At 65.0% G+C, this 54933-nt stretch carries 56 protein-coding genes, 1 tRNA gene and 1 pseudogene (1 of these 58 only partly in view); 24 read left to right on the forward strand and 34 right to left on the reverse strand.

From position 1 onward, the window contains the following. Positions 1–188: 188 nt before the first annotated feature. Both GSQ95_RS03200 and GSQ95_RS03205 read left to right on the forward strand, forming a co-directional pair. Positions 189–1331 (forward strand): GNAT family N-acetyltransferase, encoded by a 1143-nt coding sequence (locus GSQ95_RS03200; protein ID WP_158896616.1) that lies wholly within the window; start codon positions 189–191, stop codon positions 1329–1331. Then, positions 1325–1654, forward strand: coding sequence for a YnfA family protein (locus tag GSQ95_RS03205; RefSeq protein ID WP_158896617.1), 330 nt, complete (start codon positions 1325–1327; stop codon positions 1652–1654). Before GSQ95_RS03200 ends, GSQ95_RS03205 begins: the two co-directional genes overlap by 7 nt. A 15-nt stretch (positions 1655–1669) precedes the next feature. Here the strand turns inward: GSQ95_RS03205 and GSQ95_RS03210 are convergent, their stop codons facing one another. The 4 genes from GSQ95_RS03210 to GSQ95_RS03225 are packed head-to-tail and all read right to left on the reverse strand — an operon-like array spanning position 1670 to position 6664. Further along, positions 1670–1900: a YheU family protein gene (locus GSQ95_RS03210; protein WP_158896618.1), complete on the reverse strand. Its 231-nt coding sequence runs from the start codon at positions 1898–1900 to the stop codon at positions 1670–1672. Between the two features lie 54 nt (positions 1901–1954). Next, positions 1955–3142 carry an osmoprotectant NAGGN system M42 family peptidase gene (locus GSQ95_RS03215; protein WP_017640298.1) on the reverse strand — a complete coding sequence of 396 codons (1188 nt, stop codon included), beginning with the start codon at positions 3140–3142 and terminating at the stop codon, positions 1955–1957. Next, positions 3139–4878, reverse strand: a complete 1740-nt coding sequence (gene ngg, locus GSQ95_RS03220; RefSeq protein WP_158896619.1) for an N-acetylglutaminylglutamine synthetase — start codon at positions 4876–4878, stop codon at positions 3139–3141. The genes GSQ95_RS03215 and ngg overlap by 4 nt, the downstream gene beginning before the upstream one ends. 13 nt (positions 4879–4891) lie before the next feature. Further along, positions 4892–6664, reverse strand: coding sequence for an N-acetylglutaminylglutamine amidotransferase (locus GSQ95_RS03225; protein ID WP_158896620.1), 1773 nt, complete (start codon positions 6662–6664; stop codon positions 4892–4894). Between the two features lie 397 nt (positions 6665–7061). On the opposite strand from GSQ95_RS03225, the gene GSQ95_RS03230 reads away from it, so the two are divergent. Further along, positions 7062–7322, forward strand: coding sequence for a type B 50S ribosomal protein L31 (locus GSQ95_RS03230; protein WP_133859431.1), 261 nt, complete (start codon positions 7062–7064; stop codon positions 7320–7322). A 24-nt stretch (positions 7323–7346) separates the two neighbouring features. Here GSQ95_RS03230 and metR read toward each other — a convergent pair whose 3' ends face one another. The 5 genes from metR to GSQ95_RS03255 form a co-directional block, all read right to left on the reverse strand. Next, entirely contained in the window at positions 7347–8264 is a 918-nt protein-coding gene (metR, locus tag GSQ95_RS03235; protein WP_059227569.1) for a transcriptional regulator MetR, read from the reverse strand. A gap of 150 nt (positions 8265–8414) precedes the next feature. After that, positions 8415–9944, reverse strand: a complete 1530-nt coding sequence (gene glpD / locus GSQ95_RS03240; RefSeq protein WP_158896621.1) for a glycerol-3-phosphate dehydrogenase — start codon at positions 9942–9944, stop codon at positions 8415–8417. Positions 9945–10100: 156 nt separating this feature from the next. Next, positions 10101–10865 (reverse strand): DeoR/GlpR family DNA-binding transcription regulator, encoded by a 765-nt coding sequence (locus tag GSQ95_RS03245; protein ID WP_158896622.1) that lies wholly within the window; start codon positions 10863–10865, stop codon positions 10101–10103. Between the two features lie 169 nt (positions 10866–11034). After that, positions 11035–12543, reverse strand: a complete 1509-nt coding sequence (glpK, locus tag GSQ95_RS03250; protein ID WP_158896623.1) for a glycerol kinase GlpK — start codon at positions 12541–12543, stop codon at positions 11035–11037. Between the two features lie 30 nt (positions 12544–12573). Further along, on the reverse strand, positions 12574–13446 hold the full coding sequence (locus tag GSQ95_RS03255; RefSeq protein WP_133859426.1) for an MIP/aquaporin family protein: 873 nt from the start codon (positions 13444–13446) through the stop codon (positions 12574–12576). Between the two features lie 296 nt (positions 13447–13742). Between GSQ95_RS03255 and GSQ95_RS03260 the strand changes: the two genes are divergently transcribed. Beyond that, positions 13743–14525 carry a PhzF family phenazine biosynthesis protein gene (locus tag GSQ95_RS03260; protein ID WP_158896624.1) on the forward strand — a complete coding sequence of 261 codons (783 nt, stop codon included), beginning with the start codon at positions 13743–13745 and terminating at the stop codon, positions 14523–14525. A gap of 45 nt (positions 14526–14570) precedes the next feature. Here GSQ95_RS03260 and argF read toward each other — a convergent pair whose 3' ends face one another. Further along, a complete protein-coding gene (gene argF / locus GSQ95_RS03265) occupies positions 14571–15488 on the reverse strand; it encodes an ornithine carbamoyltransferase (RefSeq protein WP_158896625.1) in 918 nt (305 codons plus the stop codon). Positions 15489–15682: 194 nt separating this feature from the next. Beyond that, positions 15683–16087 (reverse strand): DUF3597 domain-containing protein, encoded by a 405-nt coding sequence (locus GSQ95_RS03270; RefSeq protein WP_133859423.1) that lies wholly within the window; start codon positions 16085–16087, stop codon positions 15683–15685. A 246-nt stretch (positions 16088–16333) separates the two neighbouring features. Between GSQ95_RS03270 and grxD the strand changes: the two genes are divergently transcribed. Next, positions 16334–16660 (forward strand): Grx4 family monothiol glutaredoxin, encoded by a 327-nt coding sequence (grxD, locus tag GSQ95_RS03275; protein WP_017640308.1) that lies wholly within the window; start codon positions 16334–16336, stop codon positions 16658–16660. A gap of 58 nt (positions 16661–16718) precedes the next feature. Here the strand turns inward: grxD and bfr are convergent, their stop codons facing one another. The 4 genes from bfr to pyrC form a co-directional block, all read right to left on the reverse strand. Next, a complete protein-coding gene (gene bfr / locus GSQ95_RS03280) occupies positions 16719–17198 on the reverse strand; it encodes a bacterioferritin (protein WP_133859422.1) in 480 nt (159 codons plus the stop codon). A gap of 192 nt (positions 17199–17390) precedes the next feature. Beyond that, a complete protein-coding gene (locus tag GSQ95_RS03285) occupies positions 17391–17606 on the reverse strand; it encodes a bacterioferritin-associated ferredoxin (RefSeq protein ID WP_158896626.1) in 216 nt (71 codons plus the stop codon). A gap of 110 nt (positions 17607–17716) precedes the next feature. Next, positions 17717–18388: a ribonuclease T gene (gene rnt, locus GSQ95_RS03290; protein ID WP_372240114.1), complete on the reverse strand. Its 672-nt coding sequence runs from the start codon at positions 18386–18388 to the stop codon at positions 17717–17719. 2 nt (positions 18389–18390) lie between these two features. Further along, positions 18391–19434, reverse strand: coding sequence for a dihydroorotase (gene pyrC, locus GSQ95_RS03295; RefSeq protein ID WP_133859420.1), 1044 nt, complete (start codon positions 19432–19434; stop codon positions 18391–18393). A 141-nt stretch (positions 19435–19575) separates the two neighbouring features. Between pyrC and GSQ95_RS03300 the strand changes: the two genes are divergently transcribed. Both GSQ95_RS03300 and GSQ95_RS03305 read left to right on the forward strand, forming a co-directional pair. Then, complete coding sequence (locus tag GSQ95_RS03300) at positions 19576–20526, forward strand: OmpA family protein (protein ID WP_158896500.1); 951 nt, start codon at positions 19576–19578, stop codon at positions 20524–20526. A 117-nt stretch (positions 20527–20643) separates the two neighbouring features. Continuing rightward, positions 20644–21861, forward strand: coding sequence for an argininosuccinate synthase (locus GSQ95_RS03305; RefSeq protein WP_158896501.1), 1218 nt, complete (start codon positions 20644–20646; stop codon positions 21859–21861). A gap of 50 nt (positions 21862–21911) precedes the next feature. Here the strand turns inward: GSQ95_RS03305 and GSQ95_RS03310 are convergent, their stop codons facing one another. The 5 genes from GSQ95_RS03310 to GSQ95_RS03330 form a co-directional block, all read right to left on the reverse strand. Then, positions 21912–22094 carry a PA3496 family putative envelope integrity protein gene (locus GSQ95_RS03310; protein ID WP_064307213.1) on the reverse strand — a complete coding sequence of 61 codons (183 nt, stop codon included), beginning with the start codon at positions 22092–22094 and terminating at the stop codon, positions 21912–21914. 141 nt (positions 22095–22235) lie between these two features. After that, positions 22236–22874 carry an endonuclease III gene (nth, locus tag GSQ95_RS03315; protein WP_133859417.1) on the reverse strand — a complete coding sequence of 213 codons (639 nt, stop codon included), beginning with the start codon at positions 22872–22874 and terminating at the stop codon, positions 22236–22238. After that, positions 22871–23845: an RnfABCDGE type electron transport complex subunit B gene (locus GSQ95_RS03320; RefSeq protein WP_158896502.1), complete on the reverse strand. Its 975-nt coding sequence runs from the start codon at positions 23843–23845 to the stop codon at positions 22871–22873. The genes nth and GSQ95_RS03320 overlap by 4 nt, the downstream gene beginning before the upstream one ends. Positions 23846–24031: 186 nt before the next feature. Beyond that, complete coding sequence (metG, locus tag GSQ95_RS03325; RefSeq protein WP_158896503.1) at positions 24032–26071, reverse strand: methionine--tRNA ligase; 2040 nt, start codon at positions 26069–26071, stop codon at positions 24032–24034. Between the two features lie 98 nt (positions 26072–26169). Further along, positions 26170–27321, reverse strand: coding sequence for a M14-type cytosolic carboxypeptidase (locus GSQ95_RS03330; RefSeq protein WP_158896504.1), 1152 nt, complete (start codon positions 27319–27321; stop codon positions 26170–26172). 122 nt (positions 27322–27443) lie between these two features. Between GSQ95_RS03330 and apbC the strand changes: the two genes are divergently transcribed. From apbC to GSQ95_RS03355, 5 genes are all read left to right on the forward strand, one after another. Continuing rightward, positions 27444–28538: an iron-sulfur cluster carrier protein ApbC gene (gene apbC / locus GSQ95_RS03335; RefSeq protein ID WP_158896505.1), complete on the forward strand. Its 1095-nt coding sequence runs from the start codon at positions 27444–27446 to the stop codon at positions 28536–28538. 80 nt (positions 28539–28618) lie between these two features. Further along, the gene (dcd, locus tag GSQ95_RS03340; protein WP_007162761.1) at positions 28619–29185 is read left to right on the forward strand and encodes a dCTP deaminase; all 567 of its coding nucleotides are present in this window, start codon (positions 28619–28621) and stop codon (positions 29183–29185) included. Positions 29186–29301: 116 nt separating this feature from the next. Continuing rightward, on the forward strand, positions 29302–30231 hold the full coding sequence (locus GSQ95_RS03345) for a chemotaxis protein CheV (RefSeq protein WP_158896506.1): 930 nt from the start codon (positions 29302–29304) through the stop codon (positions 30229–30231). Positions 30232–30302: 71 nt separating this feature from the next. Then, positions 30303–31106: an MOSC domain-containing protein gene (locus tag GSQ95_RS03350; protein ID WP_158896507.1), complete on the forward strand. Its 804-nt coding sequence runs from the start codon at positions 30303–30305 to the stop codon at positions 31104–31106. After that, positions 31103–31999 carry an LD-carboxypeptidase gene (locus GSQ95_RS03355; RefSeq protein WP_158896508.1) on the forward strand — a complete coding sequence of 299 codons (897 nt, stop codon included), beginning with the start codon at positions 31103–31105 and terminating at the stop codon, positions 31997–31999. The genes GSQ95_RS03350 and GSQ95_RS03355 overlap by 4 nt, the downstream gene beginning before the upstream one ends. A gap of 15 nt (positions 32000–32014) precedes the next feature. Here GSQ95_RS03355 and GSQ95_RS26380 read toward each other — a convergent pair whose 3' ends face one another. After that, positions 32015–32764 carry a pyruvate kinase gene (locus GSQ95_RS26380; RefSeq protein ID WP_256664464.1) on the reverse strand — a complete coding sequence of 250 codons (750 nt, stop codon included), beginning with the start codon at positions 32762–32764 and terminating at the stop codon, positions 32015–32017. Positions 32765–32787: 23 nt separating this feature from the next. Further along, positions 32788–33810: a pyruvate kinase gene (locus GSQ95_RS26385; RefSeq protein ID WP_256664465.1), complete on the reverse strand. Its 1023-nt coding sequence runs from the start codon at positions 33808–33810 to the stop codon at positions 32788–32790. Positions 33811–34022: 212 nt separating this feature from the next. Between GSQ95_RS26385 and nadA the strand changes: the two genes are divergently transcribed. Beyond that, positions 34023–35081 (forward strand): quinolinate synthase NadA, encoded by a 1059-nt coding sequence (gene nadA / locus GSQ95_RS03365; protein WP_158896537.1) that lies wholly within the window; start codon positions 34023–34025, stop codon positions 35079–35081. Here nadA and GSQ95_RS03370 read toward each other — a convergent pair. Beyond that, positions 35078–36517: a M48 family metalloprotease gene (locus tag GSQ95_RS03370; RefSeq protein WP_158896509.1), complete on the reverse strand. Its 1440-nt coding sequence runs from the start codon at positions 36515–36517 to the stop codon at positions 35078–35080. The two genes, nadA and GSQ95_RS03370, sit on opposite strands and share 4 nt — an antisense overlap. A 96-nt stretch (positions 36518–36613) precedes the next feature. Here GSQ95_RS03370 and GSQ95_RS03375 point away from each other — a divergent pair, with 96 nt between their 5' ends. Continuing rightward, positions 36614–36868 carry a sulfurtransferase TusA family protein gene (locus GSQ95_RS03375; protein ID WP_158896510.1) on the forward strand — a complete coding sequence of 85 codons (255 nt, stop codon included), beginning with the start codon at positions 36614–36616 and terminating at the stop codon, positions 36866–36868. Here the strand turns inward: GSQ95_RS03375 and GSQ95_RS03380 are convergent, their stop codons facing one another. Next, positions 36869–37342: a peroxiredoxin gene (locus GSQ95_RS03380; protein ID WP_133859407.1), complete on the reverse strand. Its 474-nt coding sequence runs from the start codon at positions 37340–37342 to the stop codon at positions 36869–36871. A gap of 22 nt (positions 37343–37364) precedes the next feature. After that, a complete protein-coding gene (locus GSQ95_RS03385) occupies positions 37365–37925 on the reverse strand; it encodes a glycine cleavage system protein R (protein ID WP_007162770.1) in 561 nt (186 codons plus the stop codon). A gap of 153 nt (positions 37926–38078) precedes the next feature. On the opposite strand from GSQ95_RS03385, the gene dapA reads away from it, so the two are divergent. From dapA to GSQ95_RS03415, 6 genes are all read left to right on the forward strand, one after another. After that, a complete protein-coding gene (gene dapA, locus GSQ95_RS03390) occupies positions 38079–38957 on the forward strand; it encodes a 4-hydroxy-tetrahydrodipicolinate synthase (RefSeq protein ID WP_017640330.1) in 879 nt (292 codons plus the stop codon). A 14-nt stretch (positions 38958–38971) separates the two neighbouring features. Continuing rightward, entirely contained in the window at positions 38972–40156 is a 1185-nt protein-coding gene (gene bamC, locus GSQ95_RS03395; protein WP_158896511.1) for an outer membrane protein assembly factor BamC, read from the forward strand. Continuing rightward, a complete protein-coding gene (locus GSQ95_RS03400) occupies positions 40095–40853 on the forward strand; it encodes an MBL fold metallo-hydrolase (RefSeq protein ID WP_158896512.1) in 759 nt (252 codons plus the stop codon). The genes bamC and GSQ95_RS03400 overlap by 62 nt, the downstream gene beginning before the upstream one ends. A gap of 158 nt (positions 40854–41011) precedes the next feature. Continuing rightward, on the forward strand, positions 41012–41722 hold the full coding sequence (purC, locus tag GSQ95_RS03405; protein WP_133859403.1) for a phosphoribosylaminoimidazolesuccinocarboxamide synthase: 711 nt from the start codon (positions 41012–41014) through the stop codon (positions 41720–41722). A gap of 81 nt (positions 41723–41803) precedes the next feature. Beyond that, a tRNA-Ser gene (locus GSQ95_RS03410) sits at positions 41804–41893 on the forward strand. A 346-nt stretch (positions 41894–42239) separates the two neighbouring features. Then, entirely contained in the window at positions 42240–42710 is a 471-nt protein-coding gene (locus tag GSQ95_RS03415; RefSeq protein WP_158896513.1) for a hypothetical protein, read from the forward strand. 10 nt (positions 42711–42720) lie between these two features. On the opposite strand, the gene GSQ95_RS03420 is transcribed toward GSQ95_RS03415, so the two are convergent. The 4 genes from GSQ95_RS03420 to GSQ95_RS03435 all read right to left on the reverse strand — a co-directional run bounded on the left by GSQ95_RS03420 (position 42721) and on the right by GSQ95_RS03435 (position 45699). Continuing rightward, positions 42721–42927, reverse strand: coding sequence for a carbon storage regulator (locus GSQ95_RS03420; protein WP_178083868.1), 207 nt, complete (start codon positions 42925–42927; stop codon positions 42721–42723). A 113-nt stretch (positions 42928–43040) separates the two neighbouring features. Next, a complete protein-coding gene (locus tag GSQ95_RS03425) occupies positions 43041–43277 on the reverse strand; it encodes a hypothetical protein (RefSeq protein WP_133859401.1) in 237 nt (78 codons plus the stop codon). A gap of 438 nt (positions 43278–43715) precedes the next feature. Beyond that, the gene (gene rfbD, locus GSQ95_RS03430) at positions 43716–44651 is read right to left on the reverse strand and encodes a dTDP-4-dehydrorhamnose reductase (protein WP_372240109.1); all 936 of its coding nucleotides are present in this window, start codon (positions 44649–44651) and stop codon (positions 43716–43718) included. A gap of 202 nt (positions 44652–44853) precedes the next feature. Next, positions 44854–45699 carry a sigma-54 dependent transcriptional regulator gene (locus GSQ95_RS03435; protein WP_158896515.1) on the reverse strand — a complete coding sequence of 282 codons (846 nt, stop codon included), beginning with the start codon at positions 45697–45699 and terminating at the stop codon, positions 44854–44856. Between the two features lie 224 nt (positions 45700–45923). Between GSQ95_RS03435 and GSQ95_RS03440 the strand changes: the two genes are divergently transcribed. Continuing rightward, complete coding sequence (locus GSQ95_RS03440) at positions 45924–46316, forward strand: hypothetical protein (protein ID WP_158896516.1); 393 nt, start codon at positions 45924–45926, stop codon at positions 46314–46316. A gap of 4 nt (positions 46317–46320) precedes the next feature. Here GSQ95_RS03440 and GSQ95_RS03445 read toward each other — a convergent pair whose 3' ends face one another. Next, positions 46321–47109 (reverse strand): exodeoxyribonuclease III, encoded by a 789-nt coding sequence (locus tag GSQ95_RS03445; protein ID WP_158896517.1) that lies wholly within the window; start codon positions 47107–47109, stop codon positions 46321–46323. 442 nt (positions 47110–47551) lie between these two features. Between GSQ95_RS03445 and GSQ95_RS03450 the strand changes: the two genes are divergently transcribed. Both GSQ95_RS03450 and GSQ95_RS03455 read left to right on the forward strand, forming a co-directional pair. Continuing rightward, positions 47552–50269, forward strand: a complete 2718-nt coding sequence (locus tag GSQ95_RS03450) for a glycoside hydrolase family 5 protein (protein ID WP_158896518.1) — start codon at positions 47552–47554, stop codon at positions 50267–50269. Between the two features lie 224 nt (positions 50270–50493). After that, positions 50494–50688 carry a hypothetical protein gene (locus tag GSQ95_RS03455; protein WP_158896519.1) on the forward strand — a complete coding sequence of 65 codons (195 nt, stop codon included), beginning with the start codon at positions 50494–50496 and terminating at the stop codon, positions 50686–50688. Positions 50689–50701: 13 nt separating this feature from the next. Here the strand turns inward: GSQ95_RS03455 and GSQ95_RS03460 are convergent, their stop codons facing one another. The 4 genes from GSQ95_RS03460 to GSQ95_RS03475 all read right to left on the reverse strand — a co-directional run bounded on the left by GSQ95_RS03460 (position 50702) and on the right by GSQ95_RS03475 (position 54300). Further along, positions 50702–51043: an FKBP-type peptidyl-prolyl cis-trans isomerase gene (locus tag GSQ95_RS03460; protein WP_158896520.1), complete on the reverse strand. Its 342-nt coding sequence runs from the start codon at positions 51041–51043 to the stop codon at positions 50702–50704. A gap of 55 nt (positions 51044–51098) precedes the next feature. Further along, positions 51099–51959 carry a pirin family protein gene (locus GSQ95_RS03465; protein ID WP_158896521.1) on the reverse strand — a complete coding sequence of 287 codons (861 nt, stop codon included), beginning with the start codon at positions 51957–51959 and terminating at the stop codon, positions 51099–51101. A gap of 77 nt (positions 51960–52036) precedes the next feature. After that, positions 52037–53122 carry a sigma-54-dependent Fis family transcriptional regulator gene (locus tag GSQ95_RS03470; protein ID WP_158896522.1) on the reverse strand — a complete coding sequence of 362 codons (1086 nt, stop codon included), beginning with the start codon at positions 53120–53122 and terminating at the stop codon, positions 52037–52039. Between the two features lie 11 nt (positions 53123–53133). Then, entirely contained in the window at positions 53134–54300 is a 1167-nt protein-coding gene (locus GSQ95_RS03475; protein WP_158896523.1) for an acyl-CoA dehydrogenase family protein, read from the reverse strand. A 300-nt stretch (positions 54301–54600) separates the two neighbouring features. On the opposite strand from GSQ95_RS03475, the pseudogene GSQ95_RS27020 reads away from it, so the two are divergent. After that, positions 54601–54933 (forward strand): annotated as a pseudogene (locus GSQ95_RS27020) (PAS domain-containing protein) (its annotated part continues 354 nt past the right edge of the window); the annotation flags it as partial.

Here is a 54933-nt window from a genome sequence, read left to right on the forward strand (position 1 = left end):
GGACACCGCCCTTTCACGGCGGTAACAGGGGTTCGAGTCCCCTAGGGGACGCCACACTCGAAGGAAACCGCCTCACGGCGGTTTTTTTTCGTCCGCACGAAAGCCCGCCGCCAGAGTCTTTCACAGGTGCCCGTACGGGTACTCATCTGTGTTAGACCTGTAGGCCGAGTCCAAGCAAGGGGAGTGGGATGATCGTCGAGTATCTCTACAGCCTGGCCCAGGTGCCTGCCGCCGCGTGGAACGCGCTGCTGGCGGACGACCAGCCCTTTCTGCGGCATGAATTCCTTGCCACCCTGGAAGACAGTGGCAGCCTGGGGCAGGGGACCGGCTGGCAGCCGGCGCACCAGATCCTCAAGGATGACCAGGGGCACCTGCGGGCCGCGATGCCGGCCTATCTGAAGATGCACTCCTATGGCGAATACGTCTTCGACTGGGCCTGGGCCGATGCCTGCCGCCGTGCCGGGATCGACTACTATCCCAAGCTGCTGGCCGCGGTGCCCTTTTCACCGGTGCAGGGCGCGCGCCTGCTGGGCGATCCGGCTGCCTGCGCAACCCTGCTCGACGCCACCACGAGCAGCCTGGCCGATCTGGAGCTCTCCAGCCTGCATGTGAACTTCACCGATCCCAAGGCCGATGCCCTGCTCCAGGATCGCGAGGGCTGGCTGGCGCGGCTTGGCTGCCAGTTCCACTGGCATAACCGCGGCTATCGCGACTATGGCGACTTCCTCGCCGCCCTGACCTCGCGCAAGCGCAAGCAGCTGCGCAAGGAACGCGACCAGGTCGGCGGCCTGGGGGTGAGTTTCGAGTGGCGTAAGGGCGATGAGCTGAGCGAAGCCGAGTGGGACTTCGTCTATGCCTGCTACGCCAACACCTACGAGGTGCGTGACCAGGATCCCTATCTGACCCGCGCCTTCTTCAGTCTGCTGGCCGAACGGCTGCCCGCGGCGATTCGGGTGGTGCTGGTCCGCCAGGGCAGTCGGCCGGTGGCCATGGCCTTCTATCTCAAGGACGGTGACACCCTCTATGGCCGTTACTGGGGTTGCATGCAGGAATTCGACCAGCTGCATTTCGAGACCTGTTTCTACCAGGGCATCGAATACGCCATCGCCGAAGGGTTGCAGCGCTTCGATGCCGGCGCCCAGGGCGAGCACAAGCTGATTCGCGGCTTCGAGCCGACCCTGACCCGCTCCTGGCATTACCTGGTGCATCCGGGCCTGAGAGCGGCCGTGGCGGAGTTTCTCGACCAGGAGCGCGAAGGCGTTCAGGCCTATGCGCGGCGGGCCGCCGAGGCCTTGCCCTATCGCCAGGAAGACGGCGCGGCGCCATGCTGAGCTATCTCTGGTTCTTCTTGGCGGCGCTGTTCGAGATCGCCGGCTGCTATGCCTTCTGGCTCTGGCTACGGCTGGATCGCAGTCCCTGGTGGATAGCGCCCGGGCTTGCCAGCCTGGTGCTCTTCGCCCTGCTACTGACCCGTATCGAGTCGGCCTACGCCGGGCGCGCCTATGCGGCCTATGGCGGCATCTATGTGGTGGCGTCGCTGGGCTGGCTGGCGCTGGTCGAGCGCACCCGACCGACCTGGACGGATCTGGCGGGCGGGCTGCTGTGCGTGGCCGGGGCGCTGGTGATCCTGCTGGCGCCGCGCGGCAGTGCCTGACAGGCGCGAGGCGCGCTAGTCGTTCAGCAATTCGGGCGGTACATCGCGGCGCAGTACCAGCTGGCACAGCGCACTGTCCGGATCGAAGAGGATGACGGCCTCGCCGGTTTCCAGGGCACGGCGAGCGCGCTGGGTACGGGTCGCCAGGGGGGTTTCGTCACCGTTGTCGGTGCCGTCGCGGGTGACGAAGTCTTCCAGCAGGTTGTCGAGGGTGGCGGCAGCGAGCTGGTCGTGGGGGATGATCATCGAGAGGTGCCTGGAAAAAGGCGCCCAGGATACCCCAGGCGCTTGGTTCGAACGCTATTTGCTGCCGTCGCCGACGACCTCCTCCAGCGGCGGCAGGTGCGTCTGGTTGTCCATCTGGGTGTCTTCCGGCAGCAGCTGGTGACCGAACCGATCCAGCGAGCTGTCGGCCGGTTGCGCATCGCTGTCGAACACCGGCGGGCTGAGCATGTAGCCGGTCAGCAGCTGGCTGAGCGCCGCCAGGCTGACGATATGGGTGCGTTCGTAGCCGTGGGTGGCGTCGCAGCCGAAGGCCAGCAGGGCGACCCGCACGTCCTGGCCGGAACTGATCGCCGAGTGGGCGTCGCTGTAGTAGTAGCGGAACAGGTCACGGCGCACCGGGATGTCGTTGCGTTGCGCCAGGCGCAGCAGGTGCCGTGACAGGTGATAGTCGTAAGGGCCAGCGGAGTCCTGCATGGCCACGCTGACGCGGTGCTCGTCGGAGCGCTGTCCGGGCGCCACGGGGGCGATGTCGATGCCGACGAATTCGCTGACGTCCCAGGGCAGGGCACCGGCGGCGCCCGAGCCCACCTCCTCGGTGATGGTGAACAGCGGGTGGCAATCGATGGGTGGGGTCTGGCCGGTTTCCTTGAGCATCTTCAAGGCGGTGAGCAGGGCGGCGACGCCGGCCTTGTCGTCCAGATGGCGCGAACTGATGTAGCCGCTGTCGGTGAACTCCGGCAGCGGATCGAAGGCGACGAAGTCGCCGACCTGCACGCCCAGCTGCTCGGTCTCGTGGCGACTCTTGGTCACGGCGTCCAGGCGCAATTCGATGTGGTCCCAGGTCACCGGCATCTTGTCGATTTCGGTGTTGAAGGCGTGGCCGGAGGCCAGCAGTGGCAGCACGCTGCCTCTCAGGGTACCGTCATCGGTGAACAGGCTGACGCGGCTGCCTTCGGCGAAGCGGCTCGACCAGTGGCCCACGGCCGCCAGGCCCAGACGGCCGTTGTCCTTGATCTCGCGGACGATGGCGCCAATGGTGTCCAGATGCGCGGAGACGGCGCGATCCGGACTCTCCTTGTGGCCCTTGATGGTGGCGCGGATGGTGCCGCGGCGGGTCAGCTCGAAGGGGATGTCCAGTTCGTTGAGCCGTTCGGCGACGTACATGACGATGGTGTCGGTGAAGCCCGTGGGGCTGGGGATCGCCAGCATGTCCAGCAGGACCTTGCGCAGGTAATCCAGATCGGGCTCGGGCAAGCGATTCATAGCGGAACCTCCCGGGACAGCGGGAACAGCAGGTCGATGAAGCGTTCGGCGGTGGGACGCGGCTCGTGGTTGGCCAGGCCCGGTCGCTCGTTGGCTTCGATAATGACGTAGTCGGGTGAGTCGGCGGCTGGGACCAGCAGGTCCATGCCGGTGACCGGGATGTCCAGAGCGCGCGCTGCCTGGATGGCCGCGTCAGCAACCACCGGATGCAGACTATCGGTGACATCCTCCAGGATGCCGCCAGTATGCAGGTTGGCCGTCTTGCGCACGGCCAGGTGGGTGCCGGCGGGCAGCACGCTGTCCCAGTCGTGACCGGCGCCGCGGATGGCGCGTTCGGTTTCCTCATCCATCGGGATGCGCGACTCGCCGCCGGTAGCGGCCTGACGGCGTCGGCTCTGGGCTTCGATCAGGTCCCGGACGCTGTGCTGGCCATCGCCGACGATTTCCGCCGGCCGGCGAATGGCCGCGGCCACCACCTCGTGACCAATGACCACCACCCGCAGGTCGAGGCCCTGGTGAAAGCTTTCCAGCAGCACGCGATCATCATGGCGCCGCGCCGCCTGGATGGCGGTGGCAAGGTGCTCGGCGTCGCGGATGTCCACGGCCACGCCCTTGCCCTGTTCGCCATTGACCGGCTTGACCACCAGGGCGCCATGCTTCTCCAGAAAGGCGGTGTTGTCTTCGTCGCTGCCCGCCAGTTGCTGCTCGGGGACTTTCAACCCGGCGCGGGCCAGGGCGCGACTGGTCAGCACCTTGTCGGCGCAGAGGGTCATGGTGACTGCCGAGGTGAGGTCGGTGAGGGATTCGCGGCAGCGGATGCGCCGGTTGCCCTGGATCAGGGTGAAGAGGCCGCCTTCGGCATCGTCCACCTGCACCTCGATGCCGCGCCGCAGGGCTTCGTCGACGATGATGCGTGCATAGGGATTCAGCTCGGCGGCAGGGCCGGGGCCGAGGAACAGCGTCTGATTGATGCCGTTCTTGCACTTGATGGCGAAGGTCTGCAGCGGGCGGAAACCCAGCTTGTCGTAGAGTCGCTTGGCCTGCAGGTTGTCATGCAGCACCGACAGATCCAGGAAGGCGAGGCCGCGACTGGCATAGTGTTCGATCAGATGGCGCACCAGCGCCTCGCCGACACCGGGTCGGCTGCACTCGGGCGAGACCGCCAGGCACCACAGCGAGGAGCCGCCATCGGGATCCCGGAAGGCCTTGACGTGATTGAGACCCATCACCGAGCCGATGATGGCGCCGCTGTCGTCGTCTTCCGCCAGCCAGTAGACCGGACCACCCTTGTGCCGCGGCGTCAGCCGCTCGGTGTCGACGGGCAGCATATGGCGCTGCTGATAGAGCCGGTTGATCTCGCTCCAGTCCTGCGCGGAGCAAGCGCGGCGAATACGAAAGCCGCGGTAGATCCGGCGGGCTGGGCGATAGTCACTGAACCAGATCCGCAGGGTATCGCTGGGGTCGAGAAACAGCTGTTGTGGCGCCTGGGCCAGCACCTGATGGGGCGCGGCCACATAGAGGGCGATGTCGCGTTCTCCGGGCGTTTCGGTGAGCAGTTCCTTGGCCAGACTGGCGGGGTCGGGATAGGTATGGCCGATAAGCAACCGCCCCCAGCCACACTGCAGGGCGAGCGGCTGGCAGGTTGGCTGGTCGCCTTCCGCCAGGCGTGCCTGCAGCCGTTCGTAGGAGGGCGTCTGGGCACGCTGGAGGCGCTGGTTGTAGCTGGTCGCTTTCATGCGTCTTGCACCCTCACAGTCCGTGTTCGCTCATCCAGAGGTTGAGCGCGGCGAGTTGCCAGAGCTTGGAACCGCGCAGGGGCGTGATGCGATCGGCCGGATTGGTCAGCAGCCGATCGATCTCGGCGGTGTCGAACAGGCCGCGATCCTGGCTGGGATCCAGCAGCAGTTCGCGGACCCAGGTCAGGGTGTTGCCTTCCAGGTGCTTGAGGCCCGGCACCGGGAAATAGCCCTTGGGTCGGTCGATCACCTCTTGAGGAATGACCTTGCGCGCGGCGGCCTTGAGTACCTGCTTGCCGCCATCGCCCAATTTGAACTCGGCGGGAATGCGCGCCGAGAGTTCAGCCAGGCGATAGTCGAGGAAGGGCACCCGGGCTTCCAGGCCCCACGCCATGGTCATGTTGTCGACCCGCTTGACCGGGTCATCCACCAGCATCACGGTGCTGTCCAGGCGCAGGGCCTTGTCGACCCCGGCGCTGGCGCCCGGCTTGGCGAAGTGCTGACGGACGAAGGCTTCGGCGGCGTCCTCCTCCAGGCGCACACCCGCCTGCACGGTGGCGGCGTACTGGGCGTAGTCGCGATCGAAGAAGGCGGCGCGGTAGGCGGCGAAGGGATCGGCGGCGCCATGTACCTGGGGATACCAGTGGTAGCCGGCGAAGAGTTCGTCCGCACCCTGACCGCTCTGCACCACCTTGCAGTGCTTGGAGACCTCGCGCGACAGCAGGTAGAAGGCGATGCAGTCGTGACTGACCATCGGCTCGCTCATGGCGGAGAAGGCACGCGGCAGTTGCTGGATGATCTCGTCTTCGGCGATGCGCAGTTGATGGTGGCGAGTGCCGTAGTGATTGGCGATCAGATCGGAATACTGGAATTCGTCGCCGCGCTCGCCACCGGCATCCTCGAAGCCGATCGAGAAGGTCAGCAGGTCCTTGACCCCCGAATCGTGCAGCAGGCCCACCAGCAGACTGGAATCCACCCCACCGGACAGCAGCACCCCGACCTCGCGCGCCGCACGCTGGCGAATCGCCACGGCGTCCTTGAGACCCTGCAGGACCCGCTCGGCCCAGTCGTCCAGGGTATAGCGGCGCTCGTCTTCACGGGGGCCGTAGTCCAGGTTCCACCAGGTCTCCTGGTGCTGCTGGCCGGACGCATCCACGGTCATCCAGGTCGCCGGCGGCAGCTTCTGCACGCCTTGCAGGATGGTGCGCGGCGCCGGTACCACCGCATGGAAGTTCAGGTAGTGATTGAGGGCGACTGGATCGATACGGGTGTCGATGTCACCGGCTTCCAGCAGGGCCGGCAGGCTGGAAGCGAATCTCAGGCGCTTGTCGGTGAACGAGAGATACAGTGGCTTGATCCCCAGGCGATCCCGGGCGATGAACAGCCGGCCACTGTCACGCTCCCAGATGGCGAAGGCGAACATGCCATTGAGCTTGGGCAGCATGTCCTTGCCCCAGGCGTGATAGGCCTTGAGCAGGATCTCGGTGTCACCCCCGGAATAAAAGCTATAACCCTTGGCTTCCAGCTCGATACGCAGTTCCGGATAGTTGTAGATGGCGCCGTTGAACACCATGGACAGACCCAGTTCCGGCTCGATCATGGGTTGGCCCGAAGCTTCCGCCAGATCCATGATCTTCAGCCGGCGATGGCCCAGGGCGACCGGTCCCTGGCTGTGGAAGCCCCAGGCATCGGGTCCGCGCTGTTCGAGGCGGTGGGTAATACGCTCCACCACGCTGATGTGTGCGGGTTGTTGATCGAAACGAAGCTCTCCGGCGATGCCGCACATGGTTCTGTGCCTCTTGAATCCTTGGGATGCGGCGCGGTGAGTTCAATCCCGAACCCGGCGTGCGCATCCAATGCGTGTGGACTTCTCGCGATCCTTGAGAAGCCAATGCAGGGGCACTGTGCGTGTGGGAGGCGTGGAGCGGACAGGTCGTCTGTCTGGCGCTCCAGGTCTGAACGCACGCATTGACCGACAGCAGGTCTCAGAGAGGGTGGGGTGCCGCCGGTCAGGGCCTCAGGTTACGAGCCCCAGGCGCGGCGGATGGTTCCATCGAAAAGCCCGTGGCTGCCGCCACCGTCACAGGAGCGGCTGTCAAACTGGCTTGCTTATGTTATAATGTATCTTTATCAGGCCCAGCGATGACTTGTCGTCGTCGACGCCCCAGACCAGGAGACGCCTCATGAGACCCGGTATCCATCCCAACTACCGTCCCGTGCTGTTCCATGACACCACCTCGGACACCTACTTCCTCATCCGCTCCACCGCCGAGAGCGATCGGACCCAGGAATATGAAGGGGAGACCTATCCCTACATCAGCCTGGACGTATCCAGCGCCTCCCACCCTATCTACACCGGCGAGCAGCGCCAGATGAAGGTCGAAGGTCGTGTCTCGAGCTTCAACAAGAAGTTCGCCGGCTTCCCGGGCGGCAACAGCAAGTAAGCCCCCCGCGAGCAGCGCGCCGACTCAGCGCGCGCTGCTGACCCCTTCCAGGGTGGCGAAGGAGGTGTCCTTGGCAGTCAGCAGGAAATCCTGCATGAAAGGCGCCTCCAGCATGTCTTCGCGGATCGCCGCATAGAGCGTCGCATACAGCCCCTTCTCACCGAGTCGGCGCGCGGTGACATAGCCGCGTGAGCTGTATTCGTGAATCGCCCAGTTGGGCAGGCAGCAGACGCCACGACCCGACGCCACCAGCTGCAGCATCATCACCGTCATCTCCGCCGTGCGAATCGACAGCGGCTCGACGTCGGCCGGATCGAGAAAGCGGGTGAAGATATCCAGTCGATCGCGTTCCACCGGATAGGTGATCTGCGTTTCCTGGGCGAGGTCCTCAGGGACGATATAGGGACGCTGCGCCAGCGGATGCTGGTTGGCCACCGCCAGCAGGGCCTCGTAGGTGAACAGTGGCACGTAGGTGACGCCCGAAAGGTCCACCGGATCGGCCGTCACCACCAGATCCAGATCGCCTCGGGCCAGGGCCGGCAGGGGCGCGAAGGAGAACCCGGAGGCCAGGTCCAGCTCCACTTCCGGCCAGGAATCACGGAATTGGTCGATGGTGGGCATCAGCCACTGGAAGCAGCTGTGGCATTCGATGGCCATGTGCAGCCGTCCCGCGGTCCCGCCCACCAGCCGCGCCAGGTCCCGCTCGGCACTGCGCAGATGCGGCAGCACCGCGTCTGCGGTCTGCAGCAGCCGCAGGCCGGCACTGGTGAAGCGGATGGGCTTGGTCTTGCGGATGAACAGTGGGGTACCCAGGCGCTCTTCCAGTTCCTTGAACTGATGGGAGAGGGCGGATTGGGTTAGGTGCAGGCGCTCCGCGGCTTCCACCAGGCTGGAGGATTCGCGGAGAGCATGCAGGGTTTTCAGGTGACGGAGTTCGAACATGGCGCTGGCGCTGGAGATAAAGCCGCATTATGAAGACTTTTCATGGTGCTGGCCATCTTTCGCCGCGCCAGTTATTGCAGAATCCACTGCGATTGATGAGACGATTGCCCCCGAGCAGGTTGCCCGCCCGGGGACAGACCAGCATCCCACTCAGGCGGCGTTGCTGTCCTTGCTGGCCTGGGCAGGTTCCGAGTGCGCAAGGAAGTCTTCCAGCGCAGCCCGTTCGGCATCGTTGAACACCAGGCCCAGCTTGGTCCGCCGCCAGAGCACGTCATCGGCACTGGTGACCCACTCGTATCGCTGCAGGTACTCGACTTCCCGCGCGTACAGGTCGCCACCTATCACCTCGCCCAGCGTCTCCACCGAGCGTCCGTCACCCAGCAGGGTCCAGACCCGGCTGCCATAGGTGGTTGCCCAACGCTGCGCGAGGGCCGGCGTCAGACCACTGACCTTGTCCAGCAACTCGCGGGTCAGCGCCTGGGGTGTGGTCATGTTCTCGCCACCGGGCAGCGGTGCCGATGCGGTCCAGCTGTTGCCCAGCTGCGGGAAGAAGGGCTGCAACTGCGCCATCGCCGACTCGGCGAGCTTGCGGTAGGTGGTCAGCTTGCCCCCGAACACCGACAGCAGCGGGGCACCCTGCTCCTCGGCCAGCGACAGGGTGTAGTCGCGGGTGATGGCGGAAGGGTTGTCCGATTCGTCGTCGCACAGCGGGCGTACGCCGGAGAAGGTATGCAGAACGTCGTCGCGGCTGAGCTGCTTGCGGAAGTGGGCATTGGCCACGCCCAGCACGTAGTCGATTTCCTGGTCGGTGATGGTCACCTTGGCCGGATCGCCCTGGTACTCGCGATCCGTGGTACCGACCATGGTGTACTGGCCGAGATAGGGAATGGCGAAGACGATGCGGCGATCTTCGTTCTGCATGATGTAGGCCTGCTCGCCTTCGTACAGCTTGGGCACGATGACATGGCTGCCCTGGATCAGGCGGATCCCGTAGGGCGACTTCTGCTGCAGGTCCTGGCGAATGAAGCTGGCGACCCAGGGGCCGGCGGCGTTGACCAGGCCCTTGGCGCGGATCTGCTGGCGCCCTTGAGGACCTTCGACCTCGACCTCCCAGTGACCTTCGACGCGACGGGCGCTGACGCAGCGAGTGCGGGTCACGATGTCGGCACCCTTGTCACGCGCCTGCATGGCGTTGAGCACCACTAGGCGGGCATCGTCCACCCAGCAGTCGGAATATTCGAAGCCGCGCTTGATCTCGGCCTTGAGCGGGCCCTGGGCATCGAACTTCAGGCCACGGGAACCCGGCAGCTTTTCGCGCTTGCCAAGGTGGTCATAAAGGAAGAGACCGGCGCGGATCATCCACGCCGGGCGCAGGTGCGGGCGGTGGGGCAGGACGAAGCGCATCGGCTTGACGATATGGGGTGCCTTGGCCAGCAGCACCTCACGCTCGGCGAGGGCTTCGCGCACCAGGCGGAATTCGTGATGTTCCAGATAGCGCAGGCCGCCGTGGATCAGCTTGCTGCTGGCGGACGAGGTATGGCTCGCCAGGTCGTCGCGTTCACAGAGAAACACCGACAGACCCCGACCGGCGGCATCGGCCGCGATGCCTACGCCGTTGATGCCACCGCCGATGACGGCGAGATCGTAAATCCGGGGAGTTGCAGTGGGTGCCTGGGCCATGGTGCCTCCTGTGAAACGAACATAATTATTCGGTTTCGAACATAATAGCCCAGCAAAAACTCAGGTTCTAGCCAGGTCTGTGTCTTCAGACCACTAAAACGAAAAAAAACGAATATAGAGCGAAGCCAGGCGACGAATGGTCGTCGCCATGGAGGGTCAGCGCGGGCGCGCCACTTCCACCTTGACCTGCCATTCCTGCAGGCAGCGGGCGAAGGCGGGTGACGGCTCGCGCTCGGTGAAGAGCTGGTCGATCTGTTCCAGGCTGCCTAGGCGGATCATGGCGTTGCGGCCGAACTTGCTGGAATCGGCGGCAAGAAACACCTGGCGGGCGTTATGGATGATGGCCTGGGACACGCAGACCTCCTGGTAGTCGAAGTCCAGCAGGGTGCCGTCCTCGTCGATGCCGCTGATGCCGACCAGGGCATAGTCGACCTTGAACTGCTTGATGAAGTCGGCGGTCGCCTGGCCCACCACGCCGCCGTCGCTGCGCACCTTGCCGCTGGCGATCAGGACGTCGAAGTCGTCCTTGGCACTGAGGATGTTGGCCACGTGGAGGTTGTTGGTAATGACCTTGAGGCTGCGATGCCCGAGCAGGGCATGGGCGATGGCCTCGGTGGTGGTGCCGATGTTGATGAACAGCGAGGCATGGTCGGGTACGGTGGCGGCCACGGCTTCGGCGATCAGGCGCTTCTCCTCGCGCATCTGGCCGGCCCTCATGCTGTATTCGGTGTTTTCCACGCTGGAGTCGTGGGCAGCGCCGCCATGGTAGCGCCGCAGCAGGCCGGCCTCGGCAAGCTGGTTGATGTCGCGGCGGATCGTCTGCGGGGTAACGGAGAAATGCTGGGCCAGCTCTTCGATGCTGACGTAGCCGCGCTCACGGACCAGTTCGAGAATCTGCTGTTGGCGAGGCGCCAGGCTCATTGCGGCTTCCTTGAGGTGATCGAGTAAATTCACAGAGGATGCCGTAGGTCTTTCCGGGTGGAAAGCGCTTGTCGCGCAAAGCAAGACCGGCGTCGGAAGACGCCGGTCTCATGGGGAGCCGTCCGGAAGGCCGCCGGGCAACCGCCGGCAGCCTCCGCAACGGAGTCACTCAGTCCAGGGCCCAGCCGCGGGTACGCTCGACGGCCTTTTTCCAGCCCTTGTACAGGGTGTCTCTCTTGGTCGGGTCGCAGGCCGGCTCGAAGACCCGTTCGATGGTGCTCTTGCTGCGCAACTCGTCCAGGCTGCTCCAGAAACCGGTGGCGAGACCGGCCAGGTAGGCCGCGCCAAGGGCGGTGGTCTCCTTCATTACCGGCCGCTCGACCCGGGTGCCGAGCACGTCCGACTGGAACTGCATCAGGAAGTTGTTGGCGGTGGCGCCACCGTCCACCCGCAGGGACTTCAGGGCTTCGCCGGCATCCTGCTGCATGGCATCCAGCACATCGCGGGTCTGGAAGGCGATGGATTCCAGGGTGGCGCGGATAATGTGGTCCACCTTGACGCCACGGGTCAGGCCGAACAGCGCGCCGCGGGCATAGGGATCCCAGTAGGGCGCGCCCAGGCCGGTGAAGGCCGGGACCAGGTAGACGCCGTTGCTGTCGGTCACCTTGGTGGCGAAGTACTCGGAGTCCAGGGAGTCGTTGATCACCTTGAGTTCGTCGCGCAGCCACTGGACGGTGGAGCCACCGTTGAAGATGGCGCCTTCCAGGGCGTAGTTGACCTCGCCGCGCGGACCGCAGGCGATGGTGGTCAGCAGGCCGTGCTGGGACTGTACCGCCTTCTCGCCGGTGTTCATCAGCAGGAAGCAACCGGTGCCATAGGTGTTCTTGGCCTGGCCGGGTTCCACGCACATCTGGCCGAACAGCGCCGCCTGCTGGTCGCCGGCGATACCGGCGATGGGGATCCCGGTGGTCTGGCTGCTACCCAGGTGCGCGTGGCCATAGACCTCGGAGGAGGACTTCACTTCCGGCAGCATCTCGCGCGGGATGTCCAGCACCTCGAGCATGGTGGCGTCCCACTCGCGCTTGTGGATATCGAACAGCAGGGTGCGCGAGGCGTTGGTGTAGTCGGTCACGTGGGCCTGACCCTGGGTCATCTTCCAGATCAGCCAGGTATCGACGGTACCGAACAGCAGCTCGCCGCGGCGGGCGCGTTCACGGCTGCCTTCGACATGGTCGAGGATCCACTTGATCTTGGTGCCCGAGAAGTAGGGGTCGATCACCAGGCCGGTGGTCTTGCGGATATGGTCTTCCATGCCGTCGCGCTTGAGCTGGTCGCAGATCGCGGTGCTCTGGCGGCTCTGCCAGACGATGGCGTTGTAGATGGGACGACCGGTGGTCTTGTCCCAGACGATGGCGGTTTCGCGCTGATTGGTGATGCCGATGGCGGCGATCTGCTCGTTGCTGATGCTGGCCTGGGCCAGCGCCTCGACGAACACCGCGCTCTGGGTGGCCCAGATCTCCATGGGGTCATGCTCGACCCAGCCGGCCTGCGGGTAGATCTGCGCGAATTCGCGCTGGGCGATGGTCACCACGTTGGCATTGCGGTCCAGCACGATGGCGCGCGAGCTGGTGGTGCCCTGGTCGAGCGCGACGATGTACTGCTTGTTCTGGTCGGTCATGGTCTTGTTCCTTATTGTGATTCGCGGCGATCAGGACGCTTTGGAGGCGGAGGTCACTTCGGTACGGGCACTGTCCTCGGCCTTGGCCGGGACGTCGCAGGCACCCGAAGCCAGGCCGGGCAGATGGCGGCAGATCAGCGCCTTGTAACCGGCGGCGCCCAGGCAGGCACCGACGATGGGGCCGAAGATGGGCACCAGGAAGTAGGGGATGTCACGGCCACCGGTGAAGGCGATTTCGCCCCAGCCGGCAAAGAAGGTCATCAGCTTGGGTCCGAAATCGCGAGCCGGGTTCATGGCGAAGCCGGTCAGCGGACCCATGGAGCCACCGATCACGGCGATCAGCAGGCCGATCAGCAGGGGGGCGAGCGGGCCACGGGGCAGACCGTTGCCGTCATCGGTGAGGGCCATGATCATGGCCAGCAGGATGGCGGTGATGACGGCCTCGACCAGGAAGGCCTGGCCCACCGACAGGGACGGATGGGGATAGGTGGAGAAGACGCCGGCCAGCTCCAGGCTCGCCTGGCTGCCGCGGACCATGTGATGGGCCTGTTCATAATCGAAAAACAGGCTGCTGTAGAGGCCGTAGACCAGCGCCGCACCGCAGAAGGCGCCGGCCACCTGGGCCAGGATGTAAGCCGGGACCTTGCGTCTTTCGAAGCCACCGAACAGCCAGAGGGCGATGGTGACGGCCGGACTGAGATGCGCGCCGGAGACGCCGGCGGACAGGTAGACCGCCATGCTCACGCCGACGCCCCAGATGATACTGATCTCCCAGAGGCCGAGAGTAGCGCCGCCGACCTTCGCGGCCGCCACGCAACCGGTACCGAAAAAGATGAGGAGGGCTGTGCCGAGGAATTCGGCGATGCATTGACCGCGTAGCGTTGGAGCCGGAAGAGTACTCATGGAGGAGCCTCGTGGTTGTTGTATTTATAGGTGGCCGGAGAGCCATTTGTTCGCAACCGAAAATCTAATTTCAAATATGAAAACTGTCAAAGCTCCTGAGCGCAAAAACAGTGACGACGTTCGACAATTCATTGCCGATGCGACGCCGCCTGCTATTTTGGTCATAGGACTTCTGGCGACAACCGGCCGATTGGCAGGTCTCAAGATGTGGCCGTCGTGGCCAGGGATCAGCAGAGGCCGGATACCCGCGCGACGTCGATGCTTGCTGTTTCCCTTCTTCTGCTCAGGTAGCGCGCATGCCCCTAGAATTCCATCAGGTCGATGCCTTCACCGATCAGCCCTTCCGTGGCAATCCCGCCGCCGTCTACCGCCTGGACAGCTGGCCAGCCGACGAGCTGCTGCAGCGGATCGCCACCGAGCACAATCTTTCGGAGACTGCCTTCGTGGTGTGGGAAGGGGATACCTGGCGCATCCGCTGGTTTACCCCGCGGACCGAGATGCCCCTGTGCGGTCATGCCACCCTGGCTGCCGCGCACATCCTGTTCGAGGTCTATGGCGAAGCAGGTGATCGCCTGGACTTCATCAGTCAGTCGGGTGCCCTGCGGGTGTTTCGCGAAGCCGATGGGCTGCTGGCGCTGGATTTCCCCGCGCTGGTGCCCACGGAGCAGGGGGTCACTCCCGAGCTGGAACGCGCCCTGCGGGTCTCGCCAGTGGATGCCCTGGCGGCAGACAAGCTGCTGGTACTGCTGGAGTCGGAGCAGGCGGTGCGTGACTGCAAACCGGATATGGCGGCCATCGCCCGGCTCCCCTGGCAAGGCGTCATCGTGACCGCGCGGGGGCAGGAGGTGGACTTCGTTTCGCGCTTCTTCGCCCCGGCGGTGGGCGTGGATGAAGATCCCGTCACCGGATCGGCGCATTGCAGCCTGATTCCCTACTGGTCGCGCCGGCTGGCCAAGCGGATGCTCACCGCCCAGCAGCTTTCGGCCCGGGGTGGGCAGCTCAGGTGTCGACTGGAGGGCGACCGGGTCAGTATCGCCGGGCGCGCGGTGACGGTGCTGCGTGGCCAGCTGTTGTTGTAGCGAAACGGCCTCGACTGCCTGACGCAGCCGAGGCTTCTGCCAGGTTCAGGCGTGCAGCGGCGGCTTGATGAGGAATTCGAGCAGCGCCTTCTGCGCATGCAGGCGATTTTCGGCTTCGTCCCAGACCACGGCGCGGGGATCGTCCAGCAGGGTGTGGCTGATCTCTTCCCCGCGGTGGGCCGGCAGGCAGTGCATGAACAGCACGTCGGGCGCGGCGCCATCCAGCAGTTGGGCGGTGACCTGGTAGGGCTTGAAGGCCGCCAGGCGCAGGCGGGTTTCCTCCTCTTGGCCCATGGAGGTCCAGACGTCGGTACTGACCAGATGGGCCTGGGCCACCGCCTCGCGTGGATCCCGGGTCAGCTGCACGCGGTCGCCGGCGCGTTCGAGGAAGCGCGGATTGGGCTCATAGCCTTCCGGGCAGGCGATGCGCAGGCTGAAGTCGAGCTGCTCGGCCGCCTCGATGTAGCTGTTGCACATGTTGTTGCCATCGCCGATCCAGGCCACGGTCTTGCCGCGGATATCGCCCCGGTGTTCGAAGAAGGTCTGCATGTCGGCGAGCAGCTGGCAGGGGTGCAGATCATCCGACAGGCCATTGATCACCGGTACCCGGGAGTGCGCGGCGAAGGTGGTGAGCATCTCGTGGGCATAGGTACGGATCATCACGCCGTCGAGCATGCTCGACATGACGCGGGCGCTGTCCGGGACAGGTTCGCCGCGACCAAGTTGGGTATCACGGGAAGAGAGGAAGATCGCCTGGCCGCCGAGCTGGATCATGCCGGCCTCGAAGGAGAGGCGGGTACGGGTCGAGGCCTTCTCGAAGATCATGCCCAGGACGCGATTGCGCAGGGGCTCGTGCAGCACACCCCCGTTGCGCAGGGCCTTGAGCTTGATGCCGCGTGCGATGAGTTGCCGGAGTTCCGCGGGGGAACAGTCCATGAAAGAGAGAAAGTGGCGAACCGTCATTTCGTTACCCTAGCGTCCCGTCCCGGTAACGGCCGTCCACGGAGGACGCGGCGAACCTGAGAGCATGCCGTTTCAAACGGCGGAAAGACCAAAGGCGAAATGGTATAAGTTCATGTCGCATTTTACCACCGTCCCGGGCTAGGCCCTTCGTTTCGGGCGCCTAGCCTGGGCGGGGATAGTGGAGGAGAGACGCCTTACAGCAGGTCGGCGGGGACGTTGCCGCCGTTGTCGGCCAGCTTCTGCAGAACGGCCTTGTGCAGCCACATGTTCATCTGGGCAGAGTCGCCCAGCTTGTCGGCGGGGCAGTTCAGTTCCTTGGCCAGTTCCTGGCGTGCGGTCAGGCTGCTGTCCAGGTCGAGGAGCTTGAGCAGGTCGACGATGGAGGTCTTCCAGTTGAGCTGTTCGCCTTTCTGGGCGGCCAGACCGTCAAGCTTGGCGGCGACGTCCACCTGGCTCATATGGCTGCCAGCACCTGCGGGGGCGGTGCTACCGGCGGGCGTGGTGGTCTCGGTGGCGCCGGTAGTGGGCGCGGCGGCAGAGGTGTCCGCGTGGGCTTCACCGATGCCGAGCTTGGATAGGATGGTGCTGAACAGGCTCATGGAGTTCTCCTGGGGGGTGTTGGATCAGGCGCACCGAGCGGCGCCTACCCTTAACCTGACCACGGCCGCGTCCGCAAAGTTTGCTCGGCGGCGCGCCGGATCGTCGTCGTGGCGGCGAACGGTGGTGCCGGAGCGTGGTCGATTTGCAGGTCGAGCCGCGCCTGTCATGGGCTGGACGTCGCGGAAATCCCGGCGTTCCACCGGCCTTTCCGTTACAATCGTCCCACCGTATTAGCGAGGTGCATCGTGGAAATCATCGATACCATCAAAGACCAGATTGCCAACAATCCCGTGCTGCTCTACATGAAGGGTTCGCCGAACGCGCCTCAGTGCGGCTTCTCTTCCCGCGCCGCTCAGGTGCTGATGGCCTGTGGCGAAAAATTCGCCTATGTCGACATCCTGCAGAATCCGGAAATCCGCGCCAACCTGCCCAAGTACGCCAACTGGCCGACCTTCCCCCAGCTGTGGGTTGGCGGTGAGCTGGTCGGCGGCAGTGACATCCTGGCCGAGCTCTATGAGAAGGGCGAGTTGCAGACCCTGATCAAGCAAGCCGTGGAAACCAAGGACGCCTGAGTCCCTGGCCCATAAAAAAGCCCGCAGCGTGCGGGCTTTTTTATGGGCGGCTGCCCGATCAATCGTCGTCGTCATGCATCTGCGACTGGATGTAGTTCTCGATCCCGACACTGGCGATCAGACTCAGCTGGGTCTCCAGCCAGTCGATATGCTCTTCTTCGGATTCGAGGATGCTCTTGAGCATGTCGCGGCTCACGTAGTCCCGCACGCTTTCGCAGTAGGTGATGGCTTCACGCAGGTCGGCCACGGCGCTGATTTCCAGGCGCAGGTCGCACTGGATCATCTCCTGGGTGTTTTCGCCGATCATCAGCTTGCCCAGGTCCTGGAGATTGGGCAGGCCTTCCAGGAACAGGATGCGCTCGATCAGGCGATCGGCGTGCTTCATCTCGTCGATGGATTCCTTGTACTCGTGATGGCCGAGTTTGCGGATACCCCAGTCGTTGTACATCCGCGAGTGCAGGAAATACTGGTTGATGGCCACCAGTTCGTTGCCGAGGATCTTGTTCAAATGCTGGATGACGGTGATATCGCCTTTCATGGCCGGACCTGCAAATCGGGTGGGATTGCCGGCAGTCTGAGCGTGGGAGGGCCCTTTGTCAAAAGCTTAAGTTGTTGAAAAATCGACGAAAATCGAACGGTAATCGAAAGCTTTTCCATCCTTTCCGTAAGCGTTTGATTAGACAATAAAAAAGCCGGACCCAAGGTCCGGCTTTTTTTGCAGGGGCATCGCTCAGGCGCGCGGCACGTCCAGCGCATAGGCGAGCTGCTGGGCGCCTTGCAGCTCACCGAGGGTTTCCTTGACCACCTGCTTGGCGAGGCAGGCGCACTTGCCGCACTGGGTGGCGCAACCCGTGCTTTCCCGGACTTCCCGATAGCTGCAGCAGCCCTCATAGATGGCTTCGCGAATCTGCTTGTCGGTCACGCCACGGCAAAGACACACGTACATGGATCGCCTGCTTGATGAGTGGAGGTGCCGCCAAAGCTAATGACAATGAGAATGATTGTCAAAGTTGTAGGCGGCAAAATCTCATTAACGGCAGGGCGGGCGACGGACGGTCAGTCGAGATCGACCCAGCCGCCCATCTCCCGCCAGCGATTAACGATGCCGCAGAACAGCTCGGCGGTCTTCTCGGTGTCGTAGCGGGCCGAGTGGGCTTCGCGATTATCGAATTCGATACCGGCGGCCTGGCAGGCCTTGGCCAGCACCGTCTGACCATAGGCCAGACCGGCCAGGGTGGCAGTATCGAAGCTGGAGAAGGGGTGGAAGGGATTGCGCTTCAGGCCGCAGCGCAGCACCGCGGCATTGAGAAAGCCCAGGTCGAAGCTGCTGTTGTGGCCGACCAGGATGGCTCTCTTACAGCCGTTGGCCTTGAGCGACTTGCGCACGCCCTTGAAGATCTCGCTGAGCGCCTGCTCTTCGCCCACCGCCATGCGCAGCGGATGGTCGAGCTTGATGCCGGTGAACTCCAGCGCCGCCGCCTCGATATTGGCGCCGGCGAAGGGTTCGACGCGGAAGAAGTAGGTGTGATCTGGATAGAGCACTCCGTCCTCGTCCATGGCCACCGTGGTGGCGGCGATTTCCAGCAGGGCATCGGTGGCGGCATTGAAGCCACCGGTCTCGACATCCACCACCACCGGCAGGTAGCCGCGAAAGCGGCGCGCCATGGGGATGCGCGAGTCGGACATCGGCTGGCTGGCGTCCAGGTCGTCGCTGAAGGTCTCGTCCATGCTCATGCGCCCACCTCCAGACGCCAGCGCAGCGTCTCGCCGGCGCGCAGCGGAATCACCTCGTGGTCACCGAAGGGCAGGGAGGCGGGGGCCTGCCAGTCCTCGCGGACCAGGGTGACGGTCTCGGTATTGCGCGGCAGGCCGTAGAAATCGGCGCCGAAATGGCTGGCGAAGCCTTCCAGACGGTCGAGGGCATTGCGGCTCTCGAAGGCCTCGGCATAGAGCTCCAGGGCGCCATAGGCGGTGTAGCAGCCGGCGCAGCCGCAGGCCGCTTCCTTGGCGTGCCGCGCGTGGGGTGCCGAATCAGTGCCCAGGAAGAACTTGGGATTGCCGCTGGTGGCGGCGTCCAGCAGGGCGCTCTGGTGGGTGTTGCGCTTGAGAATCGGCAGGCAATAGAAGTGCGGCCGGATCCCGCCCACCAGCATGTGGTTGCGGTTGTACAGCAGGTGGTGGACGGTGATGGTGGCACCGACGTTGGCCGGGGCCTCGCGCACGAAGGCAGCGGCATCACCGGTGGTGATGTGCTCGAAAACCACCTTCAGCGTCGGGAAGCGCTGGACGATACGCACCAGGTGCTCGTCGATGAATTTCTTCTCACGGTCGAAGACGTCCACCTCGGCATGGGTGACCTCGCCGTGCACCAGCAGCGGCAGGCCGATCTCGGCCATGGCTTCCAGGGTGGGAAAGAGGTTGTCCAGCGAGGTCACGCCGGAATCGGAATTGGTGGTGGCGCCGGCCGGATAGAGCTTGGCGGCGTGCACGAAGCCGCTGGCCTTGGCGCTGCGTACCTCTTCCGGGCTGGTGCGGTCGGTGAGATAGAGCACCATCAGCGGTTCGAAGCGGCTGCCGGCCGGGCGCGCGGCCAGGATACGCGCGCGGTAGGCGGCGGCCTGCTCGGCATTGCGCACCGGTGGCACCAGGTTGGGCATGACGATGGCGCGACCGAATTCCCGGGCAGCGTCGGCGACGGTCTGCGGCAGGGCGGCGCCGTCGCGCAGGTGAATGTGCCAGTCATCGGGACGGGCAAGGGTGATCCGGTCGGTCATGCGGGATTCCAGGCTGCGGGAAAGTGGGGAAATGCTACCGGAAAAGGGGGTAGCCGGCATCCGTGCGGCGGGACCGAACTCAAGTTTTCCGCGCCTGCGACCGATAAGAAGCCCAGGTACTTTTTCTTTCCGGAGTCCGACGTGCGCCCGCGTTACCTCTTCCTTTCCTCTTTGCTGCTTGCCGTGCCGGCCTGGGGGATGACCTTCCAGAGCCGGCTCGAGAGCGTGGAATGGAAGGTCGAGGGCGACATCTTCGCCTGTCGCCTGCTGCAGCCCATTCCTCGTTTTGGCAGCGGCGGCTTCCTGCGTCGCGCGGGCGAGTCCACGGTGTTCGAGCTACGGCCCAATGGCCAGTGGCTGCCGGCGGGCAGTGCCAGCCTGAAGGCGGCGGCGGTGCCCTGGAAGCCGGGGCTGGGCGATATCAGCCTCGGCTCGGTCAAGGTCGTCGAGGGCGAGCAGGCGCTGGCCACCAGCGCGCAGCAGGCGCAGCGGCTGCTGGCGGGGTTGATGGAAGGGCGCATGCCCCAGGTCAGTAGCGCGGGCGCCCTGGACGACCGGGTCGAGGTCCGGCTGCTGCCAGTGCGCTTCGAACCGGCCTACCAGCAGTTCCAGGCCTGTACCCAGAAGCTGCTGGCGGTCAATTTCGAGCAGATCCGCCATTCCCAGGTCAATTTTCCGGGCGGCGGGGATACCCTGGACGATCTGGCCAAGGCCAAGCTCGATCTCATCAACGAGTACCTGAAGGCTGATCCGACGGTCAATCACGTCATCGTCTCGGGCTACAGCGACAACCAGGGCACGCGCCTGGATAACCGCCAGGAGTCCCGGCTGCGCGCCATCGCGGTGATGGAGTACCTCAAGAGCAAGGGCTTCGCCGCGGAGCAGATCGAATTGCGCTTCTTTGGCGAGCAGTACCCCGTGGCGCCCAACAGCAGCAAGGCCAATCGCGCGCTCAATCGCCGGGTGACTCTGGTGTTCTCGCGGGTGCCGCCGAGCGCCGAGTCCCCGGCTGCGGCAACCACCAACACCGCGGCCAATCCGGCCGAACCGCCGGCGCCTACCCCGGCACCGCCGGCCAAGCCCAAGGGCTGATCCGCCCCGACCGCATGTCGCCCAGACATCAGAGTGCGTCGCGCCCCTGTAAAAGCAGCGAGGCGACCAGTAGAATTGGCGCTTTCCGACTCAACGCAACACACGGGAGCGAACGGCATGGCGGATGTGAAGAAGGTAGTCCTGGCGTATTCCGGCGGCCTGGACACCTCGGTGATCCTCAAGTGGCTGCAGGATACCTATAACTGCGAAGTGGTGACCTTCACCGCTGACCTCGGCCAGGGCGAAGAAGTCGAACCGGCACGCGCCAAGGCCAAGGCCATGGGCGTCAAGGAAATCTACATCGACGACCTGCGCGAAGAGTTCGTCCGCGACTTCGTCTACCCGATGTTCCGTGCCAACACCGTCTACGAAGGCGAATACCTGCTGGGTACCTCCATTGCCCGTCCGCTGATCGCCAAGCGCCTGATCGAGATCGCCAACGAGACCGGCGCCGACGCCATCTCCCACGGCGCCACCGGCAAGGGCAACGACCAGGTGCGTTTCGAGCTGGGCGCCTATGCGCTCAAGCCGGGCGTCAAGGTGATCGCGCCCTGGCGCGAGTGGGACCTGCTGTCCCGCGAGAAGCTGATGGACTACGCCGAAAAGCACCAGATCCCGATCGAGCGCCACGGCAAGAAGAAGTCGCCGTACTCCATGGACGCCAACCTGCTGCACATCTCCTACGAGGGCGGCGTGCTGGAAGACACCTGGACCGAGCACGAAGAAGACATGTGGCGCTGGACCAAGTCTCCGGAAGCCGCGCCGGACACCCCGACCTACCTCGAGCTGACCTACCGCAATGGTGACATCGTCGCCATCGATGGCCAGGAGCTGAGCCCGGCCACCGTGCTGGCCGAACTGAACCGCATCGGCGGCGAGAACGGCATCGGTCGCCTGGACATCGTCGAGAACCGCTACGTCGGCATGAAGTCCCGTGGCTGCTACGAGACGCCCGGCGGCACCATCATGCTCAAGGCCCACCGCGCCATCGAGTCCATCACCCTCGACCGCGAGGTGGCTCACCTCAAGGACGAGCTGATGCCCAAGTACGCCAGCCTGATCTATACCGGCTACTGGTGGAGCCCCGAGCGGCTGATGCTGCAGAAGATGATCGACGCCTCCCAGGCCAGCGTGAATGGCGTGGTACGCCTGAAGCTGTACAAGGGCAACGTCATCGTTGTCGGCCGCAAGTCCGAAGAGTCGCTGTTCGATGCCAACATCGCCACCTTCGAAGAAGACGGCGGCGCCTACAACCAGGCCGATGCGGCGGGCTTCATCAAGCTCAACGCCCTGCGCATGCGCATCGCTGCCGGCAAGGGTCGTACCCTGCTGTAAGGGTCGCCGCGCAACGCAAAACCCCAGCCTCGGCTGGGGTTTTTCATGGGCTACAGATCGAAGTCGTACTCGGAGATCTGCCGCTTCAGGCGACGCTCTTCGAGCATGTCGTCGATCAGGCGCCGCTTGGTCAGATTGGTCTTGCTGATGACGATGGGCTCGACGGTTTCAGGCGTCTCGCCATCGGTCTCGAAATCTTCGTCTACATCGATGTCGCTTTTGTCTTCGGCCATGGGTAACTCCGGCAAGGCTGGACAGGGTCACACGCCAGTCATCGACGGGGCTGCGGACCTTTTCGCGCACCTTATAGCGACAAAGCAGGGGCCGGTAAAAAAGATTTTTTCAATCGCCAAAGGGCTTTGGTGCGCCCTTTTTTAATCGTCAGAGGTTTTTGCCTTGTATTCGCAGAGATCCTCGATGCGGCAGCTGCCGCAGCGGGGCTTGCGCGCCTGGCAGACATAGCGGCCGTGCAGTATCAGCCAGTGGTGGGCATCCAGCAGGAAATCCTTCGGCACCACCTTGAGCAGCTTGAGCTCGACCTCCACCACGTTCTTGCCCGGGGCGAGATTGGTTCTGTTGCTGACGCGGAAGATATGGGTATCCACCGCCATGGCGAGCTGACGGAAAGCGGTGTTGAGCACTACGTTGGCGGTCTTGCGCCCCACCCCGGGCAGGGCCTCCAGTTCCTCGCGGGTCTCGGGTACCGCACCGCCATGGCGCTCCAGCAGCAGCCGACAGGTTTCGATGACGTTCTTGGCCTTGCTGTTGTAGAGCCCGATGGTCTTGATGTACTCCGACAATCCCGCCACACCTAGGTCCAGGATGGCCTGGGGCGTGTTGGCCACCGGATAGAGGCGGGCGGTGGCCTTGTTGACGCTGACGTCGGTGGCCTGAGCCGAGAGGATTACCGCGATCAGCAGCTCGAACGGCGAGGCGTAGGCCAGTTCCGTCCTGGGATCGGGGTTGTCCTCGTGCAGCCGGCGAAAGATCTCCAGGCGTTTGGCGGCATTCATCGGTCGGTTCGCTCTTCCAGGGCCGTGAGGTGGTGAGCCGCCTGCTGAGCGGCGCTGCGCAGGGTTTCCAGCTGGGCGCTCTGCGGGGGTGTGGGCTCGCTACCGAAGGCCCGCTCGGCCTTGGTCAGCTGGGCGCGTGCCAGGGTGGCAGCGATCCGCGCCTGCCTGAGCGCAGCGGGGTCGGCGGACGGCTGCGCCAGGGCCGGCGCATTGGCGCTGGCGGGCCCCTGCTGCGCCCTGTCGAGGGCCGTCTGCGCCTGCCGGGCCGCTTCACGCAACTGCTGCACCTGGGTTGCCAGCGCGGCCGTACCGTATTGGACCAATTGCCGTTCGGCCTTCTGCAGGGCGACACGCGCCATGGCGGCAGCGATCTTCAGCGGCTTGAGCGAGGATTCCGCCGTGGCTGAGGGCTCCGCAGCCGTGGCGGTCACAGGTGGCACCTGACGGCGCTGGCGCTCGGCGTCCAGCCGTTCGCGGTCCCGTTGCAGGCGGGACTGGCGCGCGTCGAAGCGGCGCCGAAAGTACTGCGCGCGCTGACGCTCCACCTGGCGGTCGACCGGCGCGGGTACGGGCACCAGATCGATACAGTCCACCGGGCAGGGCGCCAGGCACAGCTCGCAACCGCTGCATTCGCGTTCGATGACCGTGTGCATCAGCTTGGCCGCGCCGAGGATGGCATCGGTCGGGCAGACCTGGATGCACTTGGTGCAGCCGATGCACTCGTCCTCGCGGATCACCGCGCGCTGGCTCGGCGTGACCGGATAGGGTGAGTCCAGCGGCAGCGCTGGCCGTTGGAGCAAGGCGGACAGCTCTTGGATCGTGGCCGCGCCCCCGGGCGGACACTTGTTGTGCGCCTCGCCCGCGGCGATGCCGACCGCATAGGGCTGGCAACCGGGATGGCCGCACTTGCCGCACTGGGTCTGGGGCAGCAGGGCGTCGATGGCGGTGATGAGCTGGGCTTGGGCTTTCATGGTCATGATTAGCGGAAGAACGGCGCCCTGAGAGCCTGCTCAAAGTCGGCTGTGCGTCGGCCAAACTGCGTTGAAAATGGCTTCGGAATGCTCATTTACGCTTTGTAAACTCCGCTTCCTCAGCCATCTTCGCCTTGTTTGTCGCTAGCTCGCTCGGCTTTGCGCAGGCTCTCGGCGCCGTCGCTGTCACATCACCCGCTGGCCGGGTTTGGCGCCGCTGTCGGGGCTGAGCAGGTGGATCTCGCTGCCGCCGGGGCCGGCGGCCAGCACCATGCCTTCGGAGACGCCGAACTTCATCTTGCGCGGCGCCAGGTTGGCGACGTACAGGGTCAGGCGGCCTTCGAGCTGGCTTGGCTCCGGGTAGGCGCTCTTGATGCCGGAGAAGACGTTGCGCTTGGCATCGCCGATGTCCAGGGTCAGGCGCAGGAGCTTGTCGGCGCCTTCGACGAATTCGGCCTTTTCGATCAGGGCGATGCGCAGGTCGACCTTGGAAAAGGTATCGAAGTCGATGGTCTCGGCCAGCGGGGCCTTGCTCAATTCGCCATTGCCGGCGGGTTGGGGGGCGGCCTGGGCAGCCAGGTCTTCCTTGGAAGCGTCGATCATGGTCTGCACCTTGGCAGGTTCGATGCGGGTGAGCAGGGGCTGGAAGGCGTTGAGCTGATGATTGGCCAGGCGGGTGTCGAGGTCGGCCCAGCTCAGGGGGGCAACGTTGAGGAAGGCCTCGGCGGCGGCGGTCAGGTTGGGCAGTACCGGCTTGAGCAGGATCGCCAGCAGGCGGAACAGCTCGATGCCCTGGGCGCAGATGGCCTGGACCTCGTCGGCCTTGCCGTCCTGCTTGGCCAGGCTCCAGGGCGCCTGGTCGGCGATCCAGGCGTTGGCGCGGTCGGCCAGGGCCATGATCTCGCGCATGGCGCGGCCAGAGTCACGGGTCTCGTAGGCCTCGGCGATGCTCGGCGTGGCGGCACGGAAGGCGGCTTCCAGTTCGGGCGCGGCCTGGGCGTCCACCAGCAGGCCGGCATTGCCCTTGTGGATGAAGCCGGCGCAGCGGCTGGCGATGTTGACCACCTTGCCCACCAGGTCGGAATTGACCTTCTGCACGAAGTCCTCGAGGTTCAGGTCGATGTCCTCGACATGGCGCGAGAGCTTGGCGGCGAAGTAGTAGCGCAGGTACTCGGGATTCAGGTGATCCAGGTAGGTACGTGCCTTGATGAAGGTGCCGCGGGACTTGGACATCTTCTGGCCGTCGACAGTGAGGAAGCCGTGGACGCTCAGCGCGGTCGGCTTGCGGTAGCCGGCGCCTTCGAGCATGGCCGGCCAGAACAGCGCATGGAAGTTGACGATGTCCTTGCCGATGAAGTGGTACAGCTCGGCGGTGCTGTCCTTGTTCCAGTAGGCGTCGAAGTCCAGGTCGTCGCGACGATCGCAGAGATTCTTGAAGCTGGCCATGTAGCCGATGGGGGCGTCCAGCCAGACATAGAAGTACTTGCCCGGAGCGTCGGGGATCTCGAAGCCGAAGTAGGGCGCATCCCGGGAGATGTCCCATTCCTGCAGCCCGGCGTCCAGCCATTCGGCGATCTTGTTGGCCACCGATTCCTGCAGGGCACCGCTGCGGGTCCAGCCCTTGAGCATCTCGGCGAAGTCGGGAAGCTTGAAGAAGAAGTGCTCGGATTCGCGCAGCACCGGGGTCGCGCCGGAGATGGCCGACTTGGGATCCTTCAGCTCGGTGGGCGCATAGGTGGCGCCGCACTTCTCGCAGTTGTCGCCGTACTGGTCGGCGCTGCCGCACTTGGGGCAGGTGCCCTTGATGAAGCGGTCGGCCAGGAACATCTGCTTGTCCGGGTCGAAATACTGGGTGACCGGCCGGGTGGCGATATGGCCGTTCTCGCGCAGCTTCAGATAGATGGCGCGCGACAGCTCGCGATTCTCTTCCGCGTGAGTGGAGTGGAAGTTGTCGAAGGCCACGCCGAAGTCGGCAAAGTCGGCACTGTGCTCGCGCTTGACGTTGTCGATCAGCTGCTCGGGCGTGATGCCCTCGCGCTCGGCGCGCAGCATGATGGCCGAGCCGTGGGCGTCGTCGGCGCAGACATAGATGCACTGGTTGCCGCGCAGCCGCTGGAAGCGGGCCCAGATGTCGGTCTGGATGTACTCGACCATGTGGCCGAGATGGATGGAGCCGTTGGCATAGGGCAGGGCGCTGGTGACGAGAATCTTGCGGGGCTCGGTCATGGTCTTGGCTGGATCGCGGCGCTGATAAATTGACCGACCATCATAGCGAAATGGTCGGTCGGTTTCATCCGTGGGGATGGGCGAGGACTGGAGCTGGCCTAGAGATCGGCCAGTTGCCAGTGAAGAGCGCTGACCATGGCCGCGCCCAGGGCGGCGCTGCGGGCACCGTTCCAGCCGACGTCCGGGCGGGGATCGTTGGCGTTGTCCTTGAATGGCAGCTCCAGGGTCAGGGCCAGGCAGCCATGGGTATAGCCGACGTACTTGGTGGCGAGCTTGAGGGTTTCGCTGCCGAAATGACCGCGGGGATAGCCGTACCGGGTCTGGAAATCCGGGCTGGCGCGCTGGAAGCGCTGCAGGAAGGCCTGCTGCTCGGCTTCCTCACGCTCGCCGAAGGTGGGCAGGCCATTGCAGCCGTCGACGAAGACATAGGGCAGGGCCTCGTCGCCGTGGATGTCGAGGAACAGGTCGCAGCCGCTCGCGGCGATGGCGCGGCGTACCGCCAGCACCTCGGGACTGCGTCCTTCGTCCGGCTCCAGCCATTCGCGGTTGAGGTTGGCGCCGGCGGCGTTGGTGCGCAGATTGCCCAGCGCCGAGCCGTCGGGATTCATGTTGGGCACCACGTGCAGTATCGCATGCTCCAGCAGCTTGGCACCGACTGGGTCGCCCTGGTGTTCGCCCAGGCCGAGCAGGCGGCGCAGCAGGCCTTCGACGAACCACTCGGCCATGGGCTCGCCGGGGTGCTGGCGGGCGATGATCCAGATGTTCTTCTTGCCAGCGCCCGGCGTGCCGATGCGCAGCAGGTCCAGCGAACGTCCCAGCAGCGAACGGCCGACGGTTTCCAGACGGACGGCGGGATGGCGTTGCGCCTCGCCCATGAAGGCCAGGTGACGTCTCTCCGGATAGGGTTCGAAATAGGCGAAGAACAGGCTGTCGTGTTCCGGGGTGACGGTCCAGCTCAGGGTCTTGCCGTCATAGCGGCTGGGAATGCGGAACCACTGCTGGCCGCAATAGCTGGCGACCACGCCATAGTCGCGCCAGCCCTCTGGGTAGGCGCACTCGCCGGCGTTGTCGAAGCTCAGCTGGCAGGGCAGGCCGCGGGCGCCTTCGAGGCGGAAATGGAACCACTGGGTAAAGGGCGAGGCGGTATCCGGGCGGATGCGCAGGCGGATGTCCGCGTGATCGGCCAGGGACAGCACCTCGACGGCGCCGCTGTCGAAGGTGGAACTGATGTGCAGGGAAGAGGCGTTCACGCAGGGCTCCACGGGCGAGGGGAAAGCCGGGAGTGTAGCGCCGCGTGGATAGGCTTTAGCAAGGACAGTGGGTAGCATAGGCCGCAGCTTCTCTTTCCTATCCGCTGTTTCCGGGAGTCTGCATGACCGCTCCGACTCGCGAGGCCATCGAGGCCGCGCTGCGCCAGTATCACGATCCCTATCTCGAACAGGACCTGCTCAGCGCCGGCGCCCTGCGCGACCTCGCGCTGGACGGTGGCCGGGTGCGCGCCCGTTTCGAACTGGGCTATGCCGCCGGACTGTTCAAGGGTGGCCTGGCCCAGGTGCTCAAGACCGCGTTGGAGAACGTGCCCGGGGTCGAGACCGCCGAGATCCAGGTCGATTGCATCATCGCGCCTCACGCCGCCCAGCCGCAGCTGGAGGCCATGGGCAACGTCAAGAACATCATTGCCGTGGCCTCGGGCAAGGGCGGGGTGGGCAAGTCCACCACCGCCGCCAACCTGGCCCTGGCGCTGGCCCGCGAAGGCGCCCGGGTCGGTGTGCTGGACGCCGACATCTATGGCCCCAGCCAGGGCATCATGTTCGGTTTCGCCGAGGGCACCCGGCCCGAGGTGCGCGACGAGAAGTGGTTCATCCCGCTGCAGGCCCATGGTGTCGAGGTCATGTCCATGGCCTTTCTCACCAACGACAAGACTCCGGTGGCCTGGCGTGGCCCGATGGTCTCCGGCGCCCTGATCCAGCTGATCACCCAGACCGCCTGGAACGACCTCGACTACCTGGTGATCGACATGCCGCCCGGCACTGGCGACATCCAGCTGACCCTGGCGCAGAAGGTGCCGGTGGCCGGCGCGGTGATCGTCACCACGCCCCAGGATCTGGCCTTGCTGGACGCCAGGAAGGGCGTGGAGATGTTCCAGAAGGTCAACATCCCGGTGCTCGGGGTGGTGGAGAACATGGCGGTGCACATCTGCTCCAACTGCGGCCATGCCGAGCACCTGTTCGGCGAAGGCGGCGGCAGCAAGCTGGCCGAGCAATACGGCGTGGATCTCCTGGCTTCCTTGCCGCTGGCCATGGCCATCCGCGAGCAGGCCGACGCCGGACGTCCCACCGCCATCGCCGATCCCGACAGCCAGATCGCGCTGATCTACCAAGAACTGGCACGCAAGGTCGGCGCCCGCATCGCCCAGGGCGGCCAGGCCGGTGGCGGCATGCCCACCATCACCGTCAGCGACGACTGATTTCGTCCGTTCGCCTTTGAGACCGCGCCGCTATCCAATACAATGCGCGGTCAATTTTTCGCCCCGGAGCTAGACCTGCCATGAGCATCAAATCGGACAAGTGGATTCGCCGCATGGCCCAAGAGCACGGCATGATCGAGCCCTTCGTCGAGCGCCAGATGCGCGGCGCGGACGACAGCCGGGTGATCTCCTACGGGGTGTCCAGCTACGGCTACGACGTGCGCTGCGCCAACGAATTCAAGGTGTTCACCAACATCCATTCGGCGGTGGTGGACCCGAAGAACTTCGACGACAAGAGCTTCGTCGACGTGGTCAGCGACGTCTGCATCATTCCGCCGAACTCCTTCGCCCTGGCCCGCACCGTGGAATACTTCCGCATCCCGCGCGACGTCCTGACCATCTGCCTGGGCAAGAGCACCTATGCCCGCTGCGGCATCATCGTCAACGTCACCCCGCTGGAGCCCGAGTGGGAAGGCCACGTGACCCTGGAGTTCTCCAACACCACGACCCTGCCGGCCAAGATCTACGCCAACGAGGGCGTGGCCCAGATGCTGTTCCTGCAGTCCGACGAGGCCTGCGAGGTCTCCTACAAGGATCGCGGTGGCAAGTACCAGGGCCAGCGCGGCGTGACCCTGCCACGCGCCTGATCCGCAGCTGTTCGAGCGAAGCCGCCTGTTGGGCGGCTTCGCTGTTTCCGGGCCTCAAGAATCGACCGCTGCCGCCGATAGCCTGTGACCTGACTTATCTTTGGAGTGGACTTTCCATGGCCGGCATTCTCGACACCGTCGATCAACGCACCCAGCTGGTTGGCGAGAATCGTCTGGAAATTCTCATGTTCCAGCTGTCCAGCCGGCAGATGTTCGCCATCAACGTGTTCAAGGTGCAGGAAGTCCTCAAGCTGCCGCGCCTGACCCAGATGCCCAAGCGCCATCCGATGATCTGCGGCGTCGTCCACCTGCGGGGTCAGACCCTGCCGGTGATCGACCTGGCCGCCGCCATCGGCATGCGCCCCATCACGCCCGACGAGAACAGCACCATCATCGTCACCGAGTACAACCGCTCGGTGCAGGCCTTCTTGGTCGGCAGCGTCGATCGCATCATCAACCTCAACTGGGACAGCATCCAGGCCCCGCCCGGTGGCGCCGGACGCCAGCACTACCTGACCGCCATCACCCGCATCGAAGACCGCCTGGTGGAGGTGATCGACGTGGAAAAGGTGCTGGCCGAGATCGCCCCCTACAACGTCAAGGTTTCCCAGGAACGCCTGGACGATCCGCTGCTGGCCAAGGCCCGCGGTCGCGAGGTGCTGCTGGTGGACGACTCCAGCACCGCCATCGGCCAGCTGCGCGACACCCTGTTGCAACTGGATCTGAAATTCCACGTCGCCACCGATGGCCTGCAGGCCCTGCGCAAGCTCAAGGCCTGGGCCGATGATGGCGTGGTGCTGACCGAGAAGCTGCTGATGGTCCTGACCGATGCCGAGATGCCGGAAATGGACGGCTATCGCCTGACCACCGAGATCCGCCAGGATCCGCGGCTCGCCGACCTCTATGTGGTGCTGCACACCTCGCTGTCGGGCAGCTTCAACGAAGCCATGGTGAAGAAGGTCGGCTGCAATGCCTTCCTCTCCAAGTTCCAGCCCGATCAGCTGGTCGAGGAAGTCCGTCGCCGCCTGGTGCTGGCCGAGGGCTGACCTCGCGGTTTCGCCGCTCCGGCGCCTCCCTTACACTGGCGGCCTTTGTCCGCCGCCAGGAAGCCGCGCCCATGTCGCACCTCAGTGCCCTCTATCGTTATCCCGTCAAGTCGACGGCCGTGGAATCCCTCGTCCAGGCGGAGGTGGATGCCCTGGGCCTGGTGGGTGACCGCCGCTGGATGGTGGTGGATGCCGACACCGGTCGCTTCCTGACCCTGCGCCAGCTGGCGCAGATGAATCACATCGAGGCGCGCTGGCTGGCCGCCGATCGGTTGCGCCTGAGCGCGCCAGGGCGGACGCCGCTCGACGTAGCGGTGCCGGATGCCGCCAGCGAACAGCTGGGCGTGACCATCTGGCGCGACACCCTGCAGGCGCCGGTCGCCGCCGCGGCGGATGCCTGGCTGAGCGATTTCCTCGGTCGCCGCTGCCGCCTGGTACACATCGCCGAAAGCCATGCCCGCCAGATCAATACCGATTTCGCGGAGCCGGGGCAAAAGGTGCATTTCGCCGACGGCTTTCCCTTGCTGCTGACCAGCGAGGCCTCCCTGGCCGATCTGGTGGCGCGGGTAGGCAAGCCGCTGGAAATGCTGCGCTTCCGGCCGAATCTGGTCGTTGAGGGTACGCCCGCATACGCCGAAGACGGCTGGAAGCGCCTGCGCATCGGCGCGGTGGACTTCGCCGTTGCCTGTCCTTGCTCGCGCTGCATCGTCATCACCCAGGATCCGCTGACCGGTGAAAAGGATCCGGATCGACAGCCGCTCACGGCCTTGCGCGAATACCGCTTCCAGGACAATCGCATGCTGTTCGGCATGAACGTCATCCCCCTGGGACGCGGCACCATCGAAGCGGGCATGCCGGTGGAGGTGCTGGAATGAATCCCGTGCGGCGTGTGGCGCTGGTCAGTCCGGCGGGTGCGGTCAGGGAAGAGCTGGTCACGACGGCGATCGAGCAACTGCAGGCCGCCGGCATCGAAGCGGTGCTGGGCGAACAGGCGCTCAAGCGCCATCGCTATCTCGCCGGTACCGCCGAGGAGCGTGCCGCGGATCTGCACTGGGCCTTCAGCCAGGCGGACGTGGATGCGGTCTGGTGCCTGCGCGGCGGTTACGGATCCGCGCAACTGCTGCCCTGGCTGGACTGGTCGCGGCTGTCCAGCAGCAAGGGCCGGCCGCTGATCGGCTATTCCGACCTGACGGTGCTGCTGGAGGCCTTTCACCGCCGCGGTCTCACCGCCATCCACGGCCCGGGCGCCCTGGATTGGGGGCGTCGTGACGAGGATCCGGCTACCCAGGCGGCTCGGACCCGCTCGCTGGAATCGGTCCTGGAACTGTGCGCGGGCGGCCGTCCGGCCTGGCAGCTGGAGCGCCTGGCCGGTCCGGCCCAGGTGCCTGCCGGCGAACTGATCGGCGGCAACCTGACCACCCTGGCCAGCGTGGTCGGGACCGCCGCCGCCCTGCGCCCCCACGACGGCGCCATCCTCATGCTGGAAGACGTCGGCGAGCCCTACTATCGACTGGAGCGCAGCCTCTGCCAGTTGCTGGGCAACCTCACCGAGCACCGCATCGGCGCGGTCTGCCTGGGCACCTTCACCGACTGCCCGCCGCGTAACGTCGAGCAGTCGCTGGAAGAGATCTTCGCCGAATGGCTGGCGCCGCGTGGCATTGCCCTCTATCGCGGCCTGCCTAGCGGCCATGGGCCGGAAAACCAGGCCTGGCCCTATGGCACTCGCGTGCGTCTGGAAGCGGGTCGCCTGCAGGTGCTCCAGGCCTGACCAGCCCCGGGCGGATCAGTCCGCCCAGGGCGAAGCCAGTTCCAGCTTGCCCAGCAGCTGGCGCTTCTTGCTGTTGTAGCCCTGCATCCGCACCAGCAGTTCATCCAGGGTGGCGACCGCCTTGAGAATGTGCGGGCCCTTGTTGAGCATCACGCATTCGGCGCGGACCCCGGTGGCGGCATCAGTGATCTCGGCGCGCGAAGGCGAACCCTTCTTGGCCAGGTTTTCCAGCACCTGGGTCGCCCAGATCACCGGCACGTGGGCCGCTTCGCACAGGCAGAGAATGTCTTCCTGCAGCGCCGCCAGGCGCTCGAAGCCGCCTTCCACCGCCAGGTCGCCGCGGGCGATCATCACGCCGAAGCCGCCGCGCTGCATGCCCGCCAGCAACAGTGCGGGAAGGTTGTCGAAGCCCCGGCGGGTTTCGATCTTCAGCACCACACCCAGGTGCTCGGCCTGCAGGCGCTCCAGTTCCGCGAGCAGCGCGCAGACGTCGTCCGCGCTGTTGACGAAGGACATCTCGATGCCGTCCGCATGCTCGGCGGCAAAGGCCAGGGCCGCGAGGTCCTGTTCGCCCAGCGCTGCCAGCCGCAGGGTACTCTGGGGAAAGTTGATGCCCTTGTCGCCCTTGAGCTTGGCGCCACCTGGTGCCTGGGTGATGCGGATCTGCAGCGCGTCCTGATCGGCGCCTTCGATCAGCCCGCCGATCTTGCCATCGTCGAACCAGACCGGCTCGCCGCTACGGACATCGGCGAATACCTGGGGCAAGGTGCAGCCCAGGGTGGCGGGTGTCAGCAGGCGACCGCCGCTGTCCTGGCTGGCGGGCCGATCGGCTGCGGGGCGAAGTCGCCGATGCGGCTGTGCCGCCTGCGTCCATCGCGTTCGACGCTCAGGCGCAATCCGGGCTTGAGGTAGGCGGTCTTGGTCGCCTCCGTCCAGCAGCCGCGATCGCCGACCTCGACCACCGTCCAGCGCCGCCGCGCCTGCCGGGTGTCCACCAGGCGGATGCAGTCGCCCGCCTGCAGATTCTTCAGCCAGCGTTCGCCCACCTGGAGGCTGGCAGCCGCCGGGGAGGGCGCCGGGCGCGGTCGGCGGCGGCCGGTCAGCCAGATCCGCGCCGGCTGGCGGACGCGGCCCTGGGCGTCGCGCTCGGGCTTCACCTTCCTTACCGCCGCGCCCGTGGCGATGGGCCCGGTGCGCAGCTTGGGGCCCGGCAGGTCCATGAATACCTTGCAGGGCTGGTCCAGCTCCGCGCTGGCCCGCCGCACGTGTTCGATCATGCGCGTCCAGCTGGCCGGTTCGTCGTGGGCGCAGTTGATGCGCGCGCAATCCATATGGGCCGCCAGCAGGTCGCGTACCAGCGCATAATCCTCTGCGGCCTCGCTGGGCAAGGTGACCATGATGCGTACCTCCCGCGCGGCGGCGGGCGTGCCGAACAATGCCCGCGCATGCTCTGCCAGGGGGTTGGTGGCCCTGGTCATCGGCCGCGTCGTCGGGCTGCCACCGAGCAGGCGTTCCAGGGTGTTGACGAGGGTCGCCACGGTCGGCAGCACGGCGGCTTCGGAGCGTCCCAGGGACGACAGCCCCAGGGCGGAGAGTTGCAGCTGCAGGTCATGCAGATCGTTGTCGCGCAGCGCCAGATAGGCGAGCAGATTCTGGGCACTGGCACGGTAGGCGGGATTGAGCGCCTGCCGATCCAGCCGCGGCTCGGCGGCCGCCTGCTCCAGGGCACCCTGCAGGGCGCGTAGCTGATCCAGCAGGCTGGCGAGAGCCTGATCGGGGGTTCGGGAACGCGAGGTCGAACGGGACGGCACGCTAGATCTCCAGCAGAGGGCCCAGGCGAGACGCTCACCGGGCGTTCCTGTCTCGGACCCATGGCCGCTGCAGAAGTGAAAAGCCAAGTGTTGCCAGACATTAGCGGCAGATGGCCACTGCTCGCGGAGGCTGCCGCTAGCGCCCATAGGGAGTCGGCGAGGATGCTGCTATGATGCGCGGCCTTGACGACCCCCGTTTTCAGGTACCCGCCATGGTGCAGATTTCCGAACGTCTCCTGGTCCAGGCCCATCTGGCCGCCAAGCAGCCCAAGGCGCTCGGGCCGGACGAGATCGCGGCCTACAAGACCGCTATCGCCCGCGAGCTCAAGGCGCAGAACGCGGTTCTGCTCGCCCACTACTACACCGATCCGCTGATCCAGGCGCTGGCCGAGGAGACCGGCGGTTGCGTCGCCGATTCCCTGGAGATGGCCCGCTTCGGCAATCGCCATCCGGCGTCCACCGTGGTGGTGGCCGGGGTCAAGTTCATGGGCGAGACGGCCAAGATCCTCAATCCGGAAAAGCGCGTGCTGATGCCGACCCTGGAGGCCACCTGCTCCCTGGACCTGGGTTGCCCCGTGGAGGAATTCTCCGCCTTCTGCGACCAGCATCCCGAGCGCACCGTGGTGGTCTACGCCAACACCTCGGCTGCGGTTAAGGCCCGCGCGGACTGGGTGGTGACGTCCGGCTGCGCGCTGGACATCGTCGAGCACCTGATGGACAACGACGAGACCATCCTCTGGGCCCCCGATCGCCACCTGGGTCGCTATATCCAGCGCGAGACCGGTGCCGACATGCTGCTGTGGGAAGGCTCCTGCATCGTCCACGAGGAGTTCAAGGCCAGCCAGCTGGAAGACCTCAAGCGGCTCTATCCGGAGGCGGCCATCCTGGTGCATCCGGAGTCGCCCGAGGCGGTGATCGAGCTGGCCGACCATGTCGGCTCCACCAGCCAGATGATCAAGGCGGCCCAGACGCTGCCCAATCGCCAGTTCATCGTCGCCACCGATCGCGGCATCTTCTACAAGATGCAGCAGGCCTGCCCGGACAAGACCTTCATCGAGGCGCCCACCGCCGGCAACGGCGCCGCCTGTCGCAGCTGCGCCCACTGTCCCTGGATGGCGATGAACACCCTGGAGCGCACCCTCAACTGCCTGCTCGATGGCTCCGGCGAGGTGCTGGTCGATCCGGCGCTCATCCCCCGGGCGGTCAAGCCGCTCAAGCGCATGCTCGACTTCACCCAGGCGCTGCAGCTGCAGACCAAGGGTAACGCCTAGCGCAGGATCTCTTCGCTCAGCTTGCGCTGGGCGATCATTTCCTGCTGGCGGGCGTCGATCCGCGCGGCCAGCTGATAGTTGCTGGCGGCGCGCTGCTTGGCGAAGCCCAGTTGCTGGATCGCCTGGTTGTAGTCACCGGTCAGGGCGAAGTACTCGGCGCGTGCCTGGTGCACCCCGACCAGATCCCCGGCCTGGCCGCGAACATCCGCCGCCTGATTCCACAGGTCCGGATCGATCGGCCGCTGCTTGATCAGTTTGTCGAGCAACTGGCTGGCGGCCTTGGCCTGCTTGGTGCGGCCGAGCATGTCCACCTGGGCCAGACTCACGGCCAGATCGTCCGGATAGAGGTCCATCAGCCGCTGCACGCGTTTCTGGGCGTCAGGCAGGCGATTGGCGGTAATGTCCAGATCGACCTGGGCGAGGTTGTAGCTGATGTCGTCCGGGGCCTTGCGCAGCAGCGGCGCGAGGGTGTCGCGCGCCTCGTTGAGCTGGCCCTGCTTGGTCAGTCCCATGGCCAGGCCATAGCGCACCGGATCGTTGTCTGGCGCCTCCTGCAGCTGGGCGCGATAGCGCTTCACCAGCAGGCCGGAGGTCTCCTCGAAGTACATCTGGGTGCGCACCTTCATCAGCTGGAAGCGCTTGCTGTCCTCGACGCCGCCCTTGGGAAAGCGCTCGGCGCGCGCCTGGGTATCGGCGATCCGGCTGTCGGTGACCGGGTGGGTCAGCAAAAACTCCGGTGGGGTACGGTCATAGCGATACTGGCGGGCGAGCCGACCGAACATCTCCGGCATGGCGCGCGGATCGTAGCCGGCGAGCTCAAGATTGACGATGCCGACGCGGTCGGCCTCCTGCTCGTTGAGGCGGGAAAAGCGCAACTGGCTCTGGATCGCCGCCGCCTGGGTCGAGGCGATGGCGGCGATTCCCACGTCGCCACCGCCGGCCGCGGCCGCAACGATTCCGGCGAGCAGGGCCGCCATCAGCGGCAGCTGCATGCGTTGCTGGTTTTCCACCCCGCGGGCGAAGTGGCGCTGGATCAGGTGACCCAGCTCATGGGCCACGACCGCCGCGTACTCGGCTTCGGTTTCCGATTTGAGGAACAGCCCACCATTCACCCCGATCACCCCACCGGGCGCGGCGAAGGCGTTGATCTCGGGGTCCTTGATCAGGATGAAGACCAGGCGGTGGTCCTGCAGGTCGCTGGTCTCGGCCAGCTTGTAGACGGTCTGTTCGACGAATTGCTTGAGCTGCGGATCGTTGATGGTCGGGACCTGGCCGCGAAGCATGCTCAGCCAGGCGCGGCCCATCTGAAACTCCTGCTCGGGCGAGACGATCGAAGAGCTGGCATCGCCCAGCGACGGCAGATCGTTCGCCCCCTGCGCCAGCAAGGGCGCGGCGAGCAGCGCCAGGGACAGCAGGGCGGGGCGCAGGACGTTCATGGCAAGACTCGTGGCCGCAAAAGCGCTACTTTAGCGGCCCGTCGTCTGGGTGCCTAGCAACCCCGGGCACTGACGCAGCCCCCAATGGAGAATCCCATGGCCGATCTGAGCCAACCCTACACCGGCGCCGTGACCGCCCAGCTGGACGCCAGCGGCCTGAGTTGCCCCATGCCGCTGCTCAAGGCCAAGCTGGAACTCAATCGGCTGGCTTCCGGCGAGGTACTGGCCGTGGTGGCGACCGATGCCGGTTCGCAACGCGACTTCCGCACCTTCGCCAAGCTGTCGGGCCATGCCCTGGTGGGCGAAGAGGTGGCGGGGGAGACCTTTCGCTACTGGCTGCGCAAGACCTGATCAGGCCTGGTTGAGTGCCTGGGCGGCGGCCAGCACCTCGGCGACATGCCCGGGGACCTTCACGCCGCGCCAGATCTGGCGTACCACGCCTTCCCGATCGATGAGGAAGGTACTGCGATCCACGCCGATGTAGTCCTTGCCATAGAGCTTCTTCTGCCGCATCACGTCGAACAGCTGACAGAGGGTCTCGTCCTTGTCGCTGATCAGCTCGAAGGGAAAGCCCTGCTTGGTGCGGAAATTCTCGTGGGTGCGCAGGCTGTCACGGCTGACGCCCAGGATCAGGGTATCGGCCGCCTGGAACTGCTCGTGCAGATCGCGAAAGCCCTGGCCCTGGGTGGTGCAGCCGGGGGTGTTGTCCTTGGGATAGAAGTACAGCACCGCCTGGCGACCGCGCAGGCTGGCGGGCGAGACCTCGAGGCCGCTGGTGGCCTGGGCCTGAAAATCCGGAAGCGGTTGGTCGAGGGTCACGCTCATGGGCAGCTCCTTGCGGGTTCGGTCAGTTGCTCTGCGGCCGCCAGGGCTCGATCAGGGCATCCAGATTGAGGGCGTCGGCGAAATCCAGGAACTGATCGCGCAGCCAGCTGATCTGGGTGCCGGCGGGCAGGGTCACGGTGATGGTGGCGTTGAGCATGGTGCCGCCGGTCTGGGGCGCCTGGTAGGAATCGCAGACCAGATTCTCCACTTCGATCTTGTGGTCGGCGAAGAACTGGCAGAGTTCGTTGAGGATGTCCGGGCGGTAGGCGGCGCTGACATAGACGACGTACGGCAGCGCCTGGGGACGATTCTCCAGGGCGGCGCTGCGGGTGACGCCGACGGTGAAGCCGTGGCGCTTGCCAAGGCCGGCGAGGCCGCCTTCGAGGCGCGCCAGGCCGTCCCAGTTGCCGGAGACCTGCAGGATCAGCGCGCTGTATTCCCCGTGCCGGCTCAGCCGACTGCTGACTACCGCACAGCGGTTGTCCATGCAGCTGCGGTAGAGCACGTTGGTCAGCTCCATGGGATTGGCGCCCAGCGCACTGATGACGAGAAATTGTTCGCGAATCGGGGGGGTAGCGGACATTAGGGTTCCTGGCAGGGGAAGATACAGACTGGCAAAGGCGGAAGGGTAGCGAAAAGCGCTCGCGGGGGGAATGCCCGTTGGGGGCACGTTGCTTGTGCTGGCGCAGAGGCGTCAGTACCATTACCGCTCTCTTTTTCCGGCAGGAGCGGTTGCATGATTGCGGGGAGCATGGTGGCGCTGGTCACCCCTATGGACGCCCAGGGGCGTATCGACTGGGACAACCTGACCAAGCTGGTGGACTTCCATCTCGCCGAAGGCACCGACGCCATCGTCGCGGTGGGCACCTCGGGCGAATCCGCCACGGTCGACGTCGACGAGCACGTGGCCGTGATCCGTCATGTGGTCGAGCAGGTCAAGGGCCGCATCCCGGTGATCGCCGGCACCGGTGGCAATTCCACCCGGGAGGCCATCGACCTGACCCGCGCCGCCAAGGACGCGGGCGCCGACGCCTGTCTGCTGGTCGTGCCCTATTACAACAAGCCGACCCAGGAAGGGCTGTATCAGCACTTCCGCATGATCGCCGAAACCGTCGCCATTCCGCAGATCCTCTACAACGTGCCCGGCCGCACCGCCTGCGACATGCTGGCCGAGACCGTCGAGCGGCTGGCCAAGGTGCCGAACATCATCGGCATCAAGGAAGCCACCGGCGACCTGGCGCGCGCACGCGACATTCTCTCCCGGGTCAGCAAGGACTTCCTGGTCTACTCGGGCGATGACGCCACCGCCGCCGAACTCATGCTGCTGGGCGGCAAGGGCAACATCTCGGTGACCGCCAACGTCGCGCCGCGCGCCATGAGCGAACTCTGCGCCGCCGCCATGCGCGGCGATGCCGACACCGCACGCGCGCTCAACGAAAAGCTGATGCCGCTGCACAAGAATCTGTTCATCGAATCGAATCCGATCCCGGTGAAGTGGGCCCTGCATGAAATGGGCATGATCGACGCCGGTATCCGTCTGCCGCTGACCTGGCTCAGCTCGCGCTGCCACGAAGTGGTACGTCAGGCCCTGCGTCAGGCGGGAGTGCTGGCGTGATTAGGAAGCAGTCGATGAAACGTGTTCTGGGTTTGACGACGCTGGGTCTGGCCGTGGCCACCGCCAGTGGCTGCAGCTGGGTATGGGGCGAGCATGGCTATTTCCGCGATCGCGGCAATGACTATCTCGAATCCCGCGAGACCGGCCCCATGCAGGTGCCGACGGATGTCCAGGCCAAGCCAATGGATCCGCTGTTGCCGATCCCGGCCAATGTGGCCGATACCCAGAATCGCTCCTATGGCTTCGAAGTGCCGAAACCCCAGGCGCTGGCCGTCCAGGGCAGTGGCAACGAACAGTTCAGCGTGCAGCGCAGCGGCAATGCCCGCTGGCTGGCCGCCCAGAAGGTCCCGGCCAATGTCTGGCCGGTGGCCCGTCAATACCTGACCGACAATGGTTTCCGCATCGCCGAAGAGCGTCCGCAGACCGGTGAGATCATCACCGCCTGGCAGGCGCCCACCGAGCTGTCGACGCCGCTGGCGCGCAGCCTGAGTACCAACGGCCGCCTGCAGCCGGGCAACGAGCTGCGCACCCGTCTGCGCATCGAGCCGGGCGTGCAGTCGGGCAGCAGCGAGATATTCATCCAGACCCAGACCCGCAGCCAGGGCAGCTCCAGCGAGCCGTCCTGGTCCAGCAGCCAGAACAGTTCGGCGCTCGATGACGCCCTGCTGAATCAGGTGCTGGCCGGCCTGGACCGCAGTGAGCAGGGCAGTGGCTCGGTCTCGCTGCTGGCCGCCGGTGGCTACGACACCCCGGAGCGCGTGACTTACGAGGTCGACGGCAGCGGCGTGCCCATGCTGGTGCTGGAAAGCGATCTGAATCGCGCCTGGTCCAGCGTGGGTCGCGCCATCGAAGGCGCCGACATCCGCGTCGACGACATGGATCGCAGCCTGGGCGTCTACTACGTGAACATCGCCGAAGGCGCGCAGAAGCCCGAAGAGCGCAAGCCGGGCTTCTTCGGCCGCCTGTTCGGCAAGGGCGAGACCAAGGAAGAGGAAGACGCCCGCGCCCGGCGCTTCCAGGTGCGCCTCACCTCGGTGGGCAACACCGTCCAGGTCACCCTGGACAAGACCATCAACACCGCAGCACCCCAGGACATCGCCGAAGGCGTGCTGAAAAAGCTTCAGACGAGCATGCAATATGCGCTTCGCAATCCTGGGCAGCGGCAGTCGGGGCAACTCGACCCTGGTGCACAGCCATAACAGCTATGTGCTGATCGACTGCGGCTTCTCCCTGCGGGAAGCCGAACGTCGCCTGGCCCGGCTGGGTGTGATACCTGCCCAGCTGGACGCTGTCCTGGTCACCCACGAACACTCCGATCACGTGCAGGGCGTCGAGCTGCTGGCGCGCAAGCACGGGGTGCCGGTCTATTACAGCGCCGGTACCGGGCGTGGCCTGCGCAAGCCGGTGGCCGCCCAGGGACTGCTGGTGGACGGCGAACGGCTGGTGCTGGATGCGCTGGAAGTGACGGTGGTGCAGGTGTCCCACGACGCCCTGGAGCCGACCCAGTTCGTTTTCGACGACGGCCGCAAGCGCCTGGGCGTGCTCACCGATCTCGGCGAGGCGACCCCAGGGGTGCTGGCCCATTACCGCGGCCTGGATGCCCTGGTGATCGAAGCCAACCACGACAGCAACATGCTCGCTGCGGGGCCCTATCCCTATCACCTCAAGGCGCGGGTCGGCGGGGTGCGCGGGCATCTCAACAACCGGCAATCGGCCGACCTGGTGATGGAGCTGGCCTGTCCGGGCCTGCAGCATCTGGTGCTCGCCCACCTGAGCGAGAAGAACAACAACCCCTGGCTCGCCCGCGCCTGTTTCACCAATGTGCTGGGCTGCGATGCGGACTGGCTGCAGATCGCCGATCAGCAGCAGGGGCTGGAGTGGCAGGCCATCGCCTGAAGCGCTGACCAGGTTTTTCTTTGGCGGTCGGGCGTTGCTGCACGGCCAAAAGATCCACGATCCTATGTAAACTGCGCTTCCCGGCTGTACTCGTTCCGAACCGGTCGTCTCACCTGCGTTCGTCCACAGCCTGCAAGCCATTCGAACCGGAGTCCAAGATGGAAAAACGCGCAGAACTCTACCGTGGCAAGGCCAAGTCGGTATTCACCACCGACGATCCCGATCGCCTGGTCCTGTTGTTCCGCAACGACACCTCTGCCTTCGATGGCGAGCGCATCGAGCAACTCGAGCGCAAGGGCATGGTGAACAACAAGTTCAATGCCTTCGTCATGCAGAAGCTCGAAGCCGCCGGTATCCCTACCCAGTTCGAGCAACTGCTGGGCGACAACGAATGCCTGGTCAAGAAGCTCGAGATGATTCCGGTGGAGTGCGTGGTGCGCAACTTCGCCGCCGGCAGCCTGGTGCGCCGCCTGGGCGTGGAGGAGGGTCTGGAGCTGACGCCGCCGACCTTCGAACTCTTCCTGAAGAACGATGCGCTGCACGATCCCATGGTCAACGAAAGCCACGTTCAGGCCTTTGGCTGGGCCACCCTCGACCAGCTGGCCGAGATGAAGGCGCTGACCTTCCGCATCAACGACATCCTCAAGCAGCTGTTCGACGACGCCGGCCTGCTGCTGGTGGACTTCAAGCTGGAATTCGGTCTGTTCCACGGCAAGGTCGTGCTGGGCGACGAATTCAGCCCGGACGGCAGCCGCCTGTGGGACAAGGAAACCCGCAAGAAGATGGACAAGGATCGCTTCCGCCAGGGTCTGGGCGGCGTGATCGAGGCCTACGAAGAGGTCGCCCGGCGCCTGGGCGTCCCGCTCTAAACGCAAGCCGCTGATACCAGAGCTTTTTTTTGCAATTGCTTGTTCGCTTTTGCGCGCATGGCTGGTATCATGCGCCGCGTTGGAGAGATGCCGGAGTGGTCGAACGGGACGGATTCGAAATCCGTTGAGTCAGCAATGGCTCCTAGGGTTCAAATCCCTATCTCTCCGCCAAATCCGAAAAACCCCGAGCGTGCCAGGCACCTCGGGGTTTTTTATTGGCCGGTGTTCGGCTCTGGATGGGTAGTTTGCCCCGGTCTGACTCGGATTTTTTGCAGAGCAGGGCTGCCGGCATCTGGTATCGAAGTTGGACGAAGCCCAGGTTGGTCCGGTAGCTAACCCATGGCCGCTGCATACCGTCGAGCGGTAGTGATCGGCGCCCGGGAATGGCTGGACGCTTCGGGCAAATGGAGCGATGCTGGAAAGGCACGCCACAGAGCGTGCGATCTCCGATGGCCGAGCGGCAAGTGGCAGCCATTGGACGGTGGCTTCGGCGCATAACAATAAGAGGAGTCGAGCGATGTTCTACAAGGTCAGCGTGTATTCCCGGCCTGAAGATCGTGGGCTGCTGGTATGGCGGTGGAAGAAGCAGTTTCTTGGTGAATGGGTGGAGTCGCGTCAGGAGTTCGAGGACTGCGACCATTGCGTCCACCATGCCCTGCAGGATGCCAAGGGGCAGAGCGTTCACCTCGAAACCGATCGCTGCACCCTCTATCGTTACCGCTTCGAAAGCATGCTGCACCAATATGGCAGCTGCTATTGCCTGAGCGGCGGACGCTCGTCCGAAGCCGTTCTGGACCTCATCGCCCAGATCGAGGAGCGCCATAACGTGATCGTGCTGCGCAATGGCCAGCCGTTCTTCCCCCACTATCGTGCGGATCTGCAGGCCGAAGGGACGCTGGCTCCCGAGCTCTGGCAGGGTGTGGAATGGCGGGGACTGGAGGGGCGCTTCGAGTACGTACGCAATCGCCACTCGCCTTGGTCCAGGTAGCGCCTGGCGGTTAGAAGGGCAGCAACTCCTGACGCATGATGCTGATGTCGGCAGGCGCCTGGACCCCTACCTGCACGCGGTCGCCCTGCACCTTGAGGATGCGGATGTTGATGCCGCCGTTGAACAGCAGATCCAGCAGCTGTTCTTCATCGGCTCCCGGCTTTAGGGATAGATTGATGATTTCGTCGGTGCGACGGGTCAAGACCAGATAGGACATGAGCATCCCTGCCATGATTTCAGGGCGCCGATGATAAACAGTTCCGCCCTTTGTGAGAATCAGTAGGCAGATTTTGGGTGCTGCTCCAGGGGCTTGGCGCAGGTCCTAACCCGCTATCGACGTCCCAGTTGCCAGCGGCGTCCCACGAATCCCAGGCCTCCCGAGACCATCACCAGCAGGTTGATGGTATTGGTCGCCCCGCTGCCGTGATAGCCCGCGATGACGGCAATCAGGGTGGCCAGGGCCCAGACGGAGATCGCGGCGGCCACAGCGGCGGCCATTTCATTGAAATCGGATTTCCGCGCCGATCTCGAATAGGGACGGATATCGCTTTCGTATTCTTCTGGCATGGGAGGCTCCGGCTGCTGTTCTTGTTGGAGAGTATCGCCATGGATCTTATCGACCGCTGATGAACAGTCTGGATGGGATCGATAGCGCGATCAGCTTTTTTTTCCGCTGAACGGACAAGAGGTAGTGGCTGGAGTTCTGGGTGGTCGGCGGACGCGGTGGGGGCGCCTTTTGGTCTCAGGATGGATCGTCCGGTGGCCGACAACTGCCGCAGCCAGGCCCGGTTGCCTTCGTATCCGACGTGATCAGCCTGGAGACCATCCTGAACGACGACGGGATCATTCCCACGATCTGCCAGGACAATCCGGGAAGGGACAGGCGACGACGTGGCTGAGCCCGCTCGCGAAAGTGGTGAGCGGGGGCCACAGTGAGGGAAGTCACCCCTCCTGAGCTTCGATCTGGGGTGACCCGGCGGACAGATCCGCCGGGGTCCTGCCTGCTCAGTTCAGCGATCTGTCGCGCTCGAACAACGCCCAGCAGCGGTCGAAGTCGGCCTGCCAGTGCGGCAAGGTGGTCGGCAGCACCGCCTCGACCTTGCGGCAGTCCAGGCAAGAATAGAGCGGTCGCGTCGCCGGAGTAGGGTAGTGTTCGGTGGTGGTGGGATAGAGCCGGGCGCGCAGCTCGCCGCGTTGTTTCAAACGCTCGGCGATGGCGGCGGCGAAGCCGTACCACGAGGTCTGGCCCGCATTGGTCAGGTGATAGAGGCCGTCGACGTCACCCTGCTCGAGCAGCCGTTCGACCAACTGGCGCGTGGCCGTGGCGATCGTTGGAGCCCACGTGGGGGCGCCGAGCTGATCCTCGACGACATGGAGTTCGTCGCGCTCGGCCAGTAGCTGGCGCATGGTATTGAAAAAGCACTGGCCGTCATGGGAGTAGACCCAGGAGGTGCGCAGCACCAGCGCGCGGCCTCCGGCGGCCAGCACCGCCTCTTCACCGGCCAGCTTGGAGCGGCCATAGACGCTCAGGGGCGCCGGGCTGCAGGTCTCGGTGTAGGGTTGGCGACGGCTGCCGTCGAAGACGTAATCGGACGAGTAGTGTACGAAGGGAATATCCCGTTCGCGCGCCAGCTCGGCCAGGATCTGCGGTGCCCGGGCGTTGATGGCCTCGGCGCGCTCGCTGTCCTCCTCAGCCTGATCCACGGCGGTATAGGCGGCGGCGTTGAGGATGAGGTCGGGTTCCAGACGGTCGAAAGCTGCCCGCAGTCGTCCGGTCTGGGCGAGGTCCAGATCCGCCTGACCGAGCACGGTCAATTGATGGGTGCTACCGAACTCGCGCTGTAAGGCGCGCGAAACCTGGCCGGAGCGGCCAGTGATCACAATATTCATGAAACCATGCCTGAACGCCTTCTGCTGAAGGCGTAATCCAAAGTAGTCGATTGCCGAAAAGCCGCGGGCTTTTCCTGCGCGAACCGAAACCTGCCGCACGAGGCGACAAATCGAGGTTTCCGGTCACCTTTACGAAGAAAGGTGGCAGCCGCTGGCTATGGCGGAGTGGGCATCGACTGATTGGATAGAGCGGTCATGGTAGGACTCGAGCAAAGTGGTATACGCGGCTAGGACTGCCGTCTGTCGGCGGAGTTCAGCGCGTCTTGGAAGACCAGGGCAGCAGCTTGCCAAGCTGGAGCCCTGACGTCGAGGCAGTCAGCAAGGCGGTATGGAGAACCTGTTCAAGTTCGCGGACGTTTCCTGGCCAGGGATAGGCGAGAAGCGCCGTTTCGTCCTCGGTGGTCAGCTCAGGCGCCCTACGATCGAGGCGGTCGGCATGCTGCTGGATGAAATGCCGGGCCAGGGGCAGCAGGTCGGCCGGGCGCTCGCGCAGCGGCGGCACGGGCACCAGACCCGGCGCAAGGAGCGCCCAGAGACGCGCAGAGAAGTTGCCAGCCTCGACCGCCCGTTTCAGGTCCACGCTGGAACCGGCGATCAGGCGGACATCCACGGGCGTGCGCACGCTACTGCCCAGACGCAGGATGCTGCCATCCAGCAGCACCTGCACCAGCTCCTCCTGCAATTCGCCAGGCAGGTCGGCGATCTCGTCGAGATAGAGGCTGCCTCCGTGGGCGGTGCCGAACCAGCCCACGCGGCTGCCAGAGGTGCCGGCATAGGCCCGGGGAACATAGCCGAACAGTTCGGCAGCCCCATGGCGACGACTGAGCGCGGCGCAATTCAGGCTGCTGAACAGCCCGGTCCTGCCGCTGCGCTCGTGGAGCCGACGTGCCAGCAGCTCACGTCCGGTGCCCCATTCGCCCACCAGCACCACGGGATTGGGCTGCGGCGCCCGCTCATCCAGGTGTTCGAGCAGTTCTCGGGAGCGCGGATCGGCGAAGGCCAGTGCCTTGGCGCGGATGGTCAGGGCGCTTTGCTGATCTGCAGGAACGATAAGAAGGTCGGGTGAGAGCGTGGGCATGGCGAAGTCATAGGCAGTCAAAGCACCATCCTATCCTCAGACCGGTTATGCCAAAAAATAAGCTTTCGCTATGCATCTATCACGTTTGGTTATCGTTGGAGGGTAATTTTGTCCGTCGGCGATAAGCCCAAGAATCAGCGCGTTGGTCAGCGGGTCTGCCCAAAAGCTGGGTACAGCTGCCACTATCGCCAGTGTGGAGCGGCCAAAAGATCGCTTTCGCCCTGAAGAAGAGGAATCGAATTCAAATGCCTTCCCTGCGTGCGCCCTGTCCCGCTGGCGTCTGCACCTGCGAGCGTGAAGCCGTGCTGGCGGATCCCGCCGCTGATGCGCGGGCGCTCCTGCTCAATCGCCAGGAAGAGCAGCGGTTGCTGGAGCGTCTGGAAAACGTCGCCAGCGCTGCCGAGCTGCAACGCCTGCAGCAGCGCTTGCAGGAGCAGCTCGGTATCCGCCTGGACATCGAGCCGGGACCCGGAGAGGTGCGCAGCGCCCGTGGCATGCTCATCGCGCTGCAGCCACGACCGGGCCTGTGCCGCAAACTCCATCAGTCGATACCGGCGGCCGTGCGCCGCGGCCTCAACCAGCGTCCGGAAGTGCTCTTCGCACTGCTCAACGCCAACGACCTGCTGCGCGACGCCTGAGCGCTCAGCGAGGTGCCTTGAAGCGGATCCAGGTGGGGGCGTGATCGCTGGTCTTTTGCAGATCGCGTACCAAGCGATGCACTCCGGCTTCCTGCAAGGCGTCCTGCAGCGTCGGACTCAACAACAGATGGTCGATGCGCAGACCCGAATTGCGCTGCCAGCGTTGGCGGAAGTAGTCCCAGTAGGTGTAGATCGCCTCATCCGGATGGCTGGCCCGCACGGCGTCCAGCCATCCCTGACCCAGCAGGCGTGCGAAACAGGCGCGACTCTCGGGTTGCAGCAGGGCGTCCTTGCGCCAGGACGTGGGATCGTAGATGTCCCTATCGGTCGGCACCACGTTGTAGTCACCCGCCAGCACTACGGGATGGCCGCTTTCGCTCAGCCCCTGGGCATGCTGGATGAAGCGCTCGAACCAGGTCAGCTTGTAGTCGAACTTGGGGCTCGGCCAGGGATTGCCGTTGGGTAGATAGAGGCTGGCCACCACTACGCCTTTTACCGCCGCCTCCAGATAGCGGCGTTGTGGGTCGTCGGCCATTCCCGGCAAGCCCCGGCGAATCTCCAGTGGCTGGTCGTCGCGCGCCAGGATGGCGACCCCGTTCCAAGAGGGCTGACCGTCCCACAGCGCACCGTATCCCGCGCCTTCCAGTTCCGCCTGGGGAAAGTCGGCGGACTTCGCCTTCAGTTCCTGCAGGCAGACGATGTCGGGCTGCTCGCGCTCCAGCCACTGCAGGAGGACGGGCAGCCGGGCGCGAATGCCGTTGACGTTATAGGTCGCAAGGGTAAGGGAGGTCATGGAGTGCTCCGGAAGAGGTTATAGCCATGACTCAAGCAATCTATAGGCAGTTCCACTTCTGGAATTTTGTGATTTGCGTCGCATTATTTTGTGACTTACTTTTTTTGGCACCTTCGGGAACTTTTGGGCGGTTGTTCGATAGTTGAACAAATAAATTTGACGGCGGATCGCAGTTGAAGGCCCGACAACTTGAGGTGAAAGGATTCATCTGTCGGCGGCGATGAGCGATTATTAAATAAAATATTTAAAAATCAATAATTTATATTTCAACTGAATGATGTCTAAATAGTGGCCATACTTATGGGCTATGAAGTTGGCATGTGGCTTGTATGGGTTAGGGTGCCTGGAGGCAACGTCGCGTCAGCCATGACTGCGCGACTCTTCTCTCACTTCATATCGGCCAGTGTTCAGGGAGCGCGCTGTCGATCTAGCGCAGTTGGTGATGATGAATCCATCCTTCCTGAAGTTTTCCCGCAGGGCCGCCCAGCTGCTGCCCTTCGTCGCCGCCTTGACCCTGGCCACTGGTGCCAAGGCCGAGCAGGTCAATCTGGTCGGCCTCAATCTGTCCGGTGCCGGTTTTGCTGGCCAGGTACTGCCGGGCGTCAATGGCACCCACTACATCTTTCCCGTCGAGGCCTACTTCAAGCAGTGGAGTGGCAAGGGCATCAAGCTGATCCGCTTCCCGATCATCTGGGAGCGCCTGCAACCGGTGCTGGGTGGTCCGCTGGACCCGACCTATGCCGCGCTGGTGGACCAGACCTTCGCCAATGCGCAGAAGTACGGCATGCGCATCATCCTCGACCTGCACAACTACACCTTCTATCGCGGGTCGGTGATCGGCAGCGTGGCGGTGCCCTATGACCGCTACCAGGAGATCATGACCCGGATCGCGCAGCGCTGGAGCAGTCAGCCGTCGCTGTACGCCTACGACATCATGAACGAGCCCCACGACTCCATGGCCCAGTGGCCGATCGCCGCCCAGTACGGCATCAACGGGGTGCGCGCGGTGGACAAGACCAAGCCCATCATGATCGAGGGCAACGGCTGGTCGGAGGCGACCCGCTGGCCGTGGTGGAACGACTCCCTGCTGGCACTCAAGGATCCGTCCGATAACCTGATCTTCCAGGCGCATTCCTATTTCGACGAGAGCGCGGGCGGCAACTACACCGACATCGATGTCGGCAAGCTGAGCCCGGACTACGGCGTGGAGCGTGTGCGCCCCTTCGTCGAGTGGCTGAAGAAGAACAAGAAGAGGGGCATGATCGGCGAATTCGGCGTGCCGGATAACGATCCCCGCTGGTTGCCGCTGATGGACCGGATGCTGGCCTATCTCAAGCAGAACTGCATTCCTTCGACCTACTGGGCGGCAGGTCCGGGCTGGGGCAACTACTTCCTGTCGGTGGAACCCGTCAACGGTGTCGACCGACCGCAGTGGCCGACCCTGAAGAAATACATCGATGACAGCAGCTGCACCGCCATCGGCCCGCTTGCCAGCGGCACGGGCAGCACCCCGGCCAGCGGCACCGGTGCCACGGGCGGCTCCAGCGGCTCCAGCGGCTCCACAGGCAGCAGCGGTGGCTCCAGCAGCGGCAATAGCGGTTCGGGCAGTGGTAGCACCCCGAGCACCGGTACCCCCGCGGGCAGCGGCAATAGCGGTGGCTCGACTACGACCGGGGTGACTACCTCGATCAACGATTTCACCAACGAAGACTGGCTGCACGGCGTCTATCGCAAGTCGGCGGGCTTCTCCATTCCGGCGTCGGCCGCGAACGTGGGTGCCTTCAAGGTGGGCGCGCAGCTCACGCCAGCCGATGGCAAGAGCTACAAGGTGACCTATGCCCAGGTCGTCGGCAGCAACATGAGCGTCTTCATCGAGAGCCCGCAGCTCGACGGCAATGCCTATGGCTATCCCAAGACCCTGAAGACCGGTACCACCACCTCCGGCACGCCGGCGACGGTGCCCGGGACCACGACGGGCACGACGGGCAGTACCGGTAGTGCGGGCAGCTCCAGTTCGGGCAGCAACTCCAGCACCAACTCCAGCACCAACTCCGGCAGCGCGGCTCCGGCCGCGACGGCGCCGGTGGTCGAGGTGAAGCCTGTGACGGGTGCCGGCAGCTCGGGATCCGCGGGCTCCACCACGCCGGCAGCCGGTTCCACGACCACGCCGACGGGATCGAGCGGTACGCCCGCCAACAGCGCCAAGCTCAATCTGCTGGGGCTGAACTTCTCGGGTGCCGCCTTTGCGCCTCAGACGCTGCCCGGAGTGCTCAACGTCAACTACATCATGCCGGGCGAGGCCAACTTCCAGCAGTGGAGCGCCAAGGGCGTACGGCTGATCCGCTTCCCGGTGATCTGGGAACGTCTGCAGACGCGCTTCTTCGGGAGCCTGGAAGGGGCGTACACCCAGCAGGTCACCCAGGTGCTGGAGCTGGCCAAGAAGTACAACATGAAGGTGATCCTGGCGCTGGACAACGGCGGGCGCTACAAGGGCACCCTGATCGGCACCGGTTCCGTTACCAACTTCAACTACTGGGATCTGATGTACCGCCTGGCCTACCAGTGGGGCAACCATGCCGCGCTCTATGGCTATGACATCATGGGCAAGCCCAATGGCGCCGACAGCAGCTGGCCGGTGACGGCGCAGTCCGGCATCGACGGGGTGCGCACCATGGACCGCACCCACCCGGTGATCGTCCAGGGCAATGCCTGGGGTAGCGCGGCCAACTGGCCGGGCGCGAGCAATGCCCTGCTCAATCTGAAGGATCCGGCCAACAACATCATCTACGCGGCCAACGTCTACCTCGACGAGGATGGCAGCGGCAGCTACGCCGCGCAGAACATGAACAACTTCGATCCGCAGGTGGGGGTCAATCGCGTCAAGCCCTTCGTCGAATGGCTCAAGCGCAACGGCAAGCGGGGCATGATCGCCGAGTTCGGCGTACCGGCTGGCGACAGCCGCTGGCTGACCGCCACCGACAATCTGCTGGCCTATCTGCAGCAGAACTGCATGCCGCTGACCTACTGGGCGGCGGGTCCGGGCTGGGGAGCTGCCGCGCTGGCGGTGGAGCCGGTCAATGGCGTGGAGCGGCCGCAGTGGCCGACCCTGAAGAAGTATGTCGATGCCAGCAACAGCTGCACGGCGGTAGGCCCGCGCTAGCTTTCCCTGCGCTTGCACTGAAGGCGACGACCCTGCTGAGGCTCGTCGCCTTTTTTCTTGATCGATCGGTGAGGAAAAGGGAACTTTTCAGGTGTCACAAACCTGCAGTGGCGATACGAAAAGGCTCTGCATCGGTGGTTTAGGGGACGACGAACGGCTCTAGCTCGACTTGTCAGGGGACGGTTAGAGTCCGGTTGACATCCCAAGCACAAGGAGTAGGTGCCATGACGCAAACCACCCAGCAGCGGCTGCAGACGCTCGAAGAGCAGATTCGCAGTCATCGACAGGATCTCGCCCGGAGCCGGCAGAGCTTTCAGGAGCAATTCGTCATCTACACCCGAGAGTTTGCCCGGCTGAGCGTGCTCGAAGCCCAGCTCGAGCTGGTACGCCGGAATACCAAGGCCAAGGCACCGAACTGAAGTCGGCCAGGCCTCAATCGTCCCGCGTCAGGACTTCCAGCAATTCGATTTCAAAAGTCAGGTTGGCATGTGGCTTGATCAGCGCACCGATCTGACGTTCGCCATAGGCGAGCGCCGCTGGTACCTCCAGGCGCCGCTTGCCACCCACCCGCATGCCCATCAGCCCCTGGTCCCAGCCCTTGATCACCCGGCCGGTGCCGATCACGCACTGGAAGGGCCGGCCCTTGGCGCGGGATGAATCGAACAGGGTACCGTCGTCCAGCCAGCCCTCGTAGTGGGTGGTGATCAGGGCGCCCTTGACCACCGCCTTGCCGTCGCCCACCACCTGGTCCTCGATCCGCAATTCGTCACTCATAGCTGTGCTCCCGGCAAAAGCCGGATTCTAGCCTGAGCACGACCCTATGGCCGGCTCACTCCGGCACGTCGCCGAACAGGCCGGCCTGGTAGTCACGGATCGCCTCGCGGATCTCCTCGGCGCTGTTCATGACGAAGGGGCCGTGGGCGACGATGGGTTCGGCAAAGGGCGCCGCATGGCCATAGAGCAGCACGGCGCCGTCGCGACTGGCGACTTCGAGGTGATCGCCGTCGTCGGCGAATTCGAACAGCTGCCAGGGGGCTTCGTCCTGGCCAGCGATCTGCAGGGTGCCGCGGACGCCGTAGCAGAACACCGTGGTGCCGGACGGGGCGGGCAGGGTGGCGCGGCCGCCGGGGGCGATCTCGACGGTCATCAGGGTGATGGGCGTCGGCGTCTGCACGGCGCCCTGGACACCCTGGTGAGTGCCGGAGGTGAGTCGGATGCGCACCCGGCCTTCATCCGCTTCGATCAGCGGCATGGCTTCGGCAGTGACGCCCTGGTAGGCCGGTGGCGTGAACTTGAGGCGGGCGGGGAGATTGACCCACAGCTGCAGGATCTCCAGGTCGCCGCCATCACGCTTGAAGGCCGCGGGAGAGAGTTCGGCATGCACCAGGCCGCTGCCCGCGGTCATCCACTGGATGCCCCCGGCTTCGATGACGCTTTCATGGCCGCCACTGTCGCGGTGGGCCAGCGAACCGGCGAGGATGAAGGTCACCGTCTCGAAACCGCGATGGGGATGAGGACCAAAGGGCAGGCCGGCATTGTGCGGCGGATAGACCTGGGGACCGTGGTGGTTGAGGAACAGGAAGGGGTCCAGATGCGGCAGATTGGGACCCGGCAGCGGGCGGCGGGTCTGGAGGTCACCGATGTCGTCACGCCGGGCGGGATGGCGGTGCAGCAGGGTACGGGCGTTCATGCGGAGCCTCGCGGGGGCAAAACCCCAGTGTAAGGGGCACCTCGGCAGGCGGGTACCCCAGGCGTGAAGAGCGCCCTTCAGATGGAGAAGCGCACCTCGCGTTGCGGCCGGGCCACGAGCGGGCGACGGTGATTGACCACCAGTTCGCCGATACGGATCAGGTGGGCACGGGTGACATTGCGACTCAGCCCCAGCAGGCGCGCGGTATGGACCTGGTTGCGATGGCAGAAGCGATAGGCCGCGCGCACCAGGGCCTCTTCGACGCGCTCGTGCAGGGCCTCCGGTTGCTCTTCGAACAACTGGGCGAAGGCCTCGGTCAGCAGGCTGTCCACTGGCGGCGTTTCGACCGGACGTGGCGCTGGCGGAACGCGGCTGGGCCGCTGGACAAAGGTCAGGTCGGTGGCTTCCAGTACACCCTGGGGCTTGAGCAGCAGCGCGTGCTGCAGGGTGTTTTCCAGTTCGCGGATATTGCCCGGCCAGGGGTGCTCCAGCAGGCGTTGCTCCGCTGCCGGTGTCAGGGCGACCGGCGCCTGGGCATAGGCGTGGAGGAAGTGCCGGGCCAGCGGCAGGATATCGCCCTGGCGCTGGCGCAGCGGCAATAGCGGCAGGCTGACCACATTGAGGCGGTACCAGAGGTCCTCGCGAAAGGAGCCTTCGGCCACCGCCCGCTCCAGCGGGATGTTGGTGGCGGCGATGATCCGCACGTTCAGCGGCAGGCTGCGGCGAGAGCCCAGCCGCACCACCTCGCGCTCCTGCAGGACGCGCAGCAGCTTGACCTGCACCGACAGCGGCAGGTCGCCGATCTCGTCGAGAAACAGGGTGCCGCCGTTGGCCTCCTCGAACCAGCCGGCGCGGGCGGTGAGGGCGCCGGTGAAGGCGCCTTTCTCATGGCCGAACAACTCAGCCTCGACCAGACTCTCGGCGAAGGCGCCGCAATTGACGGCGACGAAGGGGCCGGCATGGCGGTGACTCAGCGCATGGATATGCCGGGCGATCAGTTCCTTGCCGGTACCGGTCTCGCCGATCACCAGCACACTGGCGTCGCTCGGGGCGATCTTTTCCAGATGGGCGAGCAGATCCCGCGATTTGGGATCGGCGAACACCTGGGCGGTCGCGCGGTAGCGGGGCACCTCGGGCGTGCGCGTCAGGGTCAGCAGGGTCATCGGGGGATTCCTCAGGAGTAGAAGCTGGGGGTGGGCAGAACGTCGTTGAGGGCCCAATCGCCCAGCTCGTGCAACTTGTAGTCGACCGGATCGTGCAGGGTCTGGGTGCGCAGGTTGCGCCAGTAGCGATCCAGGCGCAGCGCGCCAGCGGTCGCCCGGGCGCCGCCGACCTCGAACAGGCGGCTGGCGAGATCGAGGCCGTGCCGGCTGGCGGCGACCTTGGCCGTGGCGATGGCGATGGCCAGTTCGCCCCGTGCCGCTGGGGTAAGGGCCGTACCCTGTTGCCAGGCCTGGGCGAAGGCGCCGTTGGCGCGCTCGACCAGCAGACGGCTGCTTTCCAGGGCGACCCAGAACTCGCCGTAGTGGCGCAGGATGTAGGGGTCTTCGCTGGCGCTGGCGGCCGGTGACTTGAACCAGGGACGCGCCTGGGTGGTGGTGTAGCGGCGCGCCTCGGCGAAGGCACCTTCGGCCAGACCGAGAAAGATGTTGGCGAAGATCAGCTGGGCCAGCAGCGGCCGCAGGCAGGCGAAGGGCGTGCTCAGCGGGCCGGGGTCGAGCAGCCATTCCTGCTGTTCGACGCGGACGCCGTCGAAGCGCGCACTGCCACTGTCGGTCTGGCGCTGGCCGTTGTTGTCCCAGTCGTCGAACAACTGGATGCCGGCGCGTCTAGTGGGTACCACGGCGATCAGCAGGCGTCCGCTGTCATCGTTTTCCAGCGCGGAAAGCAGCAACAGATCCGAATCCAGGGCACCGCTGCAAAAGCTCTTCTGGCCGTCAACCTGCCAGGCATCGCCGTGGCGACGGGCGAGGGTGCGGCGATCCAAGGGGTTGAGCGCGTTCCCCCAGAACAGGGCGTCGCGCGCGGTGCTCTCCAGCCAGGGTCGCCATTGCGCAGGCTGGCCGAACAGCTGGGCGGTGGCCAGCAGCAGATGGTGGAAGCCGAACACCTGGGCCAGGGAGCTGTCGATCCGGGCCAGCCGCCGTACGGCCTCCAGCGTCTGGTCCCAGGGGGCGCCGAGGCCGCCCAGCTCCTCGGGAATGCTCAGGGCCAGGAGACCGCTCTGGCGCAGGGCGTCACGCTCGGTCTTGGGCGTACCGCCCTGGCGATCGCGCTCGGCCGCGGTGGTGGCGAAGCGTTCCAGCAGGGGCGTGAGGGGATCCAGCAGGGCATCGGACATGAGGGACTCGCGCGGTGGAGAGAGTTGGCAGGCGTTAGAACGTAATGCGAGCCAAACCCTAATCTGAAATATTTTTTTGTTATTATTTAATGGCGCGGCGCTTTTTCCCGGTGGTTGGAAAATCAGCTCACCGTGTCTAACTAGGGATTAAAGACCTGACTAGTACCGGTCGATATAGGTTTAACTCAATCTCCCGACCAGGGGCGTGTCATGTTCAACAAAGGATTAAAACAAGAACTGCAGCGTCTCCGCGAGCAGGTGGATTCCTTCAAGCGACTGAAGGCCGAGCTCGACGTCGAGATGATTGGCCTGGAGCTGGACGGCCAGGGCCGCGTGACCGCGGTGAACGCCAATTTCGAACAGGAAATGGGCCTGCGCGCCGCGGATCTGCTGGGTCGTCCGCTCGCGGATCTGGTGCCGGCGCATGTCCGGAACCAGGAGTACAACCGTCGCCTGCAGCAGAGCCTCAGTCGCGGCGAGCCCTATAGCGGGGCCCTGCATCTCCTGCGTGGCGACGGCCGGGAAGCCTGGTTGAGAGGCATCCTGCACCCGTTCCACGACAGCCAGGGCCAGGTGACGCGCTTCCGCCTGTTCTGCAATAACCTGACGAGAACCATCGAGACCTCGCGCGAG

Source organism: Pseudomonas sp. BAV 4579 (genome assembly GCF_009765395.1).
GTDB classification, from domain to species: Bacteria; Pseudomonadota; Gammaproteobacteria; order Pseudomonadales; family Pseudomonadaceae; genus Chryseomonas; species Chryseomonas aestiva.

Coding starts and splice junctions, on each gene's coding strand:
- GSQ95_RS03445 (WP_158896517.1), bottom strand. CDS start 47,109: ATGACCTCCCTTACCCTTGCGACCTATAACGTCAACGGCATTCGCGCC.
- dapA (WP_017640330.1), top strand. CDS start 38,079: ATGATTGCGGGGAGCATGGTGGCGCTGGTCACCCCTATGGACGCCCAG.
- GSQ95_RS03440 (WP_158896516.1), top strand. CDS start 45,924: ATGCCTTCCCTGCGTGCGCCCTGTCCCGCTGGCGTCTGCACCTGCGAG.
- GSQ95_RS03285 (WP_158896626.1), bottom strand. CDS start 17,606: ATGTACGTGTGTCTTTGCCGTGGCGTGACCGACAAGCAGATTCGCGAA.
- GSQ95_RS03210 (WP_158896618.1), bottom strand. CDS start 1,900: ATGATCATCCCCCACGACCAGCTCGCTGCCGCCACCCTCGACAACCTG.
- GSQ95_RS03380 (WP_133859407.1), bottom strand. CDS start 37,342: ATGAGCGTGACCCTCGACCAACCGCTTCCGGATTTTCAGGCCCAGGCC.
- nth (WP_133859417.1), bottom strand. CDS start 22,874: ATGAATGCCGCCAAACGCCTGGAGATCTTTCGCCGGCTGCACGAGGAC.
- GSQ95_RS03460 (WP_158896520.1), bottom strand. CDS start 51,043: ATGAGTGACGAATTGCGGATCGAGGACCAGGTGGTGGGCGACGGCAAG.
- apbC (WP_158896505.1), top strand. CDS start 27,444: ATGACCGCTCCGACTCGCGAGGCCATCGAGGCCGCGCTGCGCCAGTAT.
- GSQ95_RS03310 (WP_064307213.1), bottom strand. CDS start 22,094: ATGGCCGAAGACAAAAGCGACATCGATGTAGACGAAGATTTCGAGACC.
- bfr (WP_133859422.1), bottom strand. CDS start 17,198: ATGAAAGGCGATATCACCGTCATCCAGCATTTGAACAAGATCCTCGGC.
- metG (WP_158896503.1), bottom strand. CDS start 26,071: ATGACCGAGCCCCGCAAGATTCTCGTCACCAGCGCCCTGCCCTATGCC.
- GSQ95_RS03420 (WP_178083868.1), bottom strand. CDS start 42,927: ATGTCCTATCTGGTCTTGACCCGTCGCACCGACGAAATCATCAATCTA.
- GSQ95_RS03355 (WP_158896508.1), top strand. CDS start 31,103: ATGAATCCCGTGCGGCGTGTGGCGCTGGTCAGTCCGGCGGGTGCGGTC.
- GSQ95_RS03375 (WP_158896510.1), top strand. CDS start 36,614: ATGGCCGATCTGAGCCAACCCTACACCGGCGCCGTGACCGCCCAGCTG.
- glpK (WP_158896623.1), bottom strand. CDS start 12,543: ATGACCGACCAGAACAAGCAGTACATCGTCGCGCTCGACCAGGGCACC.
- ngg (WP_158896619.1), bottom strand. CDS start 4,878: ATGAAAGCGACCAGCTACAACCAGCGCCTCCAGCGTGCCCAGACGCCC.
- GSQ95_RS03370 (WP_158896509.1), bottom strand. CDS start 36,517: ATGAACGTCCTGCGCCCCGCCCTGCTGTCCCTGGCGCTGCTCGCCGCG.
- GSQ95_RS03350 (WP_158896507.1), top strand. CDS start 30,303: ATGTCGCACCTCAGTGCCCTCTATCGTTATCCCGTCAAGTCGACGGCC.
- GSQ95_RS03215 (WP_017640298.1), bottom strand. CDS start 3,142: ATGAATCGCTTGCCCGAGCCCGATCTGGATTACCTGCGCAAGGTCCTG.
- GSQ95_RS03305 (WP_158896501.1), top strand. CDS start 20,644: ATGGCGGATGTGAAGAAGGTAGTCCTGGCGTATTCCGGCGGCCTGGAC.
- GSQ95_RS03205 (WP_158896617.1), top strand. CDS start 1,325: ATGCTGAGCTATCTCTGGTTCTTCTTGGCGGCGCTGTTCGAGATCGCC.
- GSQ95_RS03415 (WP_158896513.1), top strand. CDS start 42,240: ATGTTCTACAAGGTCAGCGTGTATTCCCGGCCTGAAGATCGTGGGCTG.
- dcd (WP_007162761.1), top strand. CDS start 28,619: ATGAGCATCAAATCGGACAAGTGGATTCGCCGCATGGCCCAAGAGCAC.
- GSQ95_RS03320 (WP_158896502.1), bottom strand. CDS start 23,845: ATGAAAGCCCAAGCCCAGCTCATCACCGCCATCGACGCCCTGCTGCCC.
- GSQ95_RS03345 (WP_158896506.1), top strand. CDS start 29,302: ATGGCCGGCATTCTCGACACCGTCGATCAACGCACCCAGCTGGTTGGC.
- metR (WP_059227569.1), bottom strand. CDS start 8,264: ATGTTCGAACTCCGTCACCTGAAAACCCTGCATGCTCTCCGCGAATCC.
- GSQ95_RS03245 (WP_158896622.1), bottom strand. CDS start 10,865: ATGAGCCTGGCGCCTCGCCAACAGCAGATTCTCGAACTGGTCCGTGAG.
- GSQ95_RS03260 (WP_158896624.1), top strand. CDS start 13,743: ATGCCCCTAGAATTCCATCAGGTCGATGCCTTCACCGATCAGCCCTTC.
- rnt (WP_372240114.1), bottom strand. CDS start 18,388: ATGGACGAGACCTTCAGCGACGACCTGGACGCCAGCCAGCCGATGTCC.
- GSQ95_RS03255 (WP_133859426.1), bottom strand. CDS start 13,446: ATGAGTACTCTTCCGGCTCCAACGCTACGCGGTCAATGCATCGCCGAA.
- GSQ95_RS03475 (WP_158896523.1), bottom strand. CDS start 54,300: ATGTCCGATGCCCTGCTGGATCCCCTCACGCCCCTGCTGGAACGCTTC.
- GSQ95_RS03450 (WP_158896518.1), top strand. CDS start 47,552: ATGATGAATCCATCCTTCCTGAAGTTTTCCCGCAGGGCCGCCCAGCTG.
- GSQ95_RS03455 (WP_158896519.1), top strand. CDS start 50,494: ATGACGCAAACCACCCAGCAGCGGCTGCAGACGCTCGAAGAGCAGATT.
- GSQ95_RS03230 (WP_133859431.1), top strand. CDS start 7,062: ATGAGACCCGGTATCCATCCCAACTACCGTCCCGTGCTGTTCCATGAC.
- GSQ95_RS03400 (WP_158896512.1), top strand. CDS start 40,095: ATGCGCTTCGCAATCCTGGGCAGCGGCAGTCGGGGCAACTCGACCCTG.
- GSQ95_RS03225 (WP_158896620.1), bottom strand. CDS start 6,664: ATGTGCGGCATCGCCGGAGAGCTTCGTTTCGATCAACAACCCGCACAC.
- argF (WP_158896625.1), bottom strand. CDS start 15,488: ATGACGGTTCGCCACTTTCTCTCTTTCATGGACTGTTCCCCCGCGGAA.
- GSQ95_RS03425 (WP_133859401.1), bottom strand. CDS start 43,277: ATGCCAGAAGAATACGAAAGCGATATCCGTCCCTATTCGAGATCGGCG.
- purC (WP_133859403.1), top strand. CDS start 41,012: ATGGAAAAACGCGCAGAACTCTACCGTGGCAAGGCCAAGTCGGTATTC.
- GSQ95_RS03270 (WP_133859423.1), bottom strand. CDS start 16,087: ATGAGCCTGTTCAGCACCATCCTATCCAAGCTCGGCATCGGTGAAGCC.
- GSQ95_RS03465 (WP_158896521.1), bottom strand. CDS start 51,959: ATGAACGCCCGTACCCTGCTGCACCGCCATCCCGCCCGGCGTGACGAC.
- GSQ95_RS03385 (WP_007162770.1), bottom strand. CDS start 37,925: ATGTCCGCTACCCCCCCGATTCGCGAACAATTTCTCGTCATCAGTGCG.
- GSQ95_RS03200 (WP_158896616.1), top strand. CDS start 189: ATGATCGTCGAGTATCTCTACAGCCTGGCCCAGGTGCCTGCCGCCGCG.
- bamC (WP_158896511.1), top strand. CDS start 38,972: ATGAAACGTGTTCTGGGTTTGACGACGCTGGGTCTGGCCGTGGCCACC.
- pyrC (WP_133859420.1), bottom strand. CDS start 19,434: ATGACCGACCGGATCACCCTTGCCCGTCCCGATGACTGGCACATTCAC.
- glpD (WP_158896621.1), bottom strand. CDS start 9,944: ATGGCCCAGGCACCCACTGCAACTCCCCGGATTTACGATCTCGCCGTC.
- GSQ95_RS03470 (WP_158896522.1), bottom strand. CDS start 53,122: ATGACCCTGCTGACCCTGACGCGCACGCCCGAGGTGCCCCGCTACCGC.
- nadA (WP_158896537.1), top strand. CDS start 34,023: ATGGTGCAGATTTCCGAACGTCTCCTGGTCCAGGCCCATCTGGCCGCC.